This is a genomic window from Limosilactobacillus mucosae (assembly GCF_046939755.1).
Classification (GTDB): domain Bacteria; phylum Bacillota; class Bacilli; order Lactobacillales; family Lactobacillaceae; genus Limosilactobacillus; species Limosilactobacillus mucosae_A.
Genome location: NZ_JBKZAY010000002.1, coordinates 115,344 through 173,014, shown reverse-complemented (window position 1 = coordinate 173,014; position 57,671 = coordinate 115,344). Strand labels below are relative to the sequence as shown.

The 57,671-nt window shown below is 46.2% G+C and carries 51 protein-coding genes, 2 pseudogenes and 1 other annotated feature (2 of these 54 cut by a window edge); of the genes and pseudogenes, 9 read left to right on the top strand and 44 right to left on the bottom strand.

What is annotated here, in order from left to right; genetic code table 11:
* The 29 genes and pseudogenes from ACLUWI_RS01705 to ACLUWI_RS01565 form a co-directional block, all read right to left on the bottom strand.
* Window positions 1-23, bottom strand: the 5' portion of a protein-coding gene (locus ACLUWI_RS01705) for a flippase (RefSeq protein ID WP_412145899.1). Its footprint begins 1,423 nt before the window's first position; only the first 23 of its 1,446 coding nucleotides appear in the window; it begins with the start codon at window positions 21-23; the stop codon falls past the left edge of the window.
* Window positions 24-179: 156 nt separating this feature from the next.
* Window positions 180-1,325 (bottom strand): glycosyltransferase family 4 protein, encoded by a 1,146-nt coding sequence (locus tag ACLUWI_RS01700; protein WP_412145898.1) that lies wholly within the window; start codon window positions 1,323-1,325, stop codon window positions 180-182.
* Between the two features lie 18 nt (window positions 1,326-1,343).
* A complete protein-coding gene (locus ACLUWI_RS01695) occupies window positions 1,344-2,285 on the bottom strand; it encodes a hypothetical protein (RefSeq protein WP_412145897.1) in 942 nt (313 codons plus the stop codon).
* Between the two features lie 333 nt (window positions 2,286-2,618).
* Window positions 2,619-3,003 (bottom strand): annotated as a pseudogene (locus ACLUWI_RS01690) (transposase); the annotation flags it as partial.
* 358 nt (window positions 3,004-3,361) lie between these two features.
* Window positions 3,362-4,132: a DUF4422 domain-containing protein gene (locus ACLUWI_RS01685; protein WP_412145896.1), complete on the bottom strand. Its 771-nt coding sequence runs from the start codon at window positions 4,130-4,132 to the stop codon at window positions 3,362-3,364.
* Window positions 4,133-4,178: 46 nt separating this feature from the next.
* Window positions 4,179-5,258 (bottom strand): glycosyltransferase, encoded by a 1,080-nt coding sequence (locus ACLUWI_RS01680; protein ID WP_412145895.1) that lies wholly within the window; start codon window positions 5,256-5,258, stop codon window positions 4,179-4,181.
* 20 nt (window positions 5,259-5,278) lie between these two features.
* Window positions 5,279-6,178, bottom strand: coding sequence for a beta-1,6-N-acetylglucosaminyltransferase (locus tag ACLUWI_RS01675; protein ID WP_412145894.1), 900 nt, complete (start codon window positions 6,176-6,178; stop codon window positions 5,279-5,281).
* A gap of 2 nt (window positions 6,179-6,180) precedes the next feature.
* Window positions 6,181-6,678, bottom strand: coding sequence for a glycosyltransferase (locus ACLUWI_RS01670; protein ID WP_412145893.1), 498 nt, complete (start codon window positions 6,676-6,678; stop codon window positions 6,181-6,183).
* Window positions 6,679-6,692: 14 nt separating this feature from the next.
* Entirely contained in the window at window positions 6,693-7,142 is a 450-nt protein-coding gene (gene pssD / locus ACLUWI_RS01665; RefSeq protein WP_272209555.1) for a PssD/Cps14F family polysaccharide biosynthesis glycosyltransferase, read from the bottom strand.
* Window positions 7,143-7,160: 18 nt separating this feature from the next.
* The gene (locus ACLUWI_RS01660) at window positions 7,161-7,814 is read right to left on the bottom strand and encodes a sugar transferase (protein WP_412145905.1); all 654 of its coding nucleotides are present in this window, start codon (window positions 7,812-7,814) and stop codon (window positions 7,161-7,163) included.
* A gap of 86 nt (window positions 7,815-7,900) precedes the next feature.
* On the bottom strand, window positions 7,901-8,671 hold the full coding sequence (locus tag ACLUWI_RS01655; RefSeq protein ID WP_412145892.1) for a tyrosine-protein phosphatase: 771 nt from the start codon (window positions 8,669-8,671) through the stop codon (window positions 7,901-7,903).
* A 30-nt stretch (window positions 8,672-8,701) separates the two neighbouring features.
* Complete coding sequence (locus ACLUWI_RS01650) at window positions 8,702-9,466, bottom strand: CpsD/CapB family tyrosine-protein kinase (RefSeq protein ID WP_412145891.1); 765 nt, start codon at window positions 9,464-9,466, stop codon at window positions 8,702-8,704.
* A gap of 12 nt (window positions 9,467-9,478) precedes the next feature.
* A complete protein-coding gene (locus ACLUWI_RS01645) occupies window positions 9,479-10,336 on the bottom strand; it encodes a YveK family protein (protein WP_412145890.1) in 858 nt (285 codons plus the stop codon).
* Between the two features lie 12 nt (window positions 10,337-10,348).
* Window positions 10,349-11,356, bottom strand: coding sequence for an LCP family protein (locus ACLUWI_RS01640; RefSeq protein ID WP_412145889.1), 1,008 nt, complete (start codon window positions 11,354-11,356; stop codon window positions 10,349-10,351).
* 252 nt (window positions 11,357-11,608) lie between these two features.
* Window positions 11,609-12,214 carry a hypothetical protein gene (locus tag ACLUWI_RS01635; protein WP_412145888.1) on the bottom strand — a complete coding sequence of 202 codons (606 nt, stop codon included), beginning with the start codon at window positions 12,212-12,214 and terminating at the stop codon, window positions 11,609-11,611.
* Window positions 12,215-12,361: 147 nt separating this feature from the next.
* Entirely contained in the window at window positions 12,362-13,510 is a 1,149-nt protein-coding gene (guaB, locus tag ACLUWI_RS01630) for an IMP dehydrogenase (RefSeq protein WP_006499311.1), read from the bottom strand.
* Window positions 13,511-13,736: 226 nt separating this feature from the next.
* Entirely contained in the window at window positions 13,737-14,516 is a 780-nt protein-coding gene (locus ACLUWI_RS01625; protein ID WP_412145887.1) for a DUF1129 domain-containing protein, read from the bottom strand.
* Between the two features lie 34 nt (window positions 14,517-14,550).
* A complete protein-coding gene (gene ychF / locus ACLUWI_RS01620) occupies window positions 14,551-15,648 on the bottom strand; it encodes a redox-regulated ATPase YchF (RefSeq protein ID WP_412145886.1) in 1,098 nt (365 codons plus the stop codon).
* Window positions 15,649-15,669: 21 nt separating this feature from the next.
* Window positions 15,670-15,870 (bottom strand): DUF951 domain-containing protein, encoded by a 201-nt coding sequence (locus tag ACLUWI_RS01615; protein WP_006499308.1) that lies wholly within the window; start codon window positions 15,868-15,870, stop codon window positions 15,670-15,672.
* A gap of 15 nt (window positions 15,871-15,885) precedes the next feature.
* Window positions 15,886-16,761, bottom strand: coding sequence for a ParB/RepB/Spo0J family partition protein (locus tag ACLUWI_RS01610; RefSeq protein WP_412145885.1), 876 nt, complete (start codon window positions 16,759-16,761; stop codon window positions 15,886-15,888).
* 18 nt (window positions 16,762-16,779) lie between these two features.
* Window positions 16,780-17,724 (bottom strand): nucleoid occlusion protein, encoded by a 945-nt coding sequence (locus ACLUWI_RS01605; protein WP_412145884.1) that lies wholly within the window; start codon window positions 17,722-17,724, stop codon window positions 16,780-16,782.
* Window positions 17,725-17,740: 16 nt separating this feature from the next.
* Window positions 17,741-18,466 (bottom strand): 16S rRNA (guanine(527)-N(7))-methyltransferase RsmG, encoded by a 726-nt coding sequence (gene rsmG / locus ACLUWI_RS01600; protein WP_412145883.1) that lies wholly within the window; start codon window positions 18,464-18,466, stop codon window positions 17,741-17,743.
* Window positions 18,467-18,726: 260 nt separating this feature from the next.
* Window positions 18,727-19,647 carry a ribonucleoside hydrolase RihC gene (gene rihC / locus ACLUWI_RS01595; protein WP_412145882.1) on the bottom strand — a complete coding sequence of 307 codons (921 nt, stop codon included), beginning with the start codon at window positions 19,645-19,647 and terminating at the stop codon, window positions 18,727-18,729.
* Window positions 19,648-19,783: 136 nt separating this feature from the next.
* Entirely contained in the window at window positions 19,784-20,986 is a 1,203-nt protein-coding gene (locus ACLUWI_RS01590; RefSeq protein ID WP_412145881.1) for a NupC/NupG family nucleoside CNT transporter, read from the bottom strand.
* A gap of 497 nt (window positions 20,987-21,483) precedes the next feature.
* Window positions 21,484-22,605: an aminotransferase gene (locus ACLUWI_RS01585; protein ID WP_412145880.1), complete on the bottom strand. Its 1,122-nt coding sequence runs from the start codon at window positions 22,603-22,605 to the stop codon at window positions 21,484-21,486.
* Between the two features lie 12 nt (window positions 22,606-22,617).
* Window positions 22,618-24,027, bottom strand: a complete 1,410-nt coding sequence (locus ACLUWI_RS01580; RefSeq protein ID WP_412145904.1) for a basic amino acid/polyamine antiporter — start codon at window positions 24,025-24,027, stop codon at window positions 22,618-22,620.
* 601 nt (window positions 24,028-24,628) lie between these two features.
* Window positions 24,629-25,993 (bottom strand): amino acid permease, encoded by a 1,365-nt coding sequence (locus tag ACLUWI_RS01575; protein WP_412145879.1) that lies wholly within the window; start codon window positions 25,991-25,993, stop codon window positions 24,629-24,631.
* A 331-nt stretch (window positions 25,994-26,324) separates the two neighbouring features.
* Window positions 26,325-27,068: an amino acid ABC transporter ATP-binding protein gene (locus tag ACLUWI_RS01570; protein ID WP_412145878.1), complete on the bottom strand. Its 744-nt coding sequence runs from the start codon at window positions 27,066-27,068 to the stop codon at window positions 26,325-26,327.
* A 1-nt stretch (window position 27,069) separates the two neighbouring features.
* On the bottom strand, window positions 27,070-28,485 hold the full coding sequence (locus ACLUWI_RS01565; RefSeq protein ID WP_412145903.1) for an ABC transporter substrate-binding protein/permease: 1,416 nt from the start codon (window positions 28,483-28,485) through the stop codon (window positions 27,070-27,072).
* Between the two features lie 580 nt (window positions 28,486-29,065).
* Here ACLUWI_RS01565 and tyrS point away from each other — a divergent pair.
* Both tyrS and trpS read left to right on the top strand, forming a co-directional pair.
* A complete protein-coding gene (gene tyrS / locus ACLUWI_RS01560) occupies window positions 29,066-30,322 on the top strand; it encodes a tyrosine--tRNA ligase (protein WP_412145877.1) in 1,257 nt (418 codons plus the stop codon).
* Window positions 30,323-30,572: 250 nt separating this feature from the next.
* Complete coding sequence (gene trpS / locus ACLUWI_RS01555; protein WP_169461820.1) at window positions 30,573-31,598, top strand: tryptophan--tRNA ligase; 1,026 nt, start codon at window positions 30,573-30,575, stop codon at window positions 31,596-31,598.
* Between the two features lie 47 nt (window positions 31,599-31,645).
* On the opposite strand, the gene hdcC is transcribed toward trpS, so the two are convergent.
* From hdcC to ACLUWI_RS01530, 5 genes are all read right to left on the bottom strand, one after another.
* On the bottom strand, window positions 31,646-33,130 hold the full coding sequence (hdcC, locus tag ACLUWI_RS01550; RefSeq protein ID WP_412145876.1) for a histidine-histamine antiporter: 1,485 nt from the start codon (window positions 33,128-33,130) through the stop codon (window positions 31,646-31,648).
* Window positions 33,131-33,313: 183 nt separating this feature from the next.
* Entirely contained in the window at window positions 33,314-34,483 is a 1,170-nt protein-coding gene (locus ACLUWI_RS01545) for an MFS transporter (RefSeq protein WP_412145875.1), read from the bottom strand.
* Between the two features lie 155 nt (window positions 34,484-34,638).
* Window positions 34,639-35,943 carry a serine--tRNA ligase gene (gene serS, locus ACLUWI_RS01540; protein WP_412145874.1) on the bottom strand — a complete coding sequence of 435 codons (1,305 nt, stop codon included), beginning with the start codon at window positions 35,941-35,943 and terminating at the stop codon, window positions 34,639-34,641.
* Between the two features lie 285 nt (window positions 35,944-36,228).
* Window positions 36,229-39,342, bottom strand: coding sequence for an SbcC/MukB-like Walker B domain-containing protein (locus ACLUWI_RS01535; RefSeq protein WP_412145873.1), 3,114 nt, complete (start codon window positions 39,340-39,342; stop codon window positions 36,229-36,231).
* Between the two features lie 2 nt (window positions 39,343-39,344).
* The gene (locus ACLUWI_RS01530) at window positions 39,345-40,460 is read right to left on the bottom strand and encodes an exonuclease SbcCD subunit D (protein ID WP_412145872.1); all 1,116 of its coding nucleotides are present in this window, start codon (window positions 40,458-40,460) and stop codon (window positions 39,345-39,347) included.
* Window positions 40,461-40,763: 303 nt separating this feature from the next.
* Here ACLUWI_RS01530 and ACLUWI_RS01525 point away from each other — a divergent pair, with 303 nt between their 5' ends.
* Genes ACLUWI_RS01525 through dltD form a run of 5 tightly spaced genes read left to right on the top strand, consistent with a single transcriptional unit; the run spans window position 40,764 to window position 45,230 of the window.
* Window positions 40,764-40,904, top strand: coding sequence for a teichoic acid D-Ala incorporation-associated protein DltX (locus tag ACLUWI_RS01525; protein WP_412145871.1), 141 nt, complete (start codon window positions 40,764-40,766; stop codon window positions 40,902-40,904).
* Between the two features lie 11 nt (window positions 40,905-40,915).
* The gene (gene dltA / locus ACLUWI_RS01520) at window positions 40,916-42,451 is read left to right on the top strand and encodes a D-alanine--poly(phosphoribitol) ligase subunit DltA (protein WP_412145870.1); all 1,536 of its coding nucleotides are present in this window, start codon (window positions 40,916-40,918) and stop codon (window positions 42,449-42,451) included.
* The gene (gene dltB / locus ACLUWI_RS01515; protein ID WP_412145869.1) at window positions 42,448-43,665 is read left to right on the top strand and encodes a D-alanyl-lipoteichoic acid biosynthesis protein DltB; all 1,218 of its coding nucleotides are present in this window, start codon (window positions 42,448-42,450) and stop codon (window positions 43,663-43,665) included. Before dltA ends, dltB begins: the two co-directional genes overlap by 4 nt.
* Window positions 43,666-43,696: 31 nt before the next feature.
* The gene (gene dltC / locus ACLUWI_RS01510) at window positions 43,697-43,936 is read left to right on the top strand and encodes a D-alanine--poly(phosphoribitol) ligase subunit DltC (protein WP_048345643.1); all 240 of its coding nucleotides are present in this window, start codon (window positions 43,697-43,699) and stop codon (window positions 43,934-43,936) included.
* The gene (gene dltD / locus ACLUWI_RS01505; RefSeq protein ID WP_412145868.1) at window positions 43,929-45,230 is read left to right on the top strand and encodes a D-alanyl-lipoteichoic acid biosynthesis protein DltD; all 1,302 of its coding nucleotides are present in this window, start codon (window positions 43,929-43,931) and stop codon (window positions 45,228-45,230) included. Before dltC ends, dltD begins: the two co-directional genes overlap by 8 nt.
* Window positions 45,231-45,288: 58 nt before the next feature.
* Here the strand turns inward: dltD and ACLUWI_RS01500 are convergent, their stop codons facing one another.
* The 3 genes from ACLUWI_RS01500 to brnQ form a co-directional block, all read right to left on the bottom strand.
* A complete protein-coding gene (locus ACLUWI_RS01500) occupies window positions 45,289-46,545 on the bottom strand; it encodes an NAD(P)H-dependent oxidoreductase (RefSeq protein ID WP_412145867.1) in 1,257 nt (418 codons plus the stop codon).
* The gene (locus ACLUWI_RS01495) at window positions 46,545-47,141 is read right to left on the bottom strand and encodes an NADPH-dependent FMN reductase (protein WP_412145866.1); all 597 of its coding nucleotides are present in this window, start codon (window positions 47,139-47,141) and stop codon (window positions 46,545-46,547) included. Before ACLUWI_RS01495 ends, ACLUWI_RS01500 begins: the two co-directional genes overlap by 1 nt.
* Before the next feature lie 257 nt (window positions 47,142-47,398).
* Complete coding sequence (brnQ, locus tag ACLUWI_RS01490; RefSeq protein ID WP_412145865.1) at window positions 47,399-48,775, bottom strand: branched-chain amino acid transport system II carrier protein; 1,377 nt, start codon at window positions 48,773-48,775, stop codon at window positions 47,399-47,401.
* A gap of 92 nt (window positions 48,776-48,867) precedes the next feature.
* Window positions 48,868-49,117: a binding site (T-box leader), on the bottom strand.
* A 141-nt stretch (window positions 49,118-49,258) separates the two neighbouring features.
* On the opposite strand from brnQ, the gene rlmD reads away from it, so the two are divergent.
* Window positions 49,259-50,686: a 23S rRNA (uracil(1939)-C(5))-methyltransferase RlmD gene (rlmD, locus tag ACLUWI_RS01485; protein WP_412145864.1), complete on the top strand. Its 1,428-nt coding sequence runs from the start codon at window positions 49,259-49,261 to the stop codon at window positions 50,684-50,686.
* A 72-nt stretch (window positions 50,687-50,758) separates the two neighbouring features.
* Here rlmD and ACLUWI_RS01480 read toward each other — a convergent pair whose 3' ends face one another.
* Window positions 50,759-52,255: a glycosyltransferase gene (locus ACLUWI_RS01480; protein WP_412145863.1), complete on the bottom strand. Its 1,497-nt coding sequence runs from the start codon at window positions 52,253-52,255 to the stop codon at window positions 50,759-50,761.
* Complete coding sequence (locus ACLUWI_RS01475; protein ID WP_412145862.1) at window positions 52,255-53,796, bottom strand: glycosyltransferase; 1,542 nt, start codon at window positions 53,794-53,796, stop codon at window positions 52,255-52,257. Before ACLUWI_RS01475 ends, ACLUWI_RS01480 begins: the two co-directional genes overlap by 1 nt.
* A gap of 149 nt (window positions 53,797-53,945) precedes the next feature.
* On the opposite strand from ACLUWI_RS01475, the gene ACLUWI_RS01470 reads away from it, so the two are divergent.
* On the top strand, window positions 53,946-54,356 hold the full coding sequence (locus ACLUWI_RS01470; protein WP_412145861.1) for a hypothetical protein: 411 nt from the start codon (window positions 53,946-53,948) through the stop codon (window positions 54,354-54,356).
* Window positions 54,357-54,388: 32 nt separating this feature from the next.
* Here ACLUWI_RS01470 and pyrE read toward each other — a convergent pair whose 3' ends face one another.
* From pyrE to ACLUWI_RS01445, 5 genes and pseudogenes are all read right to left on the bottom strand, one after another.
* Window positions 54,389-55,027, bottom strand: a complete 639-nt coding sequence (pyrE, locus tag ACLUWI_RS01465; RefSeq protein ID WP_412145860.1) for an orotate phosphoribosyltransferase — start codon at window positions 55,025-55,027, stop codon at window positions 54,389-54,391.
* A gap of 2 nt (window positions 55,028-55,029) precedes the next feature.
* Entirely contained in the window at window positions 55,030-55,761 is a 732-nt protein-coding gene (gene pyrF, locus ACLUWI_RS01460) for an orotidine-5'-phosphate decarboxylase (protein ID WP_412145859.1), read from the bottom strand.
* Window positions 55,761-56,675, bottom strand: a complete 915-nt coding sequence (locus ACLUWI_RS01455; protein WP_412145858.1) for a dihydroorotate dehydrogenase — start codon at window positions 56,673-56,675, stop codon at window positions 55,761-55,763. The genes pyrF and ACLUWI_RS01455 overlap by 1 nt, the downstream gene beginning before the upstream one ends.
* Before the next feature lie 131 nt (window positions 56,676-56,806).
* The gene (gene pyrR / locus ACLUWI_RS01450) at window positions 56,807-57,337 is read right to left on the bottom strand and encodes a bifunctional pyr operon transcriptional regulator/uracil phosphoribosyltransferase PyrR (protein ID WP_006500912.1); all 531 of its coding nucleotides are present in this window, start codon (window positions 57,335-57,337) and stop codon (window positions 56,807-56,809) included.
* Between the two features lie 267 nt (window positions 57,338-57,604).
* Window positions 57,605-57,671: pseudogene (locus ACLUWI_RS01445) on the bottom strand (Txe/YoeB family addiction module toxin) (its annotated part continues 182 nt past the right edge of the window); the annotation flags it as partial.

Sequence of the window (57,671 nt, the reverse complement as noted above, 5' to 3'; positions counted from 1 at the left end):
ATCCCTAAAGATCTTCTTTTCAAGTTTCTGTACTCCTTTATCATCTATTAAAATTTTAATCACTGCTTAAATATAATCGGTAATTCGTGCTATTAAAAAATCCAACACAGTTTATCTTATCTTAATAAGTAATCAAACTTAAAAGAATTTATAGCTATGTTGGAATATTTTTATTTATACTACTTGACATTTTGAGTATTCAGTAATTCAACGTATAATTTATATATTTGATTCGTATTCTTCTTAGAAGTAAATGTATTATTGGCAAATTTTTTACCTTTAATAGCTAGTAATTTGTCTCTTTGACGATCTTTTATAACTTTGATCATTATATCAGCAAGATCATGTTCATTCTCAAACATTATTCCATAAGTCCCATTTTTTAAAATTTCATTTGTTGCTGCACTTTTTCTCCCTAAGACCAGTAATCCGTTCATCATGGCTTCAACAGTAACTCTACCAAAAGCTTCAGCTATTGAACTCATAATGAATACATCACTTTTAAGATAATACTTAGTTGTATCATTCGAATATCCGCAAAATTCTACATAATTATTTAATTCCAGATGTTCTACTAATTTTTCCAAGTATTTTTTTTGAGTTCCTTCTCCAACTAAACGATACTTAAAATTTTTAATACCTTGTTGTTCAAGTAATTTTAAAGCTTTAATAACTACATCTTGGCCCTTTCCAGGGTATAAACCACCAACGGTTATAAAGTTTACAATATTTTCGCTTAGAATATTATTATCATTATTATAGGAGTCATCAATCCCGTCATAAATAACATGAATCTTATTACCAAACTCTAACTGGTATTTATTTTGTATTGAATTTGATATTGCTACTAATGCTTTAGATTGGGACATTAAATCTAGAGCATTTTTCTTATTCCAAAAAGTCATTTTTTGATCTTCTTCTAAAAATTCACGAATATGCCAAATAACTGGTATATTTAAGTACTTTGCCGCCTTTGCTCCTACATAATCCCAAGATGTGTTAATATGTATAATATCAGGATTAAATTTTTTTAAAGTTTTAATTATCTTATGTAGCGCTATACTATTAGCTCCTTGCTCTGCAATCCATCTTAACTTCTTTGTAAATTTAGTTTGTTCATTAATAGGAACTATCCAGTCATGAGAATGAATCATTACGTGCTTAATGCCCATTCCATCTAGTAAATCTGTACCATCTCCTGGTCTAGGTAGAAACACTAAACATTCAACACCATAGTCTTCTTGTAATGATTCAACCATAGTAGCAAGACATTTAAAAGCACCTGAGAGCTGTGAATTATCTGACGCAAAAAAAGCAACCTTCATATAAAAACCTTTCTAGACTTAATGGTCATATTCTTTCTCACTAATTTTTTCATTATTTGAATAATATTTAAGAAAACTTGGAATAATCGTAATCAAAAATGGATTATCTCTACAGCTTATTAATAAAGGATCGGAAATTCCATGTAGTGCTATAATTCCTAACATCATTGCATAATAATAATTTTTACTACTAATCGCATTCTTACTTAATATATCTAATATTACACATACTCCTATTAAAGTAACTATTCCCCCAGTAAAGAGAATTCTAATATATGAAGAATCCACATAGAAGTAATTATTATTACCACCCATCTGATTCCAAACAAGATGCTGTCCTAATGGCAATATTTTATAGTTAATAAATGCATTTCTATTTAAACTAAGCCTAAAATTAGACAACCTATCTAAGTCAATCATAAATTGTGTGGTCCACAGTTTGTTATAAATTAATTGAAAGCCTATTGTTGTAATTGCAGTTATAGATGTAATATTTTTAAAAGTAAAATCAACAATCTTATTTTTAAAAAAATATTCTCTGATAAGATTACTTCTAAAAACAAATGATGTTATTAATGCTAGATTAATTAACAACCATGCCGCACTGGTTAAAGTTTTTTTATAGAACCAAATATTAATAAATAAAAAAATAATTAATTGTAAGGTTTTAATCTTCTCCTTTTTATATGCTAGAAATCCTGCAACAGCAGATAGATACATATCAGGCCCAAAAGATACCCAATTAAATCCAACACTTTGTCGTAATTCATTACTTGAAGCATCAATTATTTGATCATTATTTAATATATGAACAGACATTAATAAAATTATTAAAAAAATTCCCGCAAAAGTTGCACAACTGTATCGTTTTAAAATATCATCTATTTCATAATCAGAAACTATATAGGCAAAAATGGGTATTAACAAAAGATTTTTATCCCATTTATTCATAAAAATCATTAAAAACATCCAAATTACTATAATTAGTAAAAAAAACATCAACCTAATGTTTATTTTACTATGACTTACGCAACGATAAATTACTCCAAAAATAAGAAAACAAAAGAGCGTTGTCATAATCAGATTTTTTATCATAGTATATTGTATAGAAATGTTAGACTGTACTAAAACATATAAAAAAGTACAGAGTGTATACAAATCTAAAAGAGTAAATTTAAATATATCAAAATTTTCTTTAAGCATAAAAAATATCGTCCTATTATAATTTATATTAAATGATAGCCATCTATAAAAGTCTGGTGATTTTTTTAAGATATGAAATATCAATTTAAATTAAAAAAAGTTTAAAAGCTGTTCACCTGTAACACGACTTAAGAATACCTCTAGTGGTGTACAGTAATTAATTGATTTTCGAGAAATATTGTTTCTTCGAAAATCAGCTGAGTGATCAATTCATCTGGTAAGTTACAGAAACACTTTCGCTTACTAAGGCCACACGCCACAAAAGGCTATTGTTGTTTTCATTCAGTCCTCGCTGGAGATGCACCGGCTTTGGCAAAATAGGTATGAATATCGTGCTGATTGGTAATATCACGCCAATCAACAAATTCCTTACAATTATCAAATGGTAATTAACTTAGCGGTAGCTTAGAGAGTCAGTCCAGTAATCCAGATGAGCGTTAATCACCCCGTCAGTTTTCCGATGGACGTTTGTTACGTTGGTAGGCTTCCGTATATTGCTTAATTGTTTTCCCAGTATCAAGGAAGTGATAGACACGATAGATGATTTTCTGGCTCCGCTTGAGAAGTTTGGCTACGGATAGACTTTTATACCATGATCCCAGAAATCGGCTATGGGAGTTAGTTCGTGTATGCTAAGATGTTTATAGACTATTTGTGATTTTTCTTTACTTTTGTTTGTGGTTATTCAAAAGTCTATCACAAATAGCTTTTTACTTTTCTAACTTAATTTTATAAACAACGAGATATAAAATATATTGTATTTTTCTTAGGAAATTAAAGCATAGAAGCTACTTTCAACATGTCCTAGACATTCAAATTGGGCTATCTCTATTCTAATGTAGTTTTTCGTTTCGTGGATCAAACGGTCTATTATTAATGCGGTGTTTAATGATACGTAATACTGATTTTAACTTGCTAGATTCAACTTGATAAACTGGTAATTCTTCTATTTCTATACTATTATGCTTAATCCAAACATTAAGCAAACGCTCAGACATAAAACCATATGCTCTTTGTTGGTAAGAGGAACGGCTGGAAATATCACCATTCATTTTCTCTAGTTTAAATAATACATTAAAAAGCCATTCACAATACTCATCAAAAATTTTTTTGGGCATAATCATCATATTAAGCATATTACAACTATAACCATTCATAACCTCATCAAAATCATGCAAATAACTAGGAAATGTCTTTAAAATAATATCTCTTGTATTATAATAGTCATTCTTGTCGTGGCAATAACAATATGCTTCACTTATCTTCATAGAGAACTTATTTGATTCTGGTAAAATAATCCTATTATTAGATAGCATACTTTCTACATCTTTTTTGGAGATGATCTTTGCCATCGAATGTTTTTTCATGAAAAATCTACGATAATGTTCTATTGACACAAATTCACTATCTCTATCATTTTTCCAAATCCAGTACAGTGCTGTTAATTCACAAAAGTTCTTGTTCTTCTTCGAAATGTTATCTCCTGTAATATCTCTTAAATAATTATTTGAATTTTTACCGTTTCCAACAAAAATAGGCGTTCTTCCGCTAGGAATATCTTTAACTTCTTTATGAGTAACCATATACATAGTTAACTTACTCATCAGTATTCTCCTCATTTTTAGATTAATAACTTCTTAGTATATTATTTCAAATTTTTTTCGAGTATACATTCTCATAAAACTTGTCTGCATTCTTCTCAACATCATATCCATGACTAGATAAGTTTAATATATTATTACTAGAATCTATAAGACGATTTCGTAACTTAATCATTTTAATTTGTTTAACCCATTTAGTAATGGAAAGAGAGATAAAACTTAGTTTATTAATTACATCAACTTCACGTGAAACATGATCTGACACAATGATCGGCAATCCATTGGCCATTGCTTCAATAACTACAAAAGGTTGTCCTTCAAAACGAGATGGTAAAACGAAGATATCCATTGCAGATAAATATCTTTGCACATCATTAACTACACCAGTGAATATAACTCTATCACTTAAACCTAAGATATCTACTTTCAACAAAATATCTTTAAAATCAGGTCCATTTCCTATTAATATTAATTTGTATTTCTCAGGAAGTTGTTTTAAAACATCTAATAAAAATAACTGGTTTTTTTGATAATTAAATTTACCTACATTACCTAATAAAATGTCATTTTTATTAAGCTTAAATTTTTTCCTAATTTCTGTTCTATTGTCTTGATTATACTGATAATCTTTGAGAAAAATACCATTATCGATTATGTCAAATTTTTCATTTCGAAATAACCATTTTCCTGCTGCATTATTACAAGCAACCCTCCGATTTACAAATATTTCAAATGGTATTCTTAGTAGCCTGTTTAATTTTTTATGTTCTGTTACTGTATTATGACTATGAGCAATTCGTATCTTTACTCCTGCAAAAAAAGCAGCTGCTAATTCAATAGCCATAATTGTACTGCTACCATTAACATGTATGGCATCATAATTATTTTTTCTTAAAAGTGATATTAATGAAGAAAAATAATGCAGTGGCTTTGAGTCCCTGTCGTGTAGAATAAACAAATCAATATTTGCGCTCTGTAGTTCTTTTTTTAGATTTGAATCAACATCATTAGGAGCTAGAATGTCTATATCCATCCTTGGTCTGGTAGCCATTATTTTTGCATTATTAATAATAAATGTTGAAATTCCGTTCCTATCTAAGTTATTCGTACTAACCATTAATACTTTCATAGAAGACATATCCAATCTTTCTATTTAGTTTCTTTGATAATCCAATCCACAATCTCGCTATTTTTAATAGAAAATTTCCTTGCAATCAATGCATTACTTTTTCTCAGTAAATCTTTATCATATATCGTAAAAGTGTATGGACTACCATTTTTTCCACGACTAAAATCAACTAATCGCATATTATCTTCGCCATAAAAATTATGGTACATATGCGACATGAACCCGCAATTAAATGCCACAGTCTGTACTAACAATTCGTCTGAACAATTTGTCCACTTAAATATTTTTCTTAGTTTCGGTTCGTTTTTTAAAATATTTTCTACAAGATCATCAGTTATACTAACCCAATTCGATCCTAATTTTATTTTCCAATTAAGATTTTTAACTCGGTTAACACATAACACTATCTGCAGCGCTAATAAACACCTTTCAAAAAGAATGAAAATTTCATTTAAAAATTGACATTTAAAACGTCGACGATAATTTTGTAAAAGATGATATAGCTTAGTCCTTCTTTTTATTTCTGGATCATGTTCATTCTGATAGTTCTTAAAATCTACAAATTCTTTTCCATTATTTTTTGCAAAGAATTCATCAAACTTTGAACTTGATACCAGTAATAAATCCTGTCCGGACATCATATGATAATAATCGTATGGACCATATTCTCTTGATTTTTTAAATAAGTAAATTTCTGCCATAGTTTGAGAATATCCACCCCAAAATACTTTATATTTACTAAAAACATGTACTTTGGAAAATCTAGTTGACAATTCTAGCGCAGTCTTTGGGAATTTTTTCTGCTTTTGATCAATATGAATAAAGATATCATGATTAGGGTAATCAATTTGCTGAAGAAGTAGTTGCAACTGCCCCCAGTCACCATGAGCCATAATAAGAAATGCATGTTTTAACGTCATTGCTATTTCACTAGTCTTTCTACAATTTTCTCTAAATCTGCGTTAAATTTCTTGTTATTACTGGTTTTACTACTATTTTTTATTTTAACAAAATTATCATAATTGAAAATTTTAACAGCTAAATCATCAATTTGATAAACCGGGATAATATTATTCATTCGCTCAGCAATTAGGTTAACAAAATCAACTTGGTGATTATTAATATGTTCATTAAACTCAACTTGACGCGGCACCACGATAGGGACTTTTCCATATTGCAAAGCCTCTAGAAAACTAGAAGGCCCGCCATGGGTAATAATTATTCTTGCAGTTTGATATGCAGTTTGCATTTCATTAAAAGACATCATCTTATGCCATTCACAATGCTCTGGTATATACGTACTAAACCCAGTCTGAATAACTACTTTTTCTTTAATTTTCCCGTCAGCTACCAACCTATCAACCTCTTTAATAAGACGATTAAAAGGCTGTTCGTGGGTTCCTACAGTTACGAATATCATAATTCTCCTAAAATTTAAAAAATACTACCTAAGTTAATTGCCTTGGGATATACTTTTTTCATTTCTTCCCACTGCACAATAAATTTATCAACAATTGGATATACCAGTTTTCCAGTCAAAGTTGGTTTGTCATAACGGTCAAAAACTTCTATATAGACTAATTTACAACCCATTAACTTACCAATATAAAAGAACGGCACAGCAACTGCTGCACCACTTGAAATAATTACGTCAGGTTTTTCTTTCTTTAGGATTTTAATTGCAAGGTATGTATTTTTAATCAGGTTCTTAATGTTTCGGTTCGTAGGATAGTAGCATCCGTACATTTTTTCATCTGCTAATTTACTTCGAGCATCTTCTTTATCAAAGGTTACCCAAAATCTATCTTTAGTACTCCAAAATGGTTTCAGCATATACAAATGTGTTAAATGTCCACCACTTGATCCAACTAAGCATACCTTCATTATGTATTCTCCTAACTCCTAATATGCACTATTCGGAAAGATCATAATCTTGACCGTCATAAAGATAATCCGGCAGTCATACCAAAAACTGGCTTTATTTATGTATTCAATATCTAAACTGACCATTTCATCAAAACTGGCCTTATTGCGAACCGTTGCCTGCCAAAGTCCCGTACAACCCGGCGTAACCAACAGTCGCTGCTTATCATAATCAGTATATTCAGCGACCTCGCTTGGCAGCGGTGGTCGTGGGCCAACCAGACTCATATCCCCTAAGAGGACGTTAACCAATTGTGGCAGTTCGTCTAAGCTGTATTTACGAATCCACTTGCCAGTTTTAGTAACCCGAGGATCCTCTTTCATCTTAAACATCGCGCCTTCAACCTCATTCTGGTCGAGCAGCTGTTGTTTAATCTGATCGGCATTCTGTACCATTGACCGGAATTTATACATCTTAAACGGCTTTTCGTTTTTCCCGAGCCGCGTCTGTGAATAAATTACTGGACCACCATCCTCAAGCTTGATCCGTACTGCAATCACCAAAAACAATGGCGAAAGCAGCACTAAGGCAAGCAAGCTGGCAATCAAATCAAAGCCGCGTTTACAGACTGGATAAAACAGCCGCTTTTTTACGCGCTGCTGATTGACGTATGCTTTAGTTTTTGTTGCCATCATTACACGATTCCTCCTCCCTTAATCATCCTCTTTAGTCGAAAAGAGGGGCGAGGTTACCCCCCCCCCCCGCCTAATTTTCTTAACTAAAAGAACCAAAAACGTTTCTTTTTAGGCAGTGGCTGCCAATCTAAATTAACCTGATCCCCATTAATAATGTCGCGCGCGTTTTGTTCATATGTATCGGCCAGCTCAGCGCCAAATTCGCCACGCAGTTTCTGCAGAGCTTCGCTGAGCTCATATTCGCGATGACTCAAGGCATGCGCGTCAGAGGCAAAGATGGCTCCCTGCCCGGCCTTGATCATGCTGGTCGTAGCCTTTTCAATCTTTTTGCCGAAGCGGCCCAGATAGCTGCTGGACGTCAATTGGGTCAGGCAACCCTGTTCCAAGAATGGCTGCAGTCTTTCCGGATGTTCCAACAGCTCGGCATTCCGTTCAGGGTGGACGATAATCGGCACGATACCTTGCTGCCGCAACTTAAAGACCATTTCCTTTGCGTACTGCGGCACTTCTTGGCTGGGAAACTCCAGCAGCATGTAGCGCCCGCCTTCATCCGCGAACAAAATATCGTCTTTACGCAAGGCTTCCAATAGCTCGCCATTGATGCGAACTTCCTGCCCCGGAAAAACCGTTAATGGAATCTCTTTTTCCTTTAAGGCCTGTTGAAAGTCCGCCGTCAGCTGCAATACATCGGCTTTATGATTGAGATAGTGCCCATTCATATGGTGTGGCGTCAATAAAGCGTGCGTTACGCCATCATTAACCGCGTCTTGGGCCAGTTTTAAAGAAGTCGCGAGGTCCGGTGAACCATCATCCACGCCTGGCAACAAGTGACAATGCAGATCGATTAAAACCATCCTGATTCACCTTTCCTGCTTTTAATATGACTAGTTTTCCGATTCCTTTTCATAGCCATAGCCATAACCGTAGCCATAGCCATAACCGTAGCCGTAGCCCGCGTCATCTTCTGGTACGACGTCATTCATAACGTAGCCTAATAGCTGCGCGTGACTCATCTTCAACAGTTCTACGGCCCGCCGCACACCGGCTTTTTGCGTGACACCTTGGCGAACGACTAGCACCACGCCATCCACGCTGCCCGCGATCGTTTGCGTATCGGTAACTTCCAGCATTGGCGGCACGTCTAATACGACCAGATCGTATTGGGCCTGCACGGCTTCCAAAAGCACCTTCATCCGTTGTGAGCTCAGCAGCTCGGCTGGATTTGGCGGTACCGCCCCGCTTGGCAGCAGGTCTAATCCTTCAATGCCACTTTCCTGAATCACAGCGTTCAAATTGACTTCTGCCTGATCACTGCTCAAGACCGTTGACAGTCCTTCTTGACCGGTTAGATCAAAAGTCGAATAGAGCGTTGGGCGGCGCATGTCGGCGTCAATCAGCAGCACGCTCTTGCCTTCTTGCGCCCAGACAATCGCCAGGTTGGCCGCGACAGTACTTTTCCCTTCACTGATGTTAGCGGAGGTAAAAGCAATCGTCTTTAAGCGTCGGTCCACGGCCATGAAGTGAATGTTGGTTCGCACGGTCCGAAACTGTTCCGCGGCCACGCTCTTAGGCTTAGCCACCGTGATCAGCTTAGCGCCGTTTTTCATCGTATTATTGTCAACTCGCGACTTGCGTTTGAAGATCCCCATCATAACCCTCCTTTAGACTCGACGCGTCTGCGTGTTTTGCGAACGCCGCTTGATTGAGAAACCGTCATCCAAGTTGATGTGCGTGATCGTTCCCAAATTCGTCAAGCCCAATTCATCAACCATAAAGTCGTTGTCTCGCACACTAGTGTCCATCAGATCCCGCATCAAGATGATCATAAAGCTGAGCAGAAGGCCCAAAACGGCCCCCGCCAGCGTAAACAGCTTAACGTTAGGCGATGATGGCTTATTTGGCGTTGCGGCTCGCGCGACGATCGTGACATTGTTGACGTTCATGATCTTCTTGATTCTGTTTTTAAAGACCTGCGCAATCGTGTTGGCGGCCGCTGCCGACTTCTTAGGATTGTCGGTTTCCACGCTGACGGAGAAAACCTGCGAGTTGGTCTGCGTCTTAATCGTAATCGCGTCTGACAGCTGGCTGGTCGTCATACTGTAGCCTTGACCGGTGTGTTCTACCTTCGCTGGTTTGGCCGCGCTAACCAGCCGCTTGGTCCCATCGGCCAGCGTCTTGTACTTAGCTGGCTGGGCCTTGCGAATGACCTTAACTGGGTTGGCCAGTTCTTTTTTAGTTTCCTTTAAGATCACTGGACTGGTAATAATGTCCTTGTAGGTATTGATGACCTGAATATCGGCCTGTTGGTTGTTGTAGGCCTGACCATTGGCGTTGTTTTCGTTTTTTTGGTTAACCAATAATTGCGTGGTCGCCGTGTATTTCGGCGTCATAATAAATTTTGAAACGATAAAGCCGGCCAAAGCCAAAACAATCGTACAAGTAATCAAAAACTTCAAATGTTTACGGCACAGATTAAACAGGCGCCGCAAATCGATCGTATTGTTGCTGCTGTTTTCCACTTTTTTCCTCCTTTAATCAGTCACGCTGACGTGTTTAAGCTGCAGAGCATCGCGAATCTCATCCGACACGCGCTGCATCTCGCTGGTTGGCACGACTTCAAACGACTCGCCGCCTTCACTGTCGCCATGGCCTTGCGCGTGGTCAGAAACCACTTTGCCATTGGCCTTGCGATACTTCATGGCTAACGTCGTCATGTCGCTGAACGTCAGATTAGTCTTGGACTGATCAGCAATTGAATTTAAGAATTTTTGGTTGAGCACTGACTTATATGAGGCAGCTTCCTTCATTAAAGCCGTGATGACCAGGCGCTGGCGTTCTTGGCGGCCATAGTCGCCTTGCGGATCATCATAGCGCATCCGACTGAAGGCCAGGGCTTTGGCGCCATTCATGTGGTACGTCTGGCCCTTTTTAAAGCTGTAGCCTTCATAGTCAAACGTCAATGGCGAAGTCACGTTGACGCCGCCAACCTGATTAATGGCTTTTTCCAGACCGCCCATATTGACCATTACATAGTAGTCAATTGGCACGTTAAAGTATTTTTGAACAGTATTGATGGTTTCTTTAACCCCACCATATGTATAGGCCGCGTTGATCTTAGCCGGTGAATATTCCGCGTAGCCAGGCAGATTAACCTTCATATCCCGTGGCAGGCTGACAATTGTAGTCGTCTTTTTTTGCGGATTGAGCGTCATCATCATGATCGTATCCGTTCGCCCTTTATAGTCACGTCCCAGCGCCCCCGTATCGGTACCCAAGAGCAGGATATTGATCGGCTTGCCCTGCTTGAGAACCTTATCAGCATTTCGGTACGTCTTGGCGTCTGATTCGCTATACATATTATCTGTAGCAACATGGACGTTTCGCCAGGCAACCCCCGCGAAAATCAAAGCGAGAATCACCAAAAGTCCAATGAATGACCACAAAATCTTCAAACCTAATCGTTTCCGACGATGGTGATGATGATGGTGGTGATGGTGCGCATGGTGCACCGGTTGATTTTGATTCGATTCTTCATTCATATTTACATAGTCCCATTTTTAAAAAAATTTTTACATCTACATACCTTAAAATTATCTATGCTTGAACAAAAAAAATCAAGGCGTCAAGCCCCCGCATGCCTTGTCGCACTAGGGGTTTGCGCCTCGATTGTCAAAAAATTGATTTATTGTTTTATATGCAAGGTTACGAATTATCACTATTGTTAACGCTACATATTTATATTTTATAAATAATTTAATAGGATGAAGATCATCAATAAAAAATTTTATTATTTATTGGCCGATCCCACGCACGGTCAAATCCCGATCAATGGTCTGGTCACCATTATGAGCGGTAATATGGTATTTGCCTGGCTTTTTAAAGTTATAGGTTTGATCGGCCCCTTGCGCGTTACCGTTTAAGGTCGTCACGACATTGTTATTACTGTCTTTGATCTCAAACTGCGTGTTAGCCGGTGCTTTAAAACTGACGGTCGCGTCGCCAGTCTTATTTAAGGAAACGTCAGTCGGGAAATCAACTTGCAGCTGACTGCTGGATGAGGCACTCGCCGATGAGGATGAAGAACTCGCTGACGACGAACTGGATGCCTGCGAGCTGCTGGTTGCGGCTGACTGTGAGCTGGACTGGGCCTTGCTGACCTTGGTGGCATGTTCATTAGCCGGATGGTGTTCAGCCGGCTCACTGGTTTTAGCCCCCGGCGCGGTGAATGCCCCCACCAAGCCGATCACAAACAAAATAATCAAGCCCCAGTTCATGACTACCTGTCCTTTGCCGATCGCCGCCTGGGCATTCTTTTTGAGTCGCTGTGTCTGATAGATCCAGACCCCGACAAAACAAACGGCCGCTAAAATCATCAACAAAATGAACAGTTTCTTCATTATATAATCATCCTTTTTAAAGTTTGGCTAACTGTTATCTTAACACATTTAGCCAACCAGCCAATCAAACAACCATCAAATGACGTTTCAGAACGCAAAAAAGCGCTGCTCAATTTTAAGCAGCGCTTTTGAGTTAAGGCTTAGTCATTATTTGTAGTTAGGCGCAGCCTTGGTAATTTGAACGTCGTGTGGGTGTGATTCCCGCAGACCAGCGTTCGTGATCTGAACGAATTGAGCGTTGTCGATCAAGGTTGGAATGTCCTTGGCGCCAACGTAGCCCATCCCGGAACGCAGACCGCCGACCATTTGGAAAATCACGTCAGCAACGTCGCCCTTGTATTCAACCCGGGCTTCGATACCTTCGGGAACCAGCTTGTTGGCTTCGTTGACCCCACCTTGGAAGTAACGGTCAGAAGAGCCATGCGATTGAGCCATGGCCGCCACGGAACCCATGCCACGGTAGCCCTTGTACTTCTTGCCGTTTTCTTCAAAGACTTCGCCAGGGGCTTCCGTCGTGCCGGCAAACATGCTACCCAGCATTACGGCGTTTCCACCGGCAGCCAGCGCCTTAACGATGTCACCAGAGTACTTGATCCCACCATCGGCAATGATGGCCTTGCCGTATTCGTGAGCCACGGAAGCCGCATCGTAAATTGCCGTGATCTGTGGAACACCAACACCGGCAACCACCCGCGTCGTGCAGATTGAGCCAGGGCCAATGCCGACTTTAACCACGTCAACGCCAGCGTCGAACAGCGCCTTGGTACCTTCACCAGTTGCTACGTTACCAGCAATCAGCGTCACTTCTGGGAAATGTTCGCGAATTTCGGCAATCTTGCGTAGCACCCCAGCTGAGTGACCATGGGCCGTGTCGATTACAATGGCGTCAACGCCGGCCTTCAGCAGCGCTTCAGCACGTTGGAACGTGTCGGAAGTAACCCCAACGGCAGCTGCAACCAGCAGATGACCGTTTTCGTCAACGGCAGCGCGGTTGAAGTTTGAGTTGGCAGGCAGTTCAACGCCCTTAACCGTGGCTACTTCGCCGGCTTGAGCATCGATGGACATGTTCTTGTGAACGACCCCCATCCCACCTTGCAAGGCCATCGCAATTGCCATTGAGCTTTCAGTAACGGTATCCATCCCGGCACTGATAAATGGCACGTTCAGTTTAATATTCTTTGCCAGCTGCGTACTCAAATCGACTTCATTTGGCAAGACATGACTTTCCGCTGGAATCAGCAACACATCATCAAACGTTAAGCCCTTCTTGGCAAACTTAGTATCCCAATTCGACATCAATCTGCACTTCCTTCTTTAAATATTAGCTACTACCTTACTAGGTTTTTAGCGATTGGTCAACGAATAATCGTGATTCTAACATAATTCTAATAATATTTTTTAAATTGTTCGGATTTAACACCTTTTAATCGCTGCTTTAGGACCAAACCACAAATCTGTCGACGATAAATTCTGACGATTTCAAAAAAGCACCGCGTTTCACGTGGAACCGCGATGCTGATTTTTATTGCCGTTGCTGACGGCGTGGTGAAAAGGCGCTGGTAATGTGGTAGCGTCCCCGCAGCCAGATATCGAGCGCAAAGGCAGCTGCCCCGAGAATCAGGTAGAACCATTGATTCAGACGTGGGTTGACGCTGTTGGGCATCATGGCCGTCAAAATGTAGATCAAAATCCACATTATCAGACCACTGACCACCGTAACGATTCGGGCCCATAATGGCCGCTTGACGTACTTGCCGGTTGCTTCGTTCTTAACTGGCAGCATGTACTTGGCGATCCAGCCAAACAGAATTCCCCCAGTAATGGCAACAATGATGATTGAAGTAATCCCCATATTACCGTTATGGGAAACCTTCATTGCTTGTGGGGAGATCCAGTCCATCAGCCCAAACATAAAGGTAAAGATGGCAAAGAACATGATCCCGTTATCCAGTGCCATTAATTTTAATGAGGTCTGCGTCTGAGATTTTTCGGTTGGTTCAGGGTGCAGCAGCGCGTGGGCCCGCTGCGTTGGCGTGCCAAACAGGCCACGCGCGCTTTGACCAGATTTTTGGCCTTCCTGCAGCGCCTTGAGCGTTTCTTCAAGCATAGCTGGCTTTTTGGCTGGGTCAGCACCCTGCGCGTCCAGCTGCTTGTTTAACTGGAACATGAATTCTTCATTTTTGCGCGTCAGTCCCTGCTTGCCAAAAGCCCGCGCCGTTTCTTGCCGCTGGTCTTTGGCGTATTCTTTTTGTCGCTGACCGGCAGCGGCATTGCGTGGTTGTTGTTCTTTTGATTCAGCCAAGATGTTCTTCCTCTCTGTTTAATTGATTCAATGATTAGACGTTGAAGCGGAACTCAACGATGTCGCCGTCCTGCATCACGTAATCCTTACCTTCCAGCCGCAGCTTGCCGGCTTCCTTAACGGCCTGCGCACTGCCCAACTCGTCAAGGTCCGCGAAGCTCATAACTTCAGCCCGAATAAAGCCGCGTTCAAAGTCAGAATGAATAATACCAGCTGCCTGTGGTGCCTTCGTGCCTTTCTTAAAGGTCCAGGCCCGTGTTTCTGGTCCGCCCGCCGTGAAGAAGGTTTCCAGCCCCAGCAGTTTGTAGGCGGCCCGAATCAGCCGGTTCAGACCTGGTTCTTCAACGCCTTCCATTTCCAAGAAGTCAGCCTTTTCTTCTTCATCCATTTCGGCAATCTGTTCTTCAGCCGCTGCCGCTACGCCAATGACCTCGCCATCGCCTTTAACATGTTCTTTGATGGCATCCATGTACTTGTTGGCATCTGGATCAGCCATGTCTTCTTCAGCAATGTTGGCAACGTACAGAACCGGCTTGCTCGTCAGCAGGAACAGGCCCTTAACGATTTTTTGCTCTTGATCGTTGAATTCAATAGAACGCACGCTTTGACCATTTTCCAAAACCGGCTTGATCTTGTTTAAGACTTCCAATTCCGCCAAGGCTTCCTTATCGCGACCCTTAGCCGCCCGTTGAACCTTGGCCAGACGCTTGTTGACGGCATCCAGGTCGGCCATTACCAGCTCCAGGTTGATCGTGTCGATGTCTTCGATGGGGTCAACCTTGCCAGAGACGCTGGTGATGTCCGTGTCGTCAAAGGCCCGGACGACATGCACGATCGCGTCGGTCTGCCGGATGTTTTCCAAAAATTGGTTCCCCAGGCCTTCACCTTTTGAGGCCCCCTTGACGATCCCAGCAATGTCGGTGAACTCAAACGTGGTTGGCACGATCTTTTTGGCGGGAATCAGTTCTTGAATTCGTTCCAAGCGCTTGTCTGGCACTTCCACCATCCCCACGTTAGGTTCAATCGTGGCAAATGGGTAGTTGGCCATTTCGGCACCAGCCTTGGTAATAGCGTTAAACAGCGTGGACTTGCCGACGTTTGGCAGTCCCACGATACCTGCAGTTAAAGACATGAAATGATTGCTCCTTTTTAATTAGTCTGCTTCGTTTTCGGCGTGTTCCAGCACCTTTTTGAGATGCTTTTCAAAGTTTTGCCGCGACATCATCACGATATGGCCGCAGCCCGTGCACTGCAGCTTGACGTCGATCCCCGTTCGGATGATCTGCCAGCGGTTGGTGCCGCATGGATGCTGCTTTTTCATCTGCACAATGTCGTTTAGTTCATAGGTTTTCATCGCAAGCGCTCCTCTCTAATCGAACTTGACTCCCAAAAGATCCAAAATCCGCATCAGGTCGTCATCCGAGGCATATGGAATCTCGACCTTGCCGCCTCGTTTACCCGCCGTCATGACGACCTTGGTGCCAAACCGGCTCTGCAGCTGTTCTTCGGCTTCACGAACGTAGGCCGGCTTTTTGACCGTCGGCTTTTTCTTCGCGGGCTTAGCAGGCTTGACGGCTTGATTTTGCTCAGCCACCAGCTGCTCAAGCTGCCGTACGGTCAGATTTTCCTTAATCGCGCGCTGCGCCAGCTTAACTAACGCCTGTTCATCTTTTAGACCCAATAGCGTCCGGGCCTGCCCCATTGACAGACGGTGATCCTCCAGCATGTCCTTGACCGGCTGCGGCAGTCCCAGCAGTCGCAGATAGTTGGCGATGTAAGGTCGGCTCTTGCCCAGTTTTTCAGCGACCTGAGCCTGAGTCAGCTGCAGGCGGTCCATCAGTGATTGATAGGCCTGTGCTTCTTCCAATGGCGTCAAATCCTCGCGCTGCAGGTTTTCTAAGACGGCAACCTCCATCATCTGCGAGTCGCTCATTGTCCGTACGATCGCGGGAATCGTTGTTTTGCCAGCCAGTTTGGAAGCTCGGAAGCGTCGCTCGCCAGCAATGATCTCATAACGATTCAGCTCTGGATCTGGCTGTCGCAGAATGATTGGCTGAAAGACACCGGATTCTTTGATTGAAGCCGCTAATTCCTGCAGCGCTGCCGGATCAAAAGTACGGCGCGGCTGGTATGGATTGGGCCGAATCGCCGTTAGTTCAATTTCTTCTACGCTTTGTTCGTGGTCTTGCTTGGCATCATTATCGCCAAACAGCGCCGCGAGACTAAAGCCACGTTTTTTTGCCATATTTCGCCAGTCCTTCCTTTAATGCTTCGGAATGCGAATGGTAATCTCATAGGAATCGGCCGTGTCTTTTTCACTGACCTTAGCTGCCACGCCGCTGTCCTTGACCAGCTTAATGGAGTGCTTGATCGTGTTGACGGCAATCCGCGGATCACTGACCTTGATTGACTTGGGCTGTTTTTTCTTGGCCCGTTTCTGCTTAGCGGACTTTTTGGCAACTGGTTCAGTCGCGGCTTCATTTTCAGTTGCCAAGGCAGCCGCATCGCTCTCGCTGGCAGCGGCTTTTGCCTGCGCCGCCTTTTCCGCGTTGGTTGGCCTGCCCAATAGCTTAGCCACGGCATCTTCAGTCTGGCGAACGTTCCAATGCTGGTTGACGATCTCCATTAAAATCATGCGCTGCTGATCCTCATCCAGACTCAGCAGGGCCCGGCCGTGACGCTCGGTAATCCGGCCATCCAAAATCGCGTTTTGAACGGGCTTGATCAGCTTCAAGAGCCGTAATTTATTGGCAACAAACGACTGGCTCTTGCCCATTCCCTTGGCCAGCGTTGCCTGGGTCAGATGGTTGAATTCCATCAATTGCTTATAGGCCTGTGCTTCTTCAACCGGACTCAGCTGGGCCCGCTGCAGGTTTTCAATCAGCGCTAAGGAAGCTGATTCGGCGTCGGTCATTTTTTCAACGATCGCCGGAATTTTTTCCCATTGCAACAGTTTAACGGCTCTAAATCGCCGCTCACCGGCAATGATCTCATATTCGCCTGGTCGAAATTCCCGCACGACGATCGGCTGCAGCAGACCATGCTCGCTGATCGTCTGGGCCAGCTCTTGAATCTCAGTTTGGTCAAAAACCTTCCGGGGCTGGTATTGGTTGGGCACGATGGCAGCAACCGGAATCTCAACGACTTGATTTTTGGTTTCGCTGGCGGTTCCTTGGTGCTTGCCCAGGCCAAACAGTGAAAATGCCATGTCTCAATCCTCTTTTCTACTCAATTGGCTGCTTGTTGGGCAGTCCTGGCCGCCGGGGGTATTTTTTCGGCGTGGCGGCTACTTTTTCAATTACAATCAGATTGCGTTCCTCATCCGTATCAGGCAAGGTCAGCTTGGTGGTGTGCTCAACCTGGCCGCCCAATACCTTGACCGCCTGACCGCCCTTTTGGAGCTCGTCTTTAGCAGCGCTAGCCTTGTAGGCGATGAACTCGCCGCCGACCTTGACCGCTGGCAGGCACAGCTCGCTTAAAACCGCCAGTCGAGCCACTGCCCGCGCCGTGACCACGTCAAAACTTTCACGATATGGGCTCTTTTTGGCACTGAAGGTCTCCGCCCGATCATGAATCAGCTTGACGTCGGTTAAGCCCAGCTTGGCAACCAGATCGGCCAAAAAGTTGATCCGCTTGTTCAGTGAATCCACGATCGTAATCTTGAGCTGTGGAAAGGCAATCTTCAGCGGCAGCGAAGGAAAGCCGGCCCCCGCGCCAATATCGCAAAGCGTTAATGCTTCAGTCTGCAGACGCGGTTCGGCCAGCGCCCCCGTCAGCGAGTCATAAAAATGCTTGAGATATACTTCTTTTTGATCCGTAATGGCCGTCAGATTGACATGTTCATTAGTGGCCACCAGATCCTCATAATAAATCGCAAATTGGGTCATCTGAGAATCAGTCAGTTCTATGCCGTGATCCTGCAATGCCCGTCGAAATTCTTCCGGTGTCATAAACCCTCCTTTGTGAAACAGGAAGATGTTTCACATACTCCATTACTTTACCCCAAAAAAGCCGTTGTTTCAAGCAATCCCACGATTTCCAGCGGATTTTTAAATGCCGGCGCGTCAGCCGGATAAACCCGCTGTCATTCTCGTGTCCAGCAACGCTATCGAATCATTTCAAGATACACAAAAAGCCGGTTGAATCGCGTTTGGCGAATCAATCGGCTTTTGATCTGAAAACTGGTCAGCCTTCAGATGATTATTTGGTTTTAGCGCATCTTGCTGACTTCTTCAACAAACCACTTGTTAAAGGCTTCAGCGTCGATGTCAACACATACCTTGGCGTTGGTCTTGCCATCGTGGTAAGCACCACGAATGTCGCCAACCATGGCACCAATTGCCGGACCATCAGTTTGAATGTCGATCCAGACATCCTTGGTCGTAAATGCTTCAGGGTGCAGCAGGTAGAAGATCGTGTTGACGTCGTGCATTGGATGACCGCCAGTTTCAGCGCTGACGTCGTTGTAGTGGCTGATCAAACCATAAAGCATCTTACCAGTCTCGTTCATGTCCTTGATGGCGTTCAGACTGTCCTGCGTCAGCAAGGCCTTCAGCGTAACGTCCAGACCAACCGTTACGATTGGCACGCCGGACTTGTACATGATCTCAGCCGCGTGAGGATCAGTGAAGACGTTGAATTCGGCAACGCTGGTCATGTTACCGCCAGTCAGGGAACCACCCATCGCAACGATTTGCTTGATGTGGCTCTTAACTTCTGGGAATTCCTTGAACAGCAGCGCAATGTTGGTGTAGGAACCAGTTGGCACTAGCGTAATTTCATCTTCAGCCATAATAGCATCACGCAGGGCTTGCACGGCGCTCTTTTCAATTGGGGCACCGTAGTCATTGCCAAAGTCGTAGCCTTCCATCCCCGAAGCACCGTGGATCCGCGCTGCGTCTTCAAATGGCTTGATCAAAGGTTCCTTGGCCCCTTCCGCAACCGGAATCTCGCCTTGCTTGCCAAAGAAGTTAACGATCTTCAAGGCATTGGCCGTCGTCTTGTCAACTGAAACGTTACCAGCAACCGCCGTAATCAGCTTCAAGTCAAGTTCTGGGCTGTTGATTGCCATGGTCAAAGCAGCTGCGTCATCAATACCAGGATCAGTGTCCATAATAATCTTCGTTGTCATCAGGAATTCCTCCTTAAAATTACAATCAAGCGTCAGTAAGCGCTTTTACTTTTCTGGGAAACAAAAGGGCCAACCGGAATGGACGGCCAGCCCCTTTTGACTGGCAAAACGCGTTAGGCGTATGCAGTCGTAGATCTTACCAAACGAACAGACCAACAAAGGCAGCAGACAGCAGTGATACCAAGATACCAGACAGCAGCAGGTAGCCAATGTTTTCGGCAATGTAGTCGTTGGTTTCCTTGTCGGCGATACCCTTGAAACAACCAATGATCATACCAAGCGTACCGAAGTTGGCAAAGGAAGTAACGAACGTGGTCAGAACGGCTTGCAGGTGGTGTGGGTAGGAAGCAATCTTGCCCGTAACTTCACCCATAACAACGAATTCGTTCGTAACCAGCTTCATGCCCATGTCTTGCGACAGCATCCATGCTTGGTGAACTGGCAGACCCATCAGCCAAGCAAATGGGAACATGATCACACCCAGGATGCTTTCCAAAGACAATTGCTTCCAGAACAGAGCCAAGATGGCATCGATCAGGGCAGCCAGAGCAACGAAAGCAACAACGTTAGCAATGATGATCAGGATCAGCTTGCCGGCACCCAGGATGGAGTCGCCCAGGAAGCTGAAGAATGGTTCTTTCTTACCGTCATCAGTATTGCCAACTTTTTCGATCGTGTCTTCAGCTTCAGTAACCGTAACTGGGTTCAGCAGGCTGGTAGCGATCAGTGAGTTAACAATGTTGATTGGAACGGCAGTCAGGATAAATTGACCAGGCATCATTTGGATGTAAGCACCCAGGATTGAAGCCGTAACACAGCTCATGGACATCATAGCGATGGTCAGGTTACGAGCCTTGGTCAGCTTACGAATTTGCATCCCGGAAATTGCCAGAACTTCCGTGTTACCTAAGAACATCATTTCAACGGCAAAGAACGATTCGAACTTTGGCTGACCCGTAATAAATGACAGGCCTTTACCGATCCACTTGATGATCCATGGCAGGAAACCAATGTAAGTCAGAATGTCAAACATTGGAACGATCATCAAGATTGGCATCAATGAAGAACAGATGAAGTTCAGGTTCTTAACATTGTACCAGGCACCCAGAGCAAAAACCGTACCCTTGGCAGAAATGTTGACGATCCAAGTAAAGCCGTCAGCAGCCGCCTTAACACCGGCACGACCTGCAGCAGAGCCAGTCAGGAACCAAGCCAGCAACAGGTTCAAAACAACCATGATGGCAACAGCCTTCCAGTTGATCGCTTTTTTGTCCTTAGAGAACAGAAAACCGATACCCAAGAAGACCAGCAACCCAAGAATGTTAATTGCAAGATACATGGATATAACACCTTTCTTAAAAACTGAATCTAACTTTTTTCTCAATCGCAGTTTCTCAGTATCTCAGAATAGCGGAATAATTGCAGTCGAACTGAGAAAATCTTGCGTGCCATAATAATATACCCATCTTTTGTAAAACTGTAAACCGCATACATTTCCCAACTTTGTGAAACTATGAAACCGTTATCAGTAATGTTCGTAAGTAAATCGTTTTAAAACAAGGCAAAACTTAAAAAAATGTTAAAGAAGTGTGATTTAAATTTCACAAACTTTTTTCTGATTTCTTCGGTAAAACGTTTAAAACTTCATCTGTTTTTTTATAGACCATTTGATAATGCAAAATAAAAGCGAGACTGTAACCACTTACAATTAAGTAGTAATCAGCCTCGCTGCCCCTGCCAAGGATCTTTAGTATACCACACTGAAATCGCTTTGATTTTCAAAACAACGGTAGTTAGTGAAAAATGCAATCGTTTAAAATTGAACAAAGCTGTTAATCAGTCGTATTGATGTAAAGCCAGTGAAAGTCGTTTCAGCCCTTCTGTTAGCGTTACCTGCGGCGCGCAGTAGCCCAATCTGACGTGTCCCGGCGTATCAAACGCGTCCCCCGGTACCAGTAATACGCCCTGGTCAGCCAACAGCTGCTCACAGAACTGATGAATGTCAACCGGTACGTCCAGCTTAGGAAATGATGTCGAAACGGCTTGTGGCATCACCACGCTGGCGCGCGGCTCTTTTTCAATCCACGCTTGATAGATTTGCAGATTGCTCATGACCAGCTTGCGATTGCGCGCTAAGACCTGTTTTTTATGGCGCAGGACGTAGGTGGCCATTAAGTCGTTAAAGACCCCGCCGCAAATCATCGTATAATCGCGATACTTGCGGAAACGCTCAGTCAGTTCGGCACTGGCAGCCGTCCAGCCAATCCGAATACCAGGCACTGAATAAGTCTTGGAAAGCGAGTTGGTGGCAATCCCTTTGTCGTACAGATCCACGATTGATATGAACTTTGCTGGCTGATCCAATGGCAGATACACCTCATCAACCAGGATATAGGCGCCAACCTGGGCTGCCAGATCAACCACCTGCTGCAGAAATTCTTGATCCAAAACGGTTCCAGTCGGGTTATTGGCGTTATTGAGACAGATCAGCTTGGTATCAGGCCGCATCAGTAACTTGAGCTCTTCAATGTCTGGGTACCAATCAGCATCTTCATGAATCTGCCAGTAGTCAACCTTCGCGCCCAATGATTTCGGAATGTCATAGAGCTGCTGATAGGAAGGATATTCAGCAATCACATGGTCGCCGGGTTCCACCAGACTATAGAGCGCTAAAAGATTTGCTCCGGTCGCGCCATTGGTCTGCAGAATATTGTGCGGATCCACGTGGCGATAGAGCTTGGCAACTTCAGTCTTAAAGCTGGGGGAGCCTTCAATCCAGCCGTAGTTCATCTTTTGGGCATTAAGCATCTCATAAAACTCCGCGCCATGATGACCATCCAGATTCATCAGCTCGTCCATCGTCAATGAAGCGATCGTGCTTTGCGAAATATCGTAGCGGGCGCTTTTTTCCCATTTGTTCAACCAGGCTTCCACGCCAAATGGAGCAATCTCAACCATAAAAATTTCCCCCTATTCGATTGGAATCGTGCCGTTCAAAATCAAAATCAACGAAACAACTGCCAAAATACTGATCAAGCCCATCGCTAGCCATTCGTTTTTGGTAAGCCGAAGCCGCCGACTATGCCGCGCCTGCCAATACAGCAGAAATCCCGGCAACAGACTCAGCGACAAAATCATCACCTGCCGCCAGCCAGCCAAAGTCATTGACAACAGCTCAAAGATCGTCAGCAGCATGCCAATCGCTAATTGACCATAATCGTGCTGCTGCCAGCCATCTTTAATCTGCGCCAGTCCGACAAAGAAATAGACGATCAGTCCCGCGGCCGTCCCCAGCGTGTAGGCAAACCGATAAGCATAGGTCGTAAACAGCAATGAGCACAGAAACAGGCACTGCACGATCGCCGTTGACCAAAGCGCGGTCGTCGGAGCATGATGCGAATTAAGCCTGCCAAACGATCGCGGCAGCACCTGGTCTTTGGTCATCATCAAAAACGCCTCCGCCGGCAGCATCGTCCATGAAAGCCAGGCCACCAGCACCGAAACAAGCAATCCCAGACTGATCAAAGCCGCGCCCCATGGTCCAACCAACTGACCGAGAATCGTGCCCATCGCCGGCTGCGCTGCTCCCGCCAACTGAGCACGCGTCATCACGCCATACGGCAGCAGCGAGATCAGCAGGTAAATGATCAGCAAAAGCAGCCAGCCGCCAAATGAAGCCATGACGGCATCCCGCTGTCGCTTAGCCCGGTGCGCCATGACCGAGGCACTTTCGACGCCCATAAACAGCCACATCATCACCATGATCGAGTCCTTGACCTGATCAGCGACTGCCAGGATTGGACGTGAAGATTGCGCAGCCGGGCCCCAGAAGTTGTTGGCAAACGTCGGCCAATGAAAAGCGATTGCAGCCATGATGGTGAAGATCAGCAATGGTACCAGTTTAGCAATCGTGCCGATCAAATTGAGCAGCGCGGTAGCCGCAACGCCATAGCTGACGATTACGGTAAAGCCGATTGTCAAAAATATGGCCAGCAGAATCGACGGCAGGTTCTGACCACCTTGCAAGATCGGCCAGAAAGTTCCTAAAGCGCTCATCGCAATCGTGGCAAAGGCCAGGTTGCCCAGCCAAGAAGCCAGCCAGTATGCCCAGCCGGAAATAAATTCGCCCAGGGGTCCAAACGCAATTCCCGCGTACGCGAAAATTCCGGCGTCCTGCCTGGGGTAGCGGCGCAAGAGATGATTCAGCGCGGCAATCAAACACCACACGCCCAGACCAACGATCACCCAACCCAGGATGGCCGGTCCCGGTGCCGCGGCCTGGGCCAGATCGCTGTTAACGCCAAAGATTCCCGAACCAATCGTCGCGCCGACAATCAGAGCCGTCAATTCATACTTGCCGATCTTACCTGTTTCTGTCATCTTCCCCCGCCCTTCACGCAGCTTTTCTTTCTGTAAATGTTCTTCTAGCATCATGGCCAAAATCGGCTTGCTGTTGCTGTCAGTTTACCGGCTTTGGCAACGGATTTCAAACGCCTGCTACGACAAAAGTACAAAACAAAAGGCCCGGTGAACATTCACCAGGCCTCGGGGAAGAAGCGCTTGCCGTTGCCATACTTAATATCAAAACTCGATTATTTACCTTGCTTACTTAGATCTGGTCTCTTTATGCCAAGAGATCTCATGCAACTTCGATTGTCGACGTTCTCAAATAAGGTTGTACATTAGATACGGCCACTAATTTAGTTAGTTAACAAGCTTTCTTCAGGAAATTCAATTTATTGTGTGATGTGGGGTGTGTTATGCTGCCATCGCCCAAATTAAAGGCGATTGCTGAATACATTTACATTTGCAACGGATGAGGTTTCTTCCATGCTTTTATTATAAAATCATCACATCTAAAAGTCAACTTAAACCGCGCCGTTAAAGCAATGGAAGCGCTATCTTAATTATACGATTTTCCAATTTTTTTCGTTTAAATCAAATGATCTAAACAGGCTTTTTGATTTGGTATAAAATCTTTTTAATCTTTAGCCTGCTTACGTTTATCAACGACCGTATAGCCAACAAACAGCGCGATAAACCAGACAAAACTGATCAGCAATGGCAAACGAGTTGACTTAACAAAGAACAGAATTACCAAAATGGCAATAAAGAAGATAATCGTCAGCCAGCTGGTTAATGGGAAACCTGGCATGTTGAAAGCAGCCACGCCTTTAGGATGCTTTTGACGGTAGACGATGTGGCACCACAAGATAATCAGCCAGACAAAGACAAAGTTGATCGTTGAGACCCCCGAAACAATGTTAAAGATTCCGGCTGGCATGATGTAGTTCAAGATAACAACGATAAATAAAATCAATGACGAGAACTGCAATGCATTGTTTGGTACAGCTTGATTGCTCAGCTTGGCAAACTTTTGCGGTGCGTTATGACCAGTTGCCAAAGCGTACAGTGATCGACTGGTACTAAAAATTGAACTGTTGGTTGCTGACATTGCCGCCGTCAAAACCACGAAATTCAAGATTGCAGCCGCCCCTGGAATTCCCACGGCTTGGAACAGCTGAACAAATGGGCTGGAAGTCGTCTTGATCATGTTCCATGGGTAAACGGACATCATAGCAATCATCGAGCCAATGTAGAACAATCCAATCCGTACTGGCAGCGTGTTGATTGCCTTAGGAATGTCGTTGTTGGGATCCTTGGTTTCCCCAGCCGTCAGACCAACCATTTCAATTCCGACAAACGCAAAGACCACCATTTGGAAACTCATCAAAAAGCCGAGGATGCCTTTCGGGAAGAAACCGCCGTGCGACCACAGATTGCTAAATGAGGCTGGGTCAGAACCCTTGACTGGGAAGTGAATAAAGACCATCACCAAACCGATTACGATCAGTGCCAGGATTGCAACCACCTTGATCATTGCAAACCAGCTCTCCATTTCACCAAACAAGCCAACGTTAATCATGTTGACCAGCATCAATAAGACGATAATAACCAACGGCCCAACCCATTGTGGCAGATTAGGGAACCAGTAGCGCAGGTAGATCCCGGTCGCGGTCAAGTCGGCCATTGCCAGACTCAGCCAACAAGACCAGTATGTCCAGCCGGCCACAAATTCCATCCGGTCGCCCAGATATTCCTTAACTGAATCAATAAACGAGTGCTTGGTAGTATCGGCCAGGATTAATTCACCTAAGGCCCGCATCATAAAGAAGCAGAAGATCCCCACGATCAGGTAAGACAAAATGATCGAAGGACCCGCGGCGTGAATAGCCGTCCCCGAACCTAAGAACAGTCCGGTCCCGATTGCCCCACCAATGGCAATCATCGTGATATGACGACTTTTCAGCGCCCGTGATAGTTTTTGCTCTTGTTGTTCATCCATACTTTCTCTCCTGTAAAACTCTCAATGACAAACATTCCTGTACAGGAGGGCGGCAACGCTGACGCAAACAAAAACGTCCCTGACACTAACTTGTGTCAGGGACGTTTTTCAACGCGGTTCCACCCATCTTGCAGACATCTTATATGTCCGCCGCTCTAGCAGTCGATAGAGGAACCACCCTTCATTTCAACGTTGATGCCATAAGATCGATCCCGTGCTTGCAGCTGAGCAGCGGGTCTCTGTAAATCGACCAATAATTAAAAGTTACTAATCATTATAGCGATTTTATAACGTTTGTCAAATCCTAAATCAAGAAATCTCGAACAAATCACTATACGTTCAGCACTTTGTTAAGGAAATTCTGGGTATCCGGGTGCTGTGGATGGTCAAAAATTTGTTCTGGCGTACCATCTTCGCGGATTTTGCCATCATGGAAGAATACCACGCGATCAGCCACCCGCTTGGCAAAGCCCATTTCGTGGGTCACAACCATCATGGTCATTCCTTCTTTGGCCAAGTCCTGCATAACGCCCAATACATCACCAACCATTTCTGGGTCAAGGGCACTGGTTGGTTCGTCAAACAGCATCACGTCTGGCTTCATCGCCAAAGCACGCGCAATCGCCACCCGCTGCTTTTGCCCACCAGAAAGCGTCCGTGGATTAACATTGGCTTTTTCTTTCAAACCAACGATGTCCAAATAGTGCAAGGCAGCTTCGTGGGCTTCTTCCTTGCTCATCTTCTTCAGTTCCACAGGTGCCAGCGTGATGTTATCAATCACTGACATGTTAGGGAACAGATTGAAGTGTTGGAACACCATCCCGATGTTTTGCCGCACCAGGTTGATGTCAGTCTTCGGGTCGGCAATGTCGTAGCCATCAATATAGATATGACCGCTGTTTGGCACTTCCAAGCGGTTCAGGCAGCGCAGAAACGTACTCTTCCCCGAACCAGAAGGCCCAATCATGCAGACAACCTCACTTGGCTTAATGGCTAGATCGATCCCTTTTAAGACCTCATTTTCGCCATAGCTCTTGTGAAGGTCCTTGACTTGTACCTTGTATTGCTTGTCCATGCTATGCCTCCATTCTCTTTTGAACGTAATTCGACAGCCACGTCAGCAGCGTAATGATAATCATATATATTACGGCGATGATCAGCCACATCTTGAACCCTTCCATGTTACGGGCGATGATGACGGTCCCGGTCTGCGTCAGTTCCATGACCCCAATTGCTGAAAGAATCGAGGTATCCTTCAGCGTAATGATCAATTGGTTAACCAAAGATGGCACCATGATCTTCAAACCTTGTGGCGCGATAACCTTAACCAGCGCCTTGGAGTATGGCAGCCCCAGACTGCGAGCAGCTTCCCACTGACCAACGTCAACGGCTTCAAAGCCACCCCGGACAATGGCACCAACATAGGCCCCTTCATCGAGCATCAAAGTCAAGACCCCGGCCGTAAACAGCGGAATCTTTTGGCCAATTACGTTTGGCAGCCCGATGTAGATAAAGAAGGCCAAAACCATCATTGGAATCCCACGGAAGATGTAGATAATCGTGCTGGAAAGGCCCTTCCAGAACTTGCCTTCCGCAATGCCCATAACACCTAATACCAAACCAAATAACAATGCGCACAGCGAACCAATGATTGTCAGCTTAATCGTTTCCCAAAGACCAGTCAGCAAGGCTTTGCGGTTGTTTCTGATCAGCCCAAAGATCGTCCGGTCCTTGCTGCTTTCAGTCTTCGTACCGCTGCCTTTCGTGTACTTGTCAATCAGCTTTTGCATCCGGCCCGTCTTTTGCATCCATTTGATCCCATCGTTGATCTTAGCCTGCAGTTCTTTGTTCTGACCTTTCTTAAAGCCGATTGCGATTGGCGTGGCATTAATCTGTTTAGTAACGATCTTCAAAGGCATACCATTGCGAATTCCGTATTGCAGAACCGGACCGTCATCAAACGTAGCTGCCCCGTTACCGCTCTTAACGTCATTCCACATTGCATTGGAAGTCGTAAAGTACTTGATCTTAAAGCCATACTTGTCCTTGATGGATTCAGCGTACAAGGCACCAGCAGCCCCAGACTTAACGTCAACCGTCTTGCCCTTAAGCTGGCTCATCTTAGTGATCTTGCTATTTTTGCCGACCGCCATGACGATCCCATCTTTATAGTAGGAAGTTGAAAAGTCGATTTTGGCCTTTCGTTCGTCGGTAACGCTCATCCCACCCATACCGGCATCAATCTGACCGGAATCCAGGGCCTGCAGAATGGCGTTAAAGCTCATGATTTTGTATTGATACTTGAAATGCTCGTGCTTGGCAATCATACGAATCATTTCAGGCTCAATTCCGGGATTTTTACCGGTATAGGTCCCTTGCTTGTTTTGAATTTCAAAGGGAGCAAAGGTGTCGACAACTCCGATCGTGTATGTCTGTTCGGCATGCGCCACCTGCTTGTTGACAAATAATCCAGCGAACGTTGTCATCAGCATTACCGCGCAGCTGATAATTGTGCGTTGCCACCATGACTTCTTCAAATTCCTCACTCCTTTTTACTTATTTTTTAACCATTTACTAATATTCGCGTACTGAATACTTTATCACCTTTTTAATATAAAAAGAAATATAATCATGTCAAAACCATGAACAATTAATATTGTAAGGCCATTATAATTAATTAAAGAATGTAACTATTCCAAAAAACTTAATTAAGTAAATCTAAAATTCAATTAACCAGTTTTTTGGCAACTGTTAACTTTTAATTTTGAAACCGCTGTCGATTTAACATTTTTAAGCGACTTGACTTTTTGCACAAATTCATGTTTAAATACCCCTAACTAAGACGCGCAGGAACTCAGTAGGCAGCGACTCCCTGTTCACAGAAAACCGGCCCAGCTGAAACCCGGTACACAGTCGTTTGGCGAATTACAATCCTGCAGCAACGTCGCTGAACTGAAACCAATGAGGTGCGTCATGCACGAAGATGGGTGGTACCACGAGCAATTCGTCCCAGAGCCGGTGAGCGGTTCTGGGACGTTTTTCGTTCCTCATGACATTTTTGGAGGTATTTAAATGAATATTATTGATGAACTGACCTGGCGCGGGGCCGTTAATCAGGTAACGGACGAAGAAGGCCTGCGCGAACTGACGGAAAACGAAAAGATCGGCCTCTACTGCGGGACCGATCCAACCGGCGACAGTCTGCACATTGGCCACCTGATTCCGTTTATGATGCTGAAGCGATTCCAGCTGGCCGGTCACCATCCCGTTATCATCATCGGGGGCGGGACCGGTGCGATTGGGGATCCATCCGGGCGCAAAACCGAGCGGACCCTACAGACGGAATCTCAGCTGGAGCACAACGTTAAGGCCCTGACCAACCAGATGATTAAGCTGTTTGGGACGGAAAACTTCACCATCGTCAACAACTACGACTGGCTGTCCAAATTGAGCATGATCGACTTTCTGCGCGACTACGGCAAGCTGTTCAGTGTGAATACGATGCTGAACAAGGAAGTCGTAGCCAGCCGTTTGGAAACCGGGATCTCCTACACCGAGTTCACCTACCAGATCCTGCAGTCCATCGACTTTTTGCACCTCTACCGGCATAATGACGTTCACCTGCAGATTGGCGGGGCTGATCAATGGGGCAACATTACTTCTGGGATTGATCTGATCCATAAGATTGAAGGCCCTGATGCCAAAGCGTTTGGTCTGACGATTCCGCTGATGCTTAAATCTGACGGGACCAAGTTTGGCAAGACGGCGGGCGGTGTCGTCTGGCTGGATCCAGAAAAGACGACGCCATACGAGTTCTACCAATTCTGGATCAACCAAGATGACCGCGACGTTGTTAAATACCTGAAGTACTTCACTTTCCTGAGCAAAGAAGAAATCGATGCCCTGGCCGAAAAAGTCAAGACCGAGCCATGGAAGCGCGAGGCCCAAAAGACGCTGGCACGCGAGGTTACCAAGTTCGTGCACGGTGAAAAAGCCGTTGCAGAAGCCGAACGCATTACGGCAGCCCTGTTCTCCGGCGACGTTGCCCAACTGTCCGCCAGCGAGATCGAACAAGGCTTCAAGAACATGCCATCCGTTGAGGTTGCCGACCAAAAACAGAACATTATCCTGTGGCTGGTTGACGACACCAAGATCGAGCCTTCCCGTCGTCAGGCCCGCGAAGACGTTAAAAACGGCGCCATCCGCATCAACGGCGAACAGATCACGGACGAAAATGCTGAAATCGATCCAAGCATGCATTTTGACGGCAAGTTCGTGATCGTCCGCAAGGGTAAGAAGCGCTACTGGCTGGCACGGGTGAAGAAGTAGTTGCCCCCAGCCGCTGGTTTTGCGTTATAATATAGTTATCATGCACGGTGCGATAGTAGTACGGCCACTAACAGAGAGATTCCAAACGCTGAGAGGAGTCACGGCTAAGCGAAATGGAGCGGTGCCAACAACTGAATCAAAAGCATTTAAGTGAGGGGCTTTCCCCTAAATTAGGTGGCACCGCGGCAAAGATCGTCCTATTCTCATTTGGAGAGGGCGGTCTTTTTTGGTGCTGAAAGGAGTTTTTCTTATGAAGTTTGATCCCAGCAAAAAAGTCGTTTTAAGCGGCGACCGGCCAACCGGTAAGCTGCACATTGGCCATTACGTTGGCTCACTAAAGGAACGCGTGCGAATGCAAAACAGCGGCAACTATAACATGTTCATCATGATTGCCGATCAGCAGGCTTTGACCGATAATGCCCGCGATCCCGAAAAGATCCACAATAGTCTGATTCAAGTCGCCTTAGACTATCTGGCAGTCGGTTTGGACCCAGCCAAGTCAACGATATACATTCAATCACAGATTCCTGCTTTATCCGAGCTCAACATGTACTACTTGAACCTGGTTACGCTATCACGGCTCGAACGCAACCCAACCGTTAAGGCTGAGATTCAGCAAAAGAACTTTAACCGTTCAATTCCGGCCGGCTTTTTAACCTATCCTGTCAGCCAAACCGCTGATATCACGGCATTTAAGTGTGAGCTGGTACCAGTTGGCGATGACCAAGAGCCAATGATGGAACAGGCACGGGAAATCGTCCGTTCATTCAATAATATCTATGGCGACATTCTGGTTGAGCCAAAGGGGATTTTCCCACCCAAAGGCCAAGGGCGAATTCCTGGTCTGGACGGCAACGCCAAGATGAGCAAGTCTTTGGGCAACGCCATTTACTTGAGCGATGATGAAAAAACACTGCAAAAGAAGGTCATGTCCATGTACACCGATCCAACCCACATTCACGTTGAAGATCCTGGCCATATTGAAGGCAACGTGGTCTTTACCTACCTGGACATCTTTGATCCCGATAAGGAAAAGGTGCAGGAATTAAAGGAACAATATCAAGCTGGCGGTCTGGGCGACGTTAAGATCAAGCGCTACTTGTTTGAGGTCTTAAACAACGAGCTCAAGCCAATTCGCGAGCGCCGCGCCGAATTTGCCAAAGACATTCCAGCCGTCTACGACATGCTCAAGCAAGGCTGTGCCGACGCCAATGAAGTAGCCAACCAAACGCTGGCTGAAGTCCGTCACGCTATGGGTCTGGACTATTTTGCCTAACTGAATCAAAAAAGCTTTGCATGAGGTTCACGCAAAGCTTTTTATTTTTAATGACCTAAGGAAAGCAGCGTCATAAACGGCTGTCTGATCAGCCCCATCAAAACGTCAATTCCCAAAACCGCGATGACGACAATCACGGCGGCCAAAATCTTTTCCGCATGCGTAAAGATTTGTTGACCATGCTGACGACGCGCATACAGATACATCGGCATGCCCACCAGGTAGACGATGAATTCGGCCACGGTATACTTTAAGCCCGCCGAAACGCCCATTAAAAGCGTGTAGACAAAGGCCAGGCCCGCGATGATCATCCCCCGCTTCGGGTTGTGCTTGCCGCTATATTCATGATGCATGGCAATCTTAAACAAGTAGGCCTCGGCAACCAGATAGGGCGGAATCGTCGTCGCCGCGCTGATTAAAAGCAGCTTTTCATAGGCCTGGCCGTCAAAGTGCGCCATGAGAATAATCGCTTGAATCGTTACCGTGGCCACCAAAATAGCAAACACCGGCTGATCGTTGGCGTTGGTTTTGGCAAAGGCCCGCGGGAACGTCCCATCCTGGACGGCGGCGTGCTGCGGCAGCTCACAGATCATTTCCAGCCAAGAGATCCAGCTGGCCAGCACCGTTAAAATCAAGGTCAGACTGATGATATTACGGCCCCAGACGTTATGCCAGATGCTGGTCAGAATCGCAGCCGTTGAAGGCGAGGCCAGCCGCATCAACTGACCATATGAGAAGACCCCCAGCGACAGCAGACTGATCAAAATATCGATCGTAATGCAGATTAAAAAACCGACCAGCGTGGCCATTTTGACCTGGCTGCGCTTTTTGGCTCGGCCTGCCATGACCGCTGCTCCTTCAATGCCGCTAAACATCCACAGCGTAACCATCATCGTTGCCAGCGTCTGCTTTGATACGCTGCCCAGATTCAGATTATGTACGGATGGCATTACCACGTTGGCCTGCATGTCCGTCGTGAATTTCTGCCAGCTGAAGTTGCCCATTAAGGATACGATCAAGACGGTGATTACGATCATTAAGAAAATCATGGCAATTTTTTGCATCCGGTTGGAAGACTTAGTGCCTTTTAACGTCAGCCCCGTCATCCCCCAAGTCAAAAGCGAGGCCCCGATCATCGACGGCCAATTGTTGCCGCCCGCAAACGTCCCTGGGAAAAAGTAGTTGAGCGTGTTCATGACCAGCACCGCGAACGCTGCATTGGTCGCACAGTTGGAAACAAAATATCCCCACGCGGTCAAAAAGCCGACAAACGGACCAAAGCCCTTCACGCCATAGTCATACATACCGGCCGTCAAATCAGGCTTTACGGCACTTAGAATCATAAAGACCTCAGCAATCAGCCACATGCCAATCCCTGTCGTAATCCAGGCCAGCATCTGCGCTGTCGCCCCCGCAACCGTCGCCATGTTTTTAGGCAGATCAAAAATCGCCGAACCAATCATGGCACTGACACAGATCGCGACCAGCCCGGCAAAACTTAATTGATTATCCCGTACCTTTGAATTCGTCATTGCGATCGCCGTCCCCTCTAAATATCCACTCCTTTTTTCGAAAACGATTTCATTCCTACTTATTATTATAGACTTGGCTATCTGCAGGTGGCGCGTTAATTTTCGATAGCCATTATCATTTATGCCAAAATAGAGCAAAAATTCAAAAATGGCTTGTCGCTTCTAAGCACGACAAGCCATTTTTTATTTAATCACCTTGATGGAGCGTCTGGACACCATGATCGCGTACAGCCAGGTAACCAACATCATGACAAAGACCGAGATAAACAAGAAGTTATAGCCGGCCTGGTCAACCATCCAGCCGCCATACACCGGTCCCAGCGCCCGGCCAATCGACATGGCAACGTTGGGCATGCCTTGATACTTACCGGTTTCCTCCGCAACGGTCAAGACATCGATATAAGCCGGCACGGAAGGAATCCCGACCATTTCTCCAATCGTCAGAATCACAAAGTCAACGACAAACATCGCAAAACTGTGCACCCAGATCAGCAGCGGAAACGAGATGGCAAAAATCGCAATCCCAATAATAATCTGCCGCTTAACTGAAAGATAATCGGCTAATCTGGTAACCAGCGGCTGGCCCAAAACGATGACCGCGCCATTGATCGTCCATAATAGACTGTAGGCAAAGAATGGAATCTGCATATCGGTAATGTGTACCGACATGACGCTTTCCCATAAAGCATAGCTCAAATAGACCGTTACCAGACACAAACAGTAGGCATAAACGATGTGGACGTTATGACGCGGACTCTTGTTGACGGTTGCCTTTTGGTTCTTGGTCGTTTGTTTGGGCCGCACGTCAACGTTAAAGTGCAGCACCGTGATCAAAAGATAGGCGCCATAACAGACACTGGCCACGATAAAGACAATCTCGATCCCCAGGTCCAACAGCGTTCCGACCAGCAGCGTTCCGACTACGACGCCCACGTTAAGTGCCATATACAGCATATTATAGACGTAGCGGGCAGTATGTCCCGTTACGGCTGAGCCATAGGAGTTGATTACCGTCAGTCCTGAACCGTCCGCAAAGCAGATCACCGCCAGCAGAATCGGAAACATCGGCCAGCCATGAAAGAAAATCATCAAGACATTGCCCAAAGTGGCGACCGTCACGGTGATAACCGCGGCCGCGTAAGGCTTCCAGTTGTCAAACAGCCAGCCGCCCAGGTAATTGCCAAACATCATCCCCATGGAACTGAAAAAGATTACCAAGCCCGCGACCGTCATCGACTTATTCAAGTACTCATGCACATAGATCGTCGTCAAGGGCCAAAGCATCGCGGCGCCGGCATTATTGAGCAGGCTTGCCATGAACAGCCACTTGAGCTTGATGGATTGGCGTGGCATAAATATGCACCCTTTCTAAACATTAAAGCCCCTTTTCCGTGCAGCAGGCCGACACGGCAAGGGGCTTTATTTTCCGCGTCTGGCCAGGTTGAAACTTTCTTTGTCTCTAGTTTACCAGACATTTTAACAACTCTTCAAATTGAGAGCTGATTGGATTACTTGTGCAGGTAGTTAAATGGCACCGCGTTTTCTGGCGTGATCTTGGTGATGCCATGCATGTAAGGTACCAGCACTTCTGGAACCGTGATCGTACCATCGGCATTTTGGTAGTTTTCCAAGATGGCAGCTACCGTCCGACCAACCGCCAAACCAGAACCATTCAGCGTGTGAACCAGCTGCAGCTTGCCATTTTCGTCACGGTAGGTAATGTGCATCCGCCGTGCCTGGAAGTCGGTACAATTCGAACAGCTGGAGATTTCGCGATACTTGTCTTGGGCTGGCATCCAGACTTCGATATCATGCGTTTCAGCCGAAGTAAAGCTCATATCGCCAGTCGACAGCGTGATAACGTGATATGGCAGACCAAGCTTTTGCAGAATATTTTCAGCATTCTTAGTCATCTTTTCCAGTTCGTCAAATGAGGTTTCTGGCTTAACGTACTTAACCATTTCAACCTTATTGAACTGGTGCATCCGAATCAGACCACGCGTGTCACGGCCGGCCGAGCCAGCTTCAGAACGGAACGATGGCGACAGTGCCGTTACGTATACCGGCAGTTTGTCGGTTGGAATCTCCTCACCAGAGAAGTAGTTGGTCAAAGGAACTTCCGCCGTTGGAATCAACGTCATGTCCTCGCCGTTGACCTGGTAGACGCCTTCCTTAAACTTAGGGAATTGACCAGTACCATACATGGATTGTGCCTTAACGATGTATGGTGGCAGAACTTCCGTGTAGCCTTCCTTCATGTGTTCATCCAGCATGAAGTTGTAGACGGCCCGTTCCAGTTGGGCACCCAAGCCAACATAGTAGACGAACCGCGCGCCGGAAACCTTGGCTGCCCGGTCAAAGTCCAGGATGCCGAGCTTTTCGCCCAGATCCCAGTGGTGCTTCGGCTCAAAGGCAAACTTAGTTGGTTCGCCAACCCTGTATTCTTCGCGGTTGCTGTCTTCATCAGGACCAACCGGCACGCCATCACGTGGTACGTTTGGCAAGTGCGCCAGCTTGTCGTTTAAGATCGTGTCGTTTTCTTCGACCTCAACGTCCAGCTTCTTGATGTCTTCACCAACCTGACGCATTTCGGCAATCGCGTCATCGGCTGATTCATGATTGCGCTTGGCTTCACCGATCTTCTTGGAAGCAGCGTTGCGCTTAGCTTTCAGCGTTTCGGTCTGCTGCAGCAGTTCGCGCCGCTTTTCATCCAGGGCCAGCACTTCGTCAATGTCTTTTGGATCAACGTTACGCGTTGCCAGCTTTTGCTTAAAGAATTCAGGGTCTTTGCGAATCTTCTTGATATCGAGCATCTAAAATTCCTCCTAGGTATATAAAAAGAGCCACTTCATCCTTATTTTGGGACGAAATGGCTCTGGTTCCGCGGTACCACCCAAGTTCGACAAAGATTTGTCACGCTCTGCATGGATAACGGCCATGAACCCGTGCGGCATTACCCGCCCACATTTAACGACACCGGAGTTTCGATCGCCGGCTTGCACCAACCGCCAGCTCTCTTTAGATCTACTTTAAAATGTCTTCGTGTTTTATATCATCGCTATCTTATTACATCCTGTCTGATTTGGCAACATTTTCGACTAATTTACCGCAAAGTCATGCTGATAGCTGACGTGACTCTTGCCCTCTTTTGAGCTGACCTTAAGCTGGTCGGGAATCCGTTCTTCCAACTCAGCAACGTGACTGATGATCCCAACCATGCGCGAATTGCCTTCCAAAGTCTGCAAAGCATTAAGTGCCTTATTCAATGCATCGGGATCCAATGAGCCAAACCCTTCATCGACAAATAAAGCATCAATTTGAATCCCGCCAGCCTGCTGCTGAATGATCTCCCCCAATGAAAGCGCCATTGCCAGCGAGGCTACAAACGTCTCTCCACCAGATAAGGTATGCACGCTGCGCACCTTGCCGACATCACCATCTCTGACGCTGACCTCCAAGCCGCTCCATTTGGTATTGGAGCCGCTATTATCATCCAAAACAAATTCATAGCGGCCATTGGTCAGTTCATACAGCCGCCGATTGGCATTTTCCAAAACCGCTTTAAAGTAGTGGCGCAAAACATAGCGTTCCAATGACAGATTCGAGTTATTCTTACCGTTCATAGTATTGACCAAATCAGCCAATCGATCCAGCTCAGCCTGCTGATCACCCTGCACTTTTTGCAGTTCTTCAACTTGATGCACCGTTTTTTGCTGTTGGCCAAACTGTTCTTTTAATTGGCCTAGCTCACGCTGTTTTTGGTCGCGCTGCTCAGCTGCTTTATTTAATGCCTGCTGAGTAGCAGCTATTTGTGGTCTTGGTCGATTATTGATTTCTTTTAGAAGATGCTGGTAGCGATCAAGATTGACCTTAATGGCCTGCTGATAGTTATTGACGGTTTGCTGCAGACTTTCCAGTTGATTCAACTGTTTAAAATCAGTTTCAAACCTTAACCATTCTGCTTTAGGGTCATGATTTTGCAAAGCCTGCTGCAACGTTTCCTGCAACTGTTGCACGCGCTGTAATTGCTCAGCCAGACTTTCTTGATCCCGCTTGATGGTAGCCTGAATAGCAGCTGCCTGTTTTTGATAGTCTTGTAATTCAGCTTGAGTCTGCTCGGTTTGCTGCTGATATTTTTGCAGCTGATTTTGCCAGACTTGAACCTGCTGTTGGGCCGCATTCAAATCAGCAAACTCATTTGGCAGCTGCTTTAATCTGGCCGTCAGCTCACCATTAAGCTCAGCCATTTTTGCCGCCTGCTGCTGACGCGTTTGATCTAGTTCTTGTTGACGTTGGGTCAATTGATCTAGTTTTTGCTGTTCAGCTTGCTGTTGCTGTTGGATTGCCTTTAATTCTTGGATCGCCATCTGTGTTTGGGCATAGTCTTTTTCAGCAATTTGAGCACGCTGCCGCAGTTCTAGAGTCAGCTGATCCAAATCTGCATCTGGCAGCTGACTGGCATCTTTTAGCTGCGTCAGCTCGTCAGTATAGTCTTGAACTTGATCTTTCAGCTGTTCTTCTAAACCGTACTCTTTTTCCTGCGTCTTGGCCAGTTGAGCCTGTGCATCATCCAGTGCCTGGCGTGCTTGTTTTAAAGCACTGCCGGCAGCTTGAATCTCATCCAGTGAAACTTGAGCAACCAGATTGCCGGGCTGTGGATGCTCGATTGAGCCGCAGACTGGACAAGGATAGCCAGGCTTTAAATGTGTAGCCAGTTCAGCAATCTGTAAGGCCGCGTGTTTTTGATCAGCAGTTTGAAACTCAGTCAGTGCCGTCTGGTAATTTTGAGTCGCCTGTTTTTGAGCCATCTTAGCTTGCTGCAGACTATTTTGTTGTTTGACGATTACTTGATGATGCTGCTGCAGCGTTTGGAGTCGTTCCAATAATTTTTGGCTGACATTGCGTGCTTCAAGCTGCCTTTCAATCAAGCGGCTGTCAGTCTGCTGCTGCAGTTTTTGAGCTTGTCTTGTTAATTGGTCTACCTGATTTGTCTGCTGCTGGGTGGCAGTCTGGGCGGACTGTACCTCATCAGTCAAATGCTTTAACTGCTGTTGTTCAGTTTGAATCTGCTGCTTGAGGATCGCCGTTTCCTGGTAGCGCGGCAATTGATTTTCCAAGGCAATTTTTTGTTGATTGATTTGATCGATCAGTGGCTGCTGAGCTTGCAGCTCTTGACTGGACTTCTGTAAATTCTGCAGCTGTTGATCAAGACGTTCGGCTTGACTTTTGCGCTGTTTCAAACTATTTTTCAGCCCCAGTACCGTCGACTGGGCCAGTTGCCAGGCATCATATTCACTTTGTTGCTGACGAGCCCACTGCAACTCATCAATCAGATGCTGCTGACTTTGAATCATTGGCAGCTGCTGATCCAATTCTTGTTTGGCTGCCTGATTTTTTGCCAGTTCATTATAAGCCTGCTGCAGATTTTGTTCCACGTGAAACTGCTCATTCAGTTTCTCAGCTTTGGCTTGTGCTGCTTTGGCATCCTGAGTCTGTTTTTCAAGTGCTTGTTGACGCTGCTGCATCAGTTCTGCAGCTGTTTTCAGCCATTGCGCAGGTTCTTTTTGATCAGCCAGCTCAGTAATGCCTACCATCAGTTGTTCCATCTGTTTTTGACTGTCATGGCTGGCCGTCTGCATTGTCGTCAGCTGATCTTTCATTTTTTGCGTCCAATCAGCATACAGTTGCGTACCAAACAATTCAGCCAACAGCTCGTTTTTGTTATTGCTGTCTGATTCCAAAAACTCACGAAACTTTCCTTGCGGCAGCAATACAATTTGACGAAACTGCTCAGCGTTGATGCCTAAAAGATCTTCAATAAAGTGGTTGGCATCAGTAACCTTGGTAATTTCTTTTTTTTGCCCGTTTTTTTCATAGAAAAGATTGACCTTTTGCGTTTTATGGCGATCCTGCTTGGGTTCGCGAACAACCTGATAGTTTTTTTTCTGATGCTCAAACCAAAACGTTACCCGGGTCAATTCTTTAGCGTCGGCAAAGTCAGAGCGCAGTTTTTCCGCCGTCCGACCATTACGATTGTCATCATCAGTCGTTGAACCAAACAGGCTAAAACACATTGCATCAAAAATCGTTGTCTTGCCACTGCCCGTTTTACCACTGATCAAAAAGAGCGGCACTTCATCAAATTCAGTAAAATCAATGGTTTCATCGACATATGAGCCGAAGTTTTCTAATTTGAGCTTTAACGGCTTCATTTTTACCCCTCCTCAATTTCGGTTAAAGCAGCTTGTGCCCATTGACGCTGCTGATCATCAAGCTTTTGATCAGCATGAACCATGCCATAAAACTCGTTTAATAATGACATCGGATCCATTTTGGCCGTCTGCATCGTCTTAAGATCTGCATTGCTTTGCTGATTGGGACGATTAATTTCAATAATTTTTGGATAGTGAATGCGCAGTCGATTCATCAAATCATCGATCAGCTTTGTATCTGTCAGTTGAATAGCTACATAGTCTTGTGTCTGATCGTATTTAACGGCCAGATCACCCGTTGTCAGTTCTTTAAACGATCCCTTCAAAACCACCAGATCATGCAATGGCTGCAAGGGTACCCAAGTTAGTTTGAATGGGTCAGTATCAACGATCCAGACGCCTTTTTGAATATTGGCCTCAGAAACCGAAAATTTGAGCGGTGAGCCACTATAGCGCATGCGTTCTTCATTTAAGGCCCGTGGATTGTGCAGGTGACCCAGCGCTACATAGTCAAAATCTCTTAACAATGAAGTTGGCACGGCATCCAAGCCTCCAACTTCAACTTGAATTTCAGAATCAGTATGTGAACTGCCGGCCGCAAAAAAGTGCGCCACCAAAACGTGTTTTTTGTCTGGTTCAAACAAATGCTTCATTTTTTCAACAATTAAAGTCATCGCCTGACCAACTGATTTAACATCTTGATCAAAATAGTTGCGGACTTCTTGCAGATTAAAAAACGGCAGCAAGAAAAACTGTGTATCAGCAATCACAACTGGCTCAAAGGCACTAGCCAGCGTCGTATGCAGGTAAAAATCGGTTGTCTCGAACCATTCACTGCCCGTAGCCAGGCGTGCGGCCGAATCATGGTTGCCGCTGATCGCCAATAGCGGCAGATGATCATTTAGATTCAGCTGCTTGAGCATTCCATTCAGCTGCTCAACCGCCTGCTCACTGGCTAAGCCTCGATCATACAGATCGCCTGCAATAACAACGGCATCGACCTGATAGTCTTTAGCCAGCTGTTCAATCTGATCAAACGCCGCGGCCTGCTCTTCAGCAAGCGAAAAATCATGCAGTTTCTTACCGATATGCCAATCGGCCGTATGTAAAAATCTCATGAGACCTTCCTTTCTATCGAACAAGCATTCGCATCGTCAACATTATATCATAATGCCAACTGAAAATTAACTTGGTTCAAATTCAAAGTTTCTTCGCATTTTATTAATATTTTATATAGATTCGTTTTTTCTAGAATGAGCAATAATCCGCCACATTAAGGCATTTTCAGCAAATTTAACAATCAATTTGCCTGTTAAATTAACAGTTTTCTTAACCAATGCTTAACATTTCATTTTCGGCTTTTGGTATATAGTAAGGTGGTACCTTTCCAAGAAAACGTTAGGCAAAGGAGTGATTAGTGAATGTTGGCAGCTCTCAAAAGCCACCCTGTCGCTGGATTTCTGCTTAAAACGTTCTTTTATTTTATCGTCTTAATGCTGTTGATCTACTTATACGGATACTATGGCGCTGGTCAGGCACCGTTTATCTATAATGAATTCTAGCGGAGGAAATAATGATTTCTAATATTGTTCGCGAGTTTGACCGCGTGGCAAAATCAAATGCCACCCGTGTTGTTTATGACGAAATGGGTCAGACTCACACGTACCAAGATTTATTGGTTGATTCAAATGCTTTCGCGGCTTGGCTCGATCAAGAAAAAATCGTTCCTAAAGATGGTCCAATCATGTTTTATGGCGACCATCAATTTGAAATGGTGGCCGGTTTTGTCGGCGGCTTGAAAGCAGGCCATGCCTACATTCCCGTTGAAGTTGGCTCAGCTTTGCCCCGGATGCAGTCAATTATTGATGCTGCCAATCCGCGACTGGTCGTAGCCATCGATGATTTTCCCGTTGAAAAGCTGAACTACGATGGGGCCGTTATCAACAAATCCGAACTAAAACAGATTTTTGCTCGAAAAACGCCCTATGAAGCAACGCATGAAGTCACGGGCGACCATCCTTTCTACGTGCTGTTTACCTCGGGTACAACCGGCTCGCCAAAAGGAGTTGAGATCAGCCACGACAATATCTGTTCATTTGCCAACTGGATGCTGGGCGACAGCTTTGACATCCCGGCCCATCAAATTTACCTGGGACAGGTGCCATTCTCGTTTGACGTCTCGCATATGTACTGGCTGACTGGTCTGCTGTCCGGCAGCACGGTTCAAACCTTGCCGCTATCTGTTGTGCAAAACCTGGGGCAGCTGTTTACCACGCTGCCTAAGCTTGACATTACGGTCTTTGTCGGTACGCCTTCATTTGGCGACATGGCGCTGCTCAGTCCTCAGTTTAATCACGAACAGATGCCAAACCTAAAGTACTTTGTCTTCTGCGGTGAAGAACTGACGACCTCGACCGTCAAGCGGCTGTTCAAGCGATTCCCGGAAGCGCGCGTCTTTAACACCTATGGCCCAACCGAAGCTGCCGTGGCCGTTACCAGCATGGAAATCACACCGGCAATGGCCAACAGTCACGAACGGCTGCCAATCGGCTATGACAAGCCTGGCGTAACTACCACGATCTGGAAAGACGGTCAACCCGTTTCTGAACCAAACGTCCACGGCGAGATCATTATCAGTGGCGACAGCGTGGCTAAGGGTTACATGAACAACCCTGAAAAAACGGTCAAAAACTTCTTTAAATATAACGGCGTCCAGTCATATCGCACCGGTGACGAAGGCTTTATCGATCAAGACGGCATTCGTCACATCATTGGCCGAATGGATTTTCAAATCAAGCTGCACGGCTTTCGGGTTGAACTGGATGAGGTCCGCAACAGTCTGGAGCTAAGCGAATACATTAAGCAGGCAATTGCCGTGCCCAAGTACAACAAGCATCATCAGGTCAGTCATCTGATCGGCTACGTGATTGCACAGCCCAATGACTTTAAAGATGAGAAAGAATTGACTCAGGCCATCCGTCAAAGTCTGGCCGGCAAGATCATGGACTATATGATGCCAACCCAGTTCGTCTACGTTGACAGCTTCCCGAAGTCCGCAAATGGCAAGATTGCGGTTAAGCAGATGATCGCGGAGGCCAATCAATCATGAGCTGGCTTGAAAGTCTTCCCAACTACACGGCTTATGGCACGCCATCGTACTTTATCTACCTGCTGATTGCCGTCTTGCCAATGGGAATCAGCCTGTACTTTGGCAAGCGGCTGGCTTGGTATGAGGCCATTGTCAGCTTCCTGTTTATCTTCTTTATGTTTGATGGTTCCAGTGCCCCTCAGCTGATTTCTCTAATCGGCTACGTAGTCTATCAAACGATCCTGGTAATAGGCTACTTCCATTATCGGCAAAAAAAGAACGCGGCGGGCGTCTTCTACTTGATGACGTTCCTATCGCTTTTGCCGATCATCATCGTCAAGTTCACGCCGGCGATGGTTGGTCACAACTCACTGCTGGGCTTTTTGGGAATCAGCTACCTGACTTTCCGAGCGGTCGGCACGATTATCGAGACGCGGGATGGGGCCGTCAAAGACCTCAACTGGTGGAAATTCATCCGCTTTTTGCTGTTTATGCCAACCATCACTTCCGGGCCGATTGATCGCTATCGGCGCTTTTCAAAAGACTATCGCAAAGTTCCCAGTCGCGAAAAATACCTTGAGATGGTCGAGAAAGCCGTTAAATATCTTTTCATCGGCTTTTTATACAAATTCGTCCTAGCCTACCTGTTTGGTCAGGTCTGGCTGCCGGCGGTTGAACATCAGGCTATGATGTACGCGCCACATTTAAGCTGGTGGGTCGTTGCCGTAGCCTATGTCTATGCCGGTGATCTTTACTTCGACTTTGCCGGCTACTCGCTGTTTGCCGTTGCCATCAGTTATTTAATGGGTGTCGAGACGCCAATGAACTTCAACAAGCCGTTCGTTGCCAAAAACATCAAGGAATTCTGGAATCGCTGGCACATGACGCTTTCATTCTGGTTCCGCGACTACATCTTCATGCGGTTCGTCTTTTTGGCCAGCAAGAAGCATTGGTTTAAGAATCGCAACGTCCTGTCATCGGTTGCCTACATGATCAATATGCTGGTCATGGGCTTTTGGCACGGGGTTACCTGGTACTACATTCTCTATGGTTTCCTGCATGGGAGCGCGCTGGTCATTAATGACTGGTGGCTGCGTTACAAGCGCAAGCACCTGCACATCAAGACCAATGCCTTTACCAAGGGCGTGGCCATGTTTATTACGTTTAACTTTGTCGTCTTTTCATTCTTGATCTTCTGCGGCTTTTTGAACACGCTGTGGTTTGTCAAACATTAATCTGAGTACTTATTTTTTTGGAGGTTATATCATGCAAGAACAAATTCAACAACTTTTAGCCGAAGCTACCGGACGTGACGCCAGCGATTTTGCCGACACTACTGAAGATTTGTTTGCCGACGGTCTGCTGGACTCCATGGCAACCGTTCAGCTGCTTTTGGCTCTGCAGGATGAATTCGACATTCAGGTTCCCGTTTCCGAATTTGACCGCAGCGAATGGAGCACGATCGATAAAATCGTTGATCGGGTAAAGGAACTGGAAAATGAATAACCGTCGCAAACTGTGGTCGATCTTTGGCCCAGTCATCGTGGCCTGCCTACTGGCGCTGGGCTTTTTTGCCTTACCATGGAGCAGCTCGCATTCCCAGGCAACCCTGCAGAAAGCAGCTGATTCGCTTAGTCCGCGCGTTTTTAAAAACAGCTCGATCAAAGTGGATGCGCTGCGGGATAAAAAGAAAAACTATATTCCATTCTTTGGCTCCAGTGAGTTGAATCGAATGGACCGCTACCATCCCGCTGTCATGGCGGCCCGTTACCACAACTACACGCCGTTTTTATTCGGTTCCCGTGGTACACAGTCTTTACCGCAACTGTTTAACATGACTATGATGGCCCCCGAAATGAAAAATGGCAAAGCCGTTTACATCATTTCGCCACAATGGTTCGTCAAAGAAGGCGTCATGCCATCTGCCTTTAAATACTACAACGGCACCTACGCAAATCTGACCTGGCTGAAACAGGCCAACCCTGATTCGCCATACGATCGCTACACGGCTAAGCGCTTGGTCAAACTATTGGGCGCGGAAGGCTCAGTTGCCAACCAAGCCCAAAAGATCGCAGATGGCAAGCACCTTGATTCATGGGATCGAACCCGAATCAACATGGAGTTATCGCTGCTCAAGCATGAAGACGATCTGTTCTCCGGCTGGTTCTTAAAAGACAACTATAATGATCGAATTAAGCCACGCGTCAAAGAATTGCCTAAGACCTATAACTACAACGCCTTGACCAAAGAAGCCATCAGTGATGCTAAGCGTTCTAGCAGCAACAACCGCTTTGGCATTCTCAATCAGTTCTATGATCGACGCGTTAAAGGTCATCTCAAGGGCGTTCCTGGCAGTCAAAAGCACTACAGCTATCTCAAATCGCCCGAGTATGCTGATTTGGAAGTGGTCTTGAATCAGCTTAAAAAGACCAATACTAACGTCGTCTTTATGATCACGCCGGTTAATGCCAAGTGGGAAAAGATGACTGGTCTTTCGATGCCGATGTATTATCAGACCGCCAATAAGATCAAGTATCAGCTGCGTTCGCAAGGTTTCAACAATATCGTTGATTATTCACATGACGGCGATAAGCCTGGCTTTATGGAAGATACCATTCATATCGGTTGGGCCGGCTGGGTCGACTTTGATCACCGCATTGCACCGTTCTTGGAGCAAAAGCAGCCACAGCCACAGCCACACTATCATATGAATAAAGCCTTTCTGTCCTCAGAATGGCAAAACCTTGACCCAACCACGGCCAACTTAAATCAATTTACCAAGGATCACCTTAGTAAATAGCAAAATAAAAAAGAGTTCGCAGCTATCCGCGAACTCTTTTTACATATCATCAAGTAATTTAGTTTTCCGAAGCGCCCGTCATCGCATCAGCATCCGTTTCTTCCGGATCATCAGCAGCTTCCGATGCTCCCGTGCTGGCATCAGTTTCAGCCTGTTCAGCCCGTTGTGCGGCTGCCGACATTACTGGAGCAGCTGGTTCGCTAGGCGTGCTTGGTTCTTCATCAGAATCCTCAGAAGCGCCCGTCGTTGCATCCGCTGCTGGCGCAGGTTCTTCAACTGGCGCCGGGGCCGCCTGACCATGAGAAGCACTAGATGTCACGTCTGCGCTCCAGGCACCATTTTCAGCCAGGTTCAAGATGTCATCGACTGAACCCGTGAATTCAATCGTCCCCAGATAGTGACCATCAACATCGCGCAGCGCATAGTAGCGAATCAAAACGCGGTGACCGTTCATCATCAATGGGCGGGCGACCACATCCTTGGTGCCGTTCTTAAAGCTGTCGATGATGGCCTTAACGGCAGGTACGGCCTTTGGCGGGTGACATTCGCTGTAGGTTTCGCCAAGCTGGTTGACGTTACGGACATGTTCACGGTTAGGCTTGTCTGAGTAGTAGGCAAAGCGATCGTCAGCATCGATCAGATCAATTTCAAATGGAATCGTGTTGAAAATGGCTTGGACTTCTCGCAGCGACAGACGGCCGGTCGGGAAGCTGACATAAGCATCTTCAATCATAGGACGTTTAACAGACATGAGTTGTTCACCTCGAGAAGCATTTTTGAAAAGTTCCGCGTATTCAACAAAATTGGTAAAGCATTTTTCCAGATTATCAACGTAGGCCTGATCAGTCAAGCGACCATCCTTACTAAAGACCTTGGCGGCATTACCGATCAGTACCTCGTTGCCGGAAAGCAGGTTGGCATTGCAGTCTGGACTTAAAAGCATCTTACGCATTTGCTGCTGAGCTCGCGCGGAAGCCTGTCGACCATAGGATACCCCAACGATCATGGCTGGCTTGCCGTGCAGAACCTTGGATTGATACGACAGCCATTCAACGGCACTCTTCATCGCGGCTGGCACGGCATGGTCATATTCGGGTGTGGAAAAAATAACCCCATCAGCAGCGTTGATCTGCTGCTTAAGCTTCCAGACCGGTGTCGTTTCCTCAAAAGGCACATCCTTGCTAAAAGCTGGCAGATCCTTGATTTCAGCGATTTCAATCTCCGCCATGCGCCAAAAATGCTTCTTCATAAACTGTAAAAGAATGCGGTTATAGGAAAAATCGGCGTTTGTGCCGACGATTGCAACAAATTTCATTACTTGGCAGCCTCCTTTTCCGCTTTGGCCAATGCTTCTTCTTCCATTTTGACTTCTTGATCATTGGCAATCGCAAAGCATTCAAAGTCGCGCAGACACTTATCCAAAAACTTGATCGTACCAGGGTCGTTAATATCACCGTTTTCATCAAACAAGTTCTGGGCAAAGCTCATGAAGAAATCTTCTTTTTGAAAGACGCGCGCGTTAACTCCTGGCGAGATCATAACGTCACGCAGGTCGACCTGAGCCCGTGAAGATCCTTGCGCGTCAGTAGAAGCCCCAACCAAAAGAACCGGCTTGTTGGTAAATGGATGCAGCTGATAGGAAAGCCATTCAATGATGCTCTTTAAAGAAGAAGGTACCGAGTGATCCGTTTCAGGGCAGGCAATTACTACGGCATCGGCCGCCTCGATCGCGTCTGACATTGCCTGAATGGCAGCAGGCGTTTCCTTGGCACTTTCGTTGAACAATGGAATCTTGCGTACGTCAACAACCGTCATATCATGATCATAGGCTTTGCTGATGTATTCAAGCAGCATGCGATTGTACGAATGGTTGGCATTGGAACCAGGAATCCCAACAATCTTCAAATTCATTCACTCCTTATTAATGATAATACTCTCCATACTTGGCATTATTGCACTAGCTTATTTTAATATAAATTTTGGGGAAATTGTATAGCTTCGCACAAATTTTGTGAAATTAATTTCAAATTGTGAAGTGAAATAACTTCTCATCAATATAAAAACTGCTATCTCAATGTTTGGATAACAGTTTAGTTTGTTCAATAATGATTTAATTATTTTTTCCTACTGTCTGGTAAACCTAATTACGAAACATATTGACCTTTTGATCAGTTTTCTTCACCGGTTGCTGCCAAACTGTGCTCTCGATACCAGTGCACCATCAAGCCCAATACTAATCCAACCAGTGCCGGTACCAGCCAGGACAGACCATAGTCAGCCAGCGGCAAGGAAGCCCGCCAGTCCGCCACCTGCTTGCCAAATGCGCTGGCACTGACCACGCTTGGGAAGGAAACTACCATATCCCCCAATGCCGGTACGACGGTAAATAAGACAACAAAGAAGTAAACCGCGCCATCCCGCTTAAACAACGGCGAGGCAACCGACAGCAAGATCAGGACCATGGCCAATGGATACAGAAACATCAGCATTGGCGTTGACCAGGCAATGATCTGTTCCAAGCCAAAATTAGCAACCAAAAATGAGGCCAATGTCGTCAAGAACAGCCAGGCATGGTAGCTCAACTGCGGAAAATGCTTGTGAAAGTCCTGCGCGAAGGCTGCCACCAGACCAACCGCCGTCGTTAAGCAGGTGACCGTGATCAAAACGGCTAAAACGGCTTGTCCCAGTCGGCCAGCATAGGCATTAACCAGCTGCGTAAAGGCCACCCCGCCATCAGCTGAAACCTTGAACCGGCCTAGAGTCATCGCGCCAACCACGATCAGCAGCACATAGATCAAAGCAACGGCACTCATTGCCAGGACGCCTGATTTGGCAACCACTTTGGCAACGTCGCTATCCCGCTTCTGGCCCAGCTGACGAACCGCTGTCACGACCGTAACCCCAAAAGCCAGACCAGCCAAGGCATCCATCGTATTGTAGCCCTGCAAAAAGCCATTGACGAACGAGCCATGCACGTAAGCTGTCGTTGCCTGCGTTTGGAATGGATTGGCAAACGGATTAACGAACGCCACGGCAAAAACGACAAACAACAGGACTAAAAAGACTGGATTCAAAACCTTACCGACGTTGGTCAAGATATCATTTTCACGATAGGCAAATGCAAAGGCCAAAGCAAAGAAGACCAATGAGAACAAGAACAGGGCCAGCGTCTGATCAGCCTTGGGAACAAACGGTGCGACCCCAACCGTGTAGGAAACCGTAGCCGTCCGTGGCGTCCCAAACAGCGGTCCGATCGTAAAGTGAATCAAGACCATAAAGACCAAAGCAAAACCAACTCCTAATGGCCGACCGATGTCAAAAACCCCTTCAGCCCGCGTTACCGCAACGGCCAGGACCGACAGCAGCGGCAAGGCGACCCCGGTTACTAAAAAGCCGACTGCCGCACCGACCCAGTGACTGCCGGCCAGCTGACCCAGATGCAAGGGAAAGATCAGGTTGCCGGCCCCAAAGAAGAGACCAAACAGCAATGATGCCACGACCAGATACTGCTTGGCCGTTAGTTTTTTCGATGTGAGTTGTTCCATTTTTTTGCCCCCGAAATGAATTAAAATTAGAAATCACTCATGTCGAATACTGGCTGCGCCGAAAATAAAAAGTCCCTTGACCGAAAATTCGGCCAAGGGACGCAATCGCGTGGTACCACCCTGATTCACCATGCCATCGCTGACACGGTCTTTTACGTACGGCCCCCATTTAAGCTGGAGCGATACGCGTGCACGGTAATGGGTGCGACCATCCATCCTTACTTGGTTTAAGGATGAAAACTAGAAAGTGATTTTCGCCTAAGACTTTAACCGATCCTCTCACACCTAGCAGGACTCGCTGACGGTGGCCAAAGACTACTCTTCTTTCTTCATTGCATTCGATATGATTAACTTTTAACAATATACTAATGCAACGTTAATTTTTAGTCAATGCATTTTTAATAAAAATCACAAATAATTTTTGGCCATTCTACCAATGTGCTAAAATAAGACCACTGGAACGCAACAGAACGGAGAAAAACAATGGAAAAAAATCACACCCGCTTCAATCATCGTCGGCCACAAAAAAGCCCACGCCCACAGCCCCAAGTCGAAGTCAACCTTGGCGATCGCTTCCCGCTGACCATTCGCAAACTGGGGATCGAAGGCCAGGGAATCGGCTACTTTAAACACAAGGTCTGCTTTGTCCCCGGTGCCCTGCCAGATGAAGTCGTAGTAGCTGAGGTTACTGCCATTCATCCCCGTTACCTGGAAGCCAAGATTCATAAGCTGCGCAAACCCAGCCGCTTCCGAGTTGAGCCGCGCGACAGCTATGCCGATCAAGCAGGCGGTTTTGAATTTGAATGCCTGGCCTACCCAGAGCAGTTAAAGTTCAAGCGGCAGGTCGTCTTAGACAGTCTGGCCAAATTTAAGCCGCGGGGATGGCAAAACTATGACGTACGCCCAACGATTGCCGCCCCAGAACAATACGGCTACCGCAACAAGGCGCAATTCCAAGTTCGCGAACAAGATGGCCATTTGATTGCTGGCCTGTACCGCGCCAACAGTCATGACGTGGTCGACATGCCAACATGTGCCGTTCAGATGCCAGGGACGATGAAAGCCATGCGCGCGATCGTCAAGATGTTGGATGAGCTAAAGATTCCAGCCTACGATGAGACCAGCAACAGCGGGATCATTAAAACGATTGCGATTCGGGAGTCATTGGCAACCGGCGAGCTGCAGGTGACCCTGATTACCAATACTGCCAAGCTGATTCATAAGGGACCGCTTTTGGCCATGATCGCTGAACAGCTGCCTGAGGTCAAATCGGTCGAGCAAAACGTCAACCCTGGCGATACGCCGCTGGTTTGGGGTGAGCAAACGATTCATCTGGCCGGTCAGGAATACATTACCGAATCATTGATGGGACTTGATTTTCATCTCAGTGCCCGTTCGTTTCTGCAGCTGAACCCGGCTCAGACCGAAACGCTCTACGAACAGGCAGCCAAAGCCATGGAGCTGGGGCCCGATGACGTCTTGGTGGATGCCTACGCGGGGATTGGGACAATTGGACTTTCATTGGCCAGCCGCGTCAAAAACGTGCGCGGGATGGAAGTCATTCCAGAAGCCGTGGCCGATGCCAACAGCAATGCCAAACTCAACGACATTCAAAACGCCAGCTATGAAGTTGGCACAGCCGAAGAAGTCATGCCGCGCTGGCAGCAAGAAGGATTCCGGTTCAATGCCCTGGTCGTTGATCCGCCACGCATCGGTCTGGATGAAGCTTTGATCGAACAGATTCTTAAAGCCAAGCCCGCCAAATTTGCCTACGTTTCCTGCAACATGTCGACCATGGCAAAAAATCTGGCCCGTCTTTCCAGCGCCTACCGCGTCGACTGGATTCAACCCGTCGACATGATGCCGCAGACACCACGCTGTGAAGCTGTTGTTAAGCTCAGTCGGCGCTAAAATCTAATTCCAAACAAAAACTGCAGCCGCCTGCCGACTGCAGTTTTTTTGATGAGCCCAACTTCAAATTCGCTACCTGACTGCCTGCCACTGCTTCCAAGTTGCCGCGGCACTGATATTGTCCAGGTCATCATAGGCATGGTCGCTCAGCTGCTGAAGCTTAGCGGAGTCGTTTAAAAGCTCAACAACAGTCTTAACCATGCTGGCTGGATGATTCAGCGCGATCAGTCGGCCATTTTCATAATTGATGATCATCTCGTCTGGGCCATATGAGAAATCATAGCTGACAACCGGAACGCCATGCCCCAGCGCCTCGCCCATCGCCAAAGGCTGTGCGTCAATCCGACTGGTATTAAGCATCAGTTGCGCTTGATCAAAAGCCATGTCCAAAGGGTATTGATAATCGGCAAATTCAACCGCGGCGTCAATCTTAAGTTCTTTTGCCAGTTGCTTAAAGTCAGCCGTGTCATTAGGCGCGCCATAACCATAAAGCGTTAATTTCGCGTCAGGCACGGCAGCTTTGATTTTGGCAAAGATCTGCAGCAATTGATCAGTCTGCTTGTCATAGCCAAGCCGGCCGACACTGATCAGCTGGTTAGGCAGCCGGTCAGCCATCTTGACGCGTTTAACTGCCTTTTTGACCGGCGTGCCATTAATCGTTAAAACACGTGCCGATTTACCCAAGCGCTGACTCAAGACGCGTGCCTGAGCCTGAGTCATCACGATAATGCCATCCCAGCGATGCAGATTTTCCGTCAGTGCATTTTGCAACAGACTGTTAAAAGGCGCCTTCAATGGATCCTGGCCATCATTAACGTGACTCATCGGCAGCCATAGATAACGATGGACCTTGGAATGCATATGCAGAATCGGATCAATGGCAACTGCCGGCCGATCCGCGATAAAGACGTTGTTCTCACCATGAGCACGGTTCAGTTCATCCAAAAAGAAGGCAAACATTTCATTTTCACTGGCAAACCAATAATCCTGACCATGCCAGTTTTTTAGAATGTTAAGCGAATTAATTGGCGTATTCTGAACCGATTTGACAAAGTAGCGCTCCAGATACAGCTGACCATCGGGACGATAATAACGGGCGTTGAATTCATGACCATCCTGACCAAAGAATTCATCAACAGCTTTAAAGCCCCGAATATCATAAGTATTGCGCAAAGTCAGGCTGCCGGTCTGATCATACCAGTCAATGTGATGAATCTGGCCAATCGTCCCACCGGCAAAATAGATCGTTGCTGCCAAGCGACCACCATCCCGAACCTCACGAAAGTTGCTGCCCGTGCCGATCTGATAGTCGACTGCCAGTTTCAGATCCTCGGTATGCATTGGCTGTCCCTGGTAGTCAGTGGTCTGAGCAAAAAAATCATACAGATTGGTCAGCTGATCGTTAGTGACGCCAAAGTTCTGCATCGTGCGGTGAAGCACTGGATCAAAATCGCGCGTGACCAGCTGGGCCGACGTCTGATGATCCTTGAACAGCTGCAGACGCTTTAATTCGGCATGTTCAACGCTAGAGTTTTTTCCCAGCAGATACTGATTAACAAAAAATCTCATCAGTCATTGGCCCCCTTTGGCATATCATCAAGCAGCTCATTCCATAGTTTCATGACATTAGCCGCCGAGTAGCGAGCACTGTCTTGATAGGCATGCTCGCTAAACTTGGCCAGTCTGGTCTGATTCGTCAGCAGACTGGTGATTGCTTTTGCCAAACCTTCAATATCACCATTTTTAGTCAGCAAACCATCCTGCTGATCAATTACGACATCGGCCGGACCATACTTGATATCATTGGCCACGATCGGCAGCCCATGCGACTGCGCTTCTACTAAAGACAGTGGCAGGCCTTCCGCACGACTGGGTAAAATCAATAGCTGTGCCCGTTCATAGACTGCATTGACATCGGTAGTATAGCCGCAAAAGGTCACTGAGCTCTCAATCTGCTCGGCACTGACCTGGGCTTTGAGCTTCTGATCGAAATTATCATTGGCATAGCCCCAAAGCTCCAGCCGGGCATCGGGAACCTGCCGCAAAATCGCGGGCCAGGCCTGCAGCAGATGATCCTGCTGTTTTTCTGGCGAGAGCCGTGCCACCATCACGACCAGATCGCGCTGCCGCTTGGCAAAATCAACATGCGGCGCTTCCAAGACCTCGTCAGCCACGATTGGTCCCGGAATCCGATAGATCTTAACGCCCTGCTTGCCAAAACGCGCCTGGACATCAGCCTGCTGCTGCGGTGTTAGAGCAATAATGCCATCCCAGTCTTTCAGATGATCCAATCCCCATTGATAGTTGTAGTTTAGCGTTGAGTGCAGCATGTCGTTGGGGTTATTGACATGATCATTATGCAGCTGCATGACGCGGAAAACGCGACGGTGCATATTTAAGACTGCCCAACCCAACTCATAGACGCGATCCACGACCAAGCCCAGCGGACCGTCACCATTCAAGGCAGGATCCGTGGCTAACTGATCATAGAAAAAGCGCGTCAATTCATCAAAATCAGCAAACTGCCAATCCTGACCATGCCAGTTGAACAAATGATAGCTGGTTGTCTTTTGCTGGCGGCGATCCTTAAAGTTCACCTTCTGCAGTGCCAACTGGCCATCGGGACGCAGATAGTTTTCCACGGCAATCTGCCCCGCCCAGTCATACAGCTGTTCAACCGACGCAAATCCCCGATTGTCATACCAGACTACTTTCAACAGCTTGCCGAAATGGTCAAAATACTGCAGATTGATGATGCTGCGATCACGATCATTGCGACGGCGAACGTACATGACCCGTGTCTTCCCATCATAATAGTTATAGTTGATGCCGTCTGCCCTGCGTTTCCACTTTGGATTTAGATGCAGATCCTGAACCTTGACGATCCGATGCGGCACCAGGCAGGCATTTTGGAAATAATCGAATAGATTGATAAAATCCTGATCAGCGATTCCAGCTTCATTCACAACCAGATGCAGCTCGTTGGAATACTGCCGCGTCACAATCTTGGCTGGCTGATTGAATTTTTTAAACAGATTGAGTCGCTTGATTTGGGCGTGCTCAATTCCTGATTGATTGCGCTGAAGGTTATCATTTAAAAACAACAGCAATTTTTTCACCCTTTTCTTTGCTCGCACTTACTGTTTAAGTTTAACATCTGAATATGAAGAAAACATGATTGAACTGTTGACATTATTAGGTCCGCATTCTCAGTTATGTTATGATTAATGGATAAATGTACAAAGGGAGGCCTGGACGGATGCAGAATCCATTTGGCAATAATAATCAAAATAATCAGGATTTTTTTAATAATCTGCCAATACCGCCAAACTACGCCAAGATCAAAAACGATGCGGGTGAAATGCGAATTGCCAAGGTCGGCTTTTCTTGGACCGTCTTTTTGTTCGGCCCGTTTCCAGCTTTGTTCCGCAATGACTGGTACAACTTCTTTTTAATGATCGTCTTGGATCTGGACTATGTTTTGGTCGGGCTGTTTTTCAAATGGAACTGGATGCTTGATTTCCCATGGCCAACGCTGTTCTTCTGCTTCTTTTACAATATGATGTACTTTAGACACCTGTTCACCAAAGGATTCTATCCAGCCGATGAGCGTTCCAAAGAGGTCTTATCGCAAGCCGGTTACTGGAAAGAAAAATATCGGCAAAAATAAAAACGATAGCTGCACAGCTATCGTTTTTATTTTTAATGACGAGCTGACCAAGCAGCCGGATCCTTGCGCCATTCATGCAGATCCTTCATTTGATTACGATCGATCAAATCAGTCTTTTCAGCAGTCTCAATCAAGGTCGTGTAGTTGGTTACCGAGTAGTATGGAATGCCAAACTGTTGGAAGTTGTCATCTGCGGCCGGCAGCTCATAGGTGAAGACGGAAACTACGCCCACCACATCAGCGCCTTCTTTTTCAACAGCTTTAACAGCTTTTAAGACACTGCCGCCAGTCGAAATCAAATCATCAATCACAACTACGCGCTGCCCTTCATAAAGAACGCCTTCCGTCTGCTTGCCTTGACCATGATCTTTTGGCTTGGAACGCACATAGATCATTGGCAAACCCATTTTTTCAGCAACCCAAGCCGCGTGCGGAATCCCAGCCGTAGCAGTCCCGGCAATTACATCGACGTCTTGAAAATGTTCGTTGATCAGCTGGACCATGCCTTCATAGATATTGCGGCGTACGGCTGGATAAGAGATTGTCAGCCGATTGTCGGTATAGATTGGCGAGTGCAATCCACTGGCCCAAGTAAATGGCTTGTCGGGGCTTAAGGTGATTGCTTGAATGTCTAAAAGATCTTTAGCAACGATTTCGGCTTGTGTTGACATATTTAGTTTTCCCCTTCCATAAATGCTTGACGAATCGTCTGGTAGGCACTGACTGGATCTTCTGCCAGCGTGATCGGCCGGCCAACCACGATTCCATTGCTGCCTAGCTCGCGAGCCTGTTGTGGCGTAACGACCCGCTTTTGATCATCATGAACCTGCAGATTAGGCCGAATCCCTGGTGTGACGCACAGAAAATCGGGACCAGTGACTTTACGAATGGCTTTGACTTCTTGAGCTGAGCAGACGACCCCGTCCAGACCGTTCTTTTCCGAAAGCTGCGCATAGTTCTGTACGGCTTCGATCAAGCTGAAGTCAACGTGCTGTTCTTCATGCAAAATCCGATCATCAATCGAAGTCAGTTCCGTAATGGCCAGCAATTTAGGCATTGGACAGCCGGCCGCTTGGGCACCTTCTGCCAGCCCTGCCTTGGCCGCTTGCAGCATCTCGCTGCCGCCAGCCGCGTGCGTTGTCACAAAGGAAACGCCCATCTTACCAATTGCCGTCATCGCCCGCTTAACGGTGTTGGGAATGTCGTAGAGCTTTAAATCCAAGAAGATCTTAAAGCCGCGCTGCTTGGCTTCCTTAACGATACCAGGACCAAACGCGTAGTACAGCTCCATCCCAATTTTGACGATCGGCGTATGAGCCGTGTCGTTGGAGAGTTCGTCAAAAAGCTTCAGTGCGGCCTGTTTCGTGTCAACATCAATGGCCACCATAGGTTCAAATCGTTCCATTAAAATCGTACCTCATTCAGATCTGTCAGTTTTTCAATACCATAATAATCCATCACTGTTGGCAGTTGGTCAATAATCTTAGGACAAGCCAGCGGATCATGGAAGCTGGCCGCGCCGACCTCAACGGCATTGGCACCAGCCATCATAAATTCCAAAACGTCTTCAGGAGTTTCAACTCCGCCAACGCCAATAATCGGAATGTTGGAGAATTCGCGAACCTGGTGAATCATCCGTAGTGCAATCGGCTTTAGAGCTGCTCCAGAAAGCCCACCCGTGACGTTGGCCAGTTTTGGCTTGCGCGTCTTCAGATCAATTGCCATGCCAGTCAGAGTGTTGATCATCGTCAAGCCGGCTGCGCCACCATTAATTGCGGCTTTAGCCAGTGGAACGATGTCGGTAATGTTTGGCGTCAGCTTAACGTAGACTGGCACGTTGGAAACCGCCACGCAGCGTCGCGTCAAGCGTTCCAATAATTCCGGATCGGTCCCCATTGCCAGACCGCCATGCTTGACATTGGGACAGGAGACGTTAAGTTCCATGGCACTAACGTAAGGCGAGGTCCCCAACTTGGCCGCAACTGCCTCATATTCTTCCTCGCTAAAACCAGCCGCACTGGCAATCACCGGCAGTTCAGGATAGTTGCGCGCCAACCATGGCAGCTTTTCTTGAACCACGTTGTCAACCCCAGTATTGTTCAGACCATAGGCATTCAGCCAGCCGGCAGACGTTTCACAGGCGCGGGGAGCTGGATTCCCTTTGCGTGGCTGACTGGTGGTCGACTTGATAACTAATGAACCTAATTTGTTCAAATCATAGTTGCGGGCAATCTCTTGACCATACCAGCAGGTCCCGCTGGCTGGGATTACCGGATTTTTCAAATGCAGCCCTGGAAGTGAAACTGATAAACGACTCATAATTTTCCCCTTTCGAAAAAAGCATCAGCTGCTCACTTCAGGAGAGCACTGATGCTTTTAAGGTCGGTTAAAAACCTCACCGCACCGTTTGACCCTCTCTGGAGTTCATTAAATGGCAACGCTAAGTTAGACTATTCAATTGAGATATCTTCATGACCATCGTATTCTTCGACTGCCACGTGTACCGTTTCATTAGTTGACGTTGGAATGTTCTTGCCGACAAAATCAGGCCGAATCGGCAGCTCACGGTGGCCACGATCAACCAAGACCGCCAACGAGATGCGCTTAGGCCGCCCCATATCCATCAAGGCATCTAACGCAGCCCGGACTGTCCGTCCCGTGAATAAAACGTCGTCGACTAAAATAACATGCTTATCATTGATGTCGACGCCGAGATCAGTAGTCTTGACTTCTGGCTCAACTTTATGATCTGGACGATGGCGGTCGTCACGATACAGTGTAATATCAAGCGTTCCTACTGGCACCTTGACCCCTTCCAGCTGTTCCATGCGCTTGGCAAGACGCTGGGCCAGGTAGACGCCGCGCGTTTTGATTCCAACAAAGACCAGGTTTTCGACACCTTTGTTTTGTTCGATAATTTCGTAGGTAATTCGGGTCAGTGCCCGTTGCATGCTTGAACCGTCAACGATTTCATGAGCCATGAAGTTCACTCCTTTATTTTATTTGCTGAAAGAAAAAGCGTCTCTTCGCACCAAAACGAGGAGACGCAACATTTATCCGTTCCTTTTCAGCCTCACGGGACCAAGTTAAAGGTGCTCAATACTTTAATTGTTAGTGTAACTGCCTAGCTCAGCAGTGTCAACCATCAGCACCAATTCTAATGAAGACTTAATCAAGCAGCATCTTATTAGAGTCAAGGTTCCTCTCTTCAAACCAAAAAGCCCGATACATTGCAGTACCGAGCCAGCTTAACTATCACAATGTGACTTGCATTGCAGAATTGTAAAATCACCTCTGCCTTCAGGAACGTAGACA

Excerpts from the sequence above, each read along its gene's own strand:
- ACLUWI_RS01700 (WP_412145898.1), bottom strand. The coding sequence starts at position 1,325 with ATGAAGGTTGCTTTTTTTGCGTCAGATAATTCACAGCTCTCAGGTGCT.
- ACLUWI_RS01695 (WP_412145897.1), bottom strand. The coding sequence starts at position 2,285 with ATGATTTTTATGAATAAATGGGATAAAAATCTTTTGTTAATACCCATT.
- ACLUWI_RS01685 (WP_412145896.1), bottom strand. The coding sequence starts at position 4,132 with ATGAGTAAGTTAACTATGTATATGGTTACTCATAAAGAAGTTAAAGAT.
- ACLUWI_RS01680 (WP_412145895.1), bottom strand. The coding sequence starts at position 5,258 with ATGAAAGTATTAATGGTTAGTACGAATAACTTAGATAGGAACGGAATT.
- ACLUWI_RS01675 (WP_412145894.1), bottom strand. The coding sequence starts at position 6,178 with ATGACGTTAAAACATGCATTTCTTATTATGGCTCATGGTGACTGGGGG.
- ACLUWI_RS01670 (WP_412145893.1), bottom strand. The coding sequence starts at position 6,678 with ATGATATTCGTAACTGTAGGAACCCACGAACAGCCTTTTAATCGTCTT.
- pssD (WP_272209555.1), bottom strand. The coding sequence starts at position 7,142 with ATGAAGGTATGCTTAGTTGGATCAAGTGGTGGACATTTAACACATTTG.
- ACLUWI_RS01660 (WP_412145905.1), bottom strand. The coding sequence starts at position 7,814 with ATGGCAACAAAAACTAAAGCATACGTCAATCAGCAGCGCGTAAAAAAG.
- ACLUWI_RS01655 (WP_412145892.1), bottom strand. The coding sequence starts at position 8,671 with ATGGTTTTAATCGATCTGCATTGTCACTTGTTGCCAGGCGTGGATGAT.
- ACLUWI_RS01650 (WP_412145891.1), bottom strand. The coding sequence starts at position 9,466 with ATGGGGATCTTCAAACGCAAGTCGCGAGTTGACAATAATACGATGAAA.
- ACLUWI_RS01640 (WP_412145889.1), bottom strand. The coding sequence starts at position 11,356 with ATGAATGAAGAATCGAATCAAAATCAACCGGTGCACCATGCGCACCAT.
- ACLUWI_RS01635 (WP_412145888.1), bottom strand. The coding sequence starts at position 12,214 with ATGAAGAAACTGTTCATTTTGTTGATGATTTTAGCGGCCGTTTGTTTT.
- guaB (WP_006499311.1), bottom strand. The coding sequence starts at position 13,510 with ATGTCGAATTGGGATACTAAGTTTGCCAAGAAGGGCTTAACGTTTGAT.
- ychF (WP_412145886.1), bottom strand. The coding sequence starts at position 15,648 with ATGTCTTTAACTGCAGGTATCGTGGGACTGCCAAACGTCGGCAAGTCC.
- ACLUWI_RS01615 (WP_006499308.1), bottom strand. The coding sequence starts at position 15,870 with ATGAAAACCTATGAACTAAACGACATTGTGCAGATGAAAAAGCAGCAT.
- ACLUWI_RS01610 (WP_412145885.1), bottom strand. The coding sequence starts at position 16,761 with ATGGCAAAAAAACGTGGCTTTAGTCTCGCGGCGCTGTTTGGCGATAAT.
- ACLUWI_RS01605 (WP_412145884.1), bottom strand. The coding sequence starts at position 17,724 with ATGGCATTTTCACTGTTTGGCCTGGGCAAGCACCAAGGAACCGCCAGC.
- rsmG (WP_412145883.1), bottom strand. The coding sequence starts at position 18,466 with ATGACACCGGAAGAATTTCGACGGGCATTGCAGGATCACGGCATAGAA.
- rihC (WP_412145882.1), bottom strand. The coding sequence starts at position 19,647 with ATGACAACGAAGATTATTATGGACACTGATCCTGGTATTGATGACGCA.
- ACLUWI_RS01590 (WP_412145881.1), bottom strand. The coding sequence starts at position 20,986 with ATGTATCTTGCAATTAACATTCTTGGGTTGCTGGTCTTCTTGGGTATC.
- ACLUWI_RS01585 (WP_412145880.1), bottom strand. The coding sequence starts at position 22,605 with ATGGTTGAGATTGCTCCATTTGGCGTGGAAGCCTGGTTGAACAAATGG.
- ACLUWI_RS01580 (WP_412145904.1), bottom strand. The coding sequence starts at position 24,027 with ATGACAGAAACAGGTAAGATCGGCAAGTATGAATTGACGGCTCTGATT.
- ACLUWI_RS01575 (WP_412145879.1), bottom strand. The coding sequence starts at position 25,993 with ATGGATGAACAACAAGAGCAAAAACTATCACGGGCGCTGAAAAGTCGT.
- ACLUWI_RS01570 (WP_412145878.1), bottom strand. The coding sequence starts at position 27,068 with ATGGACAAGCAATACAAGGTACAAGTCAAGGACCTTCACAAGAGCTAT.
- ACLUWI_RS01565 (WP_412145903.1), bottom strand. The coding sequence starts at position 28,485 with ATGCTGATGACAACGTTCGCTGGATTATTTGTCAACAAGCAGGTGGCG.
- tyrS (WP_412145877.1), top strand. The coding sequence starts at position 29,066 with ATGAATATTATTGATGAACTGACCTGGCGCGGGGCCGTTAATCAGGTA.
- trpS (WP_169461820.1), top strand. The coding sequence starts at position 30,573 with ATGAAGTTTGATCCCAGCAAAAAAGTCGTTTTAAGCGGCGACCGGCCA.
- hdcC (WP_412145876.1), bottom strand. The coding sequence starts at position 33,130 with ATGACGAATTCAAAGGTACGGGATAATCAATTAAGTTTTGCCGGGCTG.
- ACLUWI_RS01545 (WP_412145875.1), bottom strand. The coding sequence starts at position 34,483 with ATGCCACGCCAATCCATCAAGCTCAAGTGGCTGTTCATGGCAAGCCTG.
- serS (WP_412145874.1), bottom strand. The coding sequence starts at position 35,943 with ATGCTCGATATCAAGAAGATTCGCAAAGACCCTGAATTCTTTAAGCAA.
- ACLUWI_RS01535 (WP_412145873.1), bottom strand. The coding sequence starts at position 39,342 with ATGAAGCCGTTAAAGCTCAAATTAGAAAACTTCGGCTCATATGTCGAT.
- ACLUWI_RS01530 (WP_412145872.1), bottom strand. The coding sequence starts at position 40,460 with ATGAGATTTTTACATACGGCCGATTGGCATATCGGTAAGAAACTGCAT.
- ACLUWI_RS01525 (WP_412145871.1), top strand. The coding sequence starts at position 40,764 with ATGTTGGCAGCTCTCAAAAGCCACCCTGTCGCTGGATTTCTGCTTAAA.
- dltA (WP_412145870.1), top strand. The coding sequence starts at position 40,916 with ATGATTTCTAATATTGTTCGCGAGTTTGACCGCGTGGCAAAATCAAAT.
- dltB (WP_412145869.1), top strand. The coding sequence starts at position 42,448 with ATGAGCTGGCTTGAAAGTCTTCCCAACTACACGGCTTATGGCACGCCA.
- dltC (WP_048345643.1), top strand. The coding sequence starts at position 43,697 with ATGCAAGAACAAATTCAACAACTTTTAGCCGAAGCTACCGGACGTGAC.
- dltD (WP_412145868.1), top strand. The coding sequence starts at position 43,929 with ATGAATAACCGTCGCAAACTGTGGTCGATCTTTGGCCCAGTCATCGTG.
- ACLUWI_RS01500 (WP_412145867.1), bottom strand. The coding sequence starts at position 46,545 with ATGAAATTTGTTGCAATCGTCGGCACAAACGCCGATTTTTCCTATAAC.
- ACLUWI_RS01495 (WP_412145866.1), bottom strand. The coding sequence starts at position 47,141 with ATGAATTTGAAGATTGTTGGGATTCCTGGTTCCAATGCCAACCATTCG.
- brnQ (WP_412145865.1), bottom strand. The coding sequence starts at position 48,775 with ATGGAACAACTCACATCGAAAAAACTAACGGCCAAGCAGTATCTGGTC.
- rlmD (WP_412145864.1), top strand. The coding sequence starts at position 49,259 with ATGGAAAAAAATCACACCCGCTTCAATCATCGTCGGCCACAAAAAAGC.
- ACLUWI_RS01480 (WP_412145863.1), bottom strand. The coding sequence starts at position 52,255 with ATGAGATTTTTTGTTAATCAGTATCTGCTGGGAAAAAACTCTAGCGTT.
- ACLUWI_RS01470 (WP_412145861.1), top strand. The coding sequence starts at position 53,946 with ATGCAGAATCCATTTGGCAATAATAATCAAAATAATCAGGATTTTTTT.
- pyrE (WP_412145860.1), bottom strand. The coding sequence starts at position 55,027 with ATGTCAACACAAGCCGAAATCGTTGCTAAAGATCTTTTAGACATTCAA.
- pyrF (WP_412145859.1), bottom strand. The coding sequence starts at position 55,761 with ATGGAACGATTTGAACCTATGGTGGCCATTGATGTTGACACGAAACAG.
- ACLUWI_RS01455 (WP_412145858.1), bottom strand. The coding sequence starts at position 56,675 with ATGAGTCGTTTATCAGTTTCACTTCCAGGGCTGCATTTGAAAAATCCG.
- pyrR (WP_006500912.1), bottom strand. The coding sequence starts at position 57,337 with ATGGCTCATGAAATCGTTGACGGTTCAAGCATGCAACGGGCACTGACC.